The organism is Mesonia sp. K7 (genome assembly GCF_003233725.1).
Lineage (GTDB): Bacteria > Bacteroidota > Bacteroidia > Flavobacteriales > Flavobacteriaceae > Mesonia.
In genome coordinates, this window is the sequence record NZ_QKQV01000006.1 from 56,285 (window position 1) to 113,436 (window position 57,152).

Annotated in this window: 62 protein-coding genes (2 of these 62 running past the window's edge); 40 read left to right on the forward strand and 22 right to left on the reverse strand. The window is 35.5% G+C overall.

Going from position 1 to position 57,152, the window contains the following annotated elements; translation table 11 throughout:
* Nucleotides 1-886, forward strand: the 3' portion of a protein-coding gene (locus DNG35_RS05960) for a CDP-glycerol glycerophosphotransferase family protein (RefSeq protein WP_111126901.1). Its footprint begins 242 nt before the window's first position; 886 of the gene's 1,128 nt are visible here — the last part of the coding sequence; the start codon falls outside the window, past its left edge; its stop codon occupies nt 884-886.
* 3 nt (nt 887-889) lie between these two features.
* Here the strand turns inward: DNG35_RS05960 and DNG35_RS05965 are convergent, their stop codons facing one another.
* A complete protein-coding gene (locus tag DNG35_RS05965; RefSeq protein WP_111126903.1) occupies nt 890-1,669 on the reverse strand; it encodes a glycosyltransferase family 2 protein in 780 nt (259 codons plus the stop codon).
* Between the two features lie 151 nt (nt 1,670-1,820).
* On the opposite strand from DNG35_RS05965, the gene DNG35_RS05970 reads away from it, so the two are divergent.
* From DNG35_RS05970 to DNG35_RS05995, 6 genes are all read left to right on the forward strand, one after another.
* Nucleotides 1,821-2,672 (forward strand): polysaccharide pyruvyl transferase family protein, encoded by an 852-nt coding sequence (locus tag DNG35_RS05970; RefSeq protein ID WP_158524875.1) that lies wholly within the window; start codon nt 1,821-1,823, stop codon nt 2,670-2,672.
* Between the two features lies 1 nt (nt 2,673).
* Nucleotides 2,674-3,234, forward strand: coding sequence for an L-threonylcarbamoyladenylate synthase (locus DNG35_RS05975; RefSeq protein WP_111126907.1), 561 nt, complete (start codon nt 2,674-2,676; stop codon nt 3,232-3,234).
* 3 nt (nt 3,235-3,237) lie between these two features.
* Nucleotides 3,238-4,671, forward strand: a complete 1,434-nt coding sequence (locus tag DNG35_RS05980) for a CCA tRNA nucleotidyltransferase (RefSeq protein ID WP_111126909.1) — start codon at nt 3,238-3,240, stop codon at nt 4,669-4,671.
* A gap of 24 nt (nt 4,672-4,695) precedes the next feature.
* Complete coding sequence (locus DNG35_RS05985; protein WP_111126911.1) at nt 4,696-5,706, forward strand: heme A synthase; 1,011 nt, start codon at nt 4,696-4,698, stop codon at nt 5,704-5,706.
* Between the two features lie 25 nt (nt 5,707-5,731).
* Nucleotides 5,732-6,247, forward strand: coding sequence for a hypothetical protein (locus DNG35_RS05990; RefSeq protein ID WP_111126913.1), 516 nt, complete (start codon nt 5,732-5,734; stop codon nt 6,245-6,247).
* A 122-nt stretch (nt 6,248-6,369) separates the two neighbouring features.
* On the forward strand, nt 6,370-7,428 hold the full coding sequence (locus DNG35_RS05995; RefSeq protein WP_111126915.1) for a nucleoid-associated protein: 1,059 nt from the start codon (nt 6,370-6,372) through the stop codon (nt 7,426-7,428).
* A gap of 3 nt (nt 7,429-7,431) precedes the next feature.
* On the opposite strand, the gene DNG35_RS06000 is transcribed toward DNG35_RS05995, so the two are convergent.
* Nucleotides 7,432-8,499 carry a hypothetical protein gene (locus DNG35_RS06000; RefSeq protein ID WP_111126917.1) on the reverse strand — a complete coding sequence of 356 codons (1,068 nt, stop codon included), beginning with the start codon at nt 8,497-8,499 and terminating at the stop codon, nt 7,432-7,434.
* A gap of 88 nt (nt 8,500-8,587) precedes the next feature.
* Between DNG35_RS06000 and DNG35_RS06005 the strand changes: the two genes are divergently transcribed.
* The 5 genes from DNG35_RS06005 (at nt 8,588) to uvrB (ending at nt 17,232) form a co-directional block, all read left to right on the forward strand.
* Complete coding sequence (locus DNG35_RS06005) at nt 8,588-9,502, forward strand: ABC transporter ATP-binding protein (protein ID WP_111126919.1); 915 nt, start codon at nt 8,588-8,590, stop codon at nt 9,500-9,502.
* Nucleotides 9,495-10,331, forward strand: a complete 837-nt coding sequence (locus tag DNG35_RS06010) for an ABC transporter permease (protein ID WP_111126920.1) — start codon at nt 9,495-9,497, stop codon at nt 10,329-10,331. Before DNG35_RS06005 ends, DNG35_RS06010 begins: the two co-directional genes overlap by 8 nt.
* A 64-nt stretch (nt 10,332-10,395) precedes the next feature.
* Nucleotides 10,396-12,792: a gliding motility-associated C-terminal domain-containing protein gene (locus DNG35_RS06015; protein WP_111126921.1), complete on the forward strand. Its 2,397-nt coding sequence runs from the start codon at nt 10,396-10,398 to the stop codon at nt 12,790-12,792.
* A 76-nt stretch (nt 12,793-12,868) separates the two neighbouring features.
* Nucleotides 12,869-15,193 (forward strand): T9SS type B sorting domain-containing protein, encoded by a 2,325-nt coding sequence (locus DNG35_RS06020; RefSeq protein WP_111126923.1) that lies wholly within the window; start codon nt 12,869-12,871, stop codon nt 15,191-15,193.
* Nucleotides 15,194-15,225: 32 nt separating this feature from the next.
* A complete protein-coding gene (gene uvrB / locus DNG35_RS06025; protein WP_111126925.1) occupies nt 15,226-17,232 on the forward strand; it encodes an excinuclease ABC subunit UvrB in 2,007 nt (668 codons plus the stop codon).
* A gap of 159 nt (nt 17,233-17,391) precedes the next feature.
* On the opposite strand, the gene DNG35_RS06030 is transcribed toward uvrB, so the two are convergent.
* Genes DNG35_RS06030 through DNG35_RS06040 form a run of 3 tightly spaced genes read right to left on the reverse strand, consistent with a single transcriptional unit; the run spans nt 17,392 to nt 20,271 of the window.
* Nucleotides 17,392-18,912, reverse strand: coding sequence for a PH domain-containing protein (locus DNG35_RS06030; protein WP_111126927.1), 1,521 nt, complete (start codon nt 18,910-18,912; stop codon nt 17,392-17,394).
* The gene (locus DNG35_RS06035) at nt 18,905-19,444 is read right to left on the reverse strand and encodes a PH domain-containing protein (RefSeq protein ID WP_111126929.1); all 540 of its coding nucleotides are present in this window, start codon (nt 19,442-19,444) and stop codon (nt 18,905-18,907) included. Before DNG35_RS06035 ends, DNG35_RS06030 begins: the two co-directional genes overlap by 8 nt.
* Nucleotides 19,432-20,271, reverse strand: coding sequence for a 1,4-dihydroxy-2-naphthoyl-CoA synthase (locus DNG35_RS06040; protein ID WP_111126931.1), 840 nt, complete (start codon nt 20,269-20,271; stop codon nt 19,432-19,434). Before DNG35_RS06040 ends, DNG35_RS06035 begins: the two co-directional genes overlap by 13 nt.
* A gap of 95 nt (nt 20,272-20,366) precedes the next feature.
* On the opposite strand from DNG35_RS06040, the gene DNG35_RS06045 reads away from it, so the two are divergent.
* The 3 genes from DNG35_RS06045 to DNG35_RS06055 all read left to right on the forward strand — a co-directional run bounded on the left by DNG35_RS06045 (nt 20,367) and on the right by DNG35_RS06055 (nt 22,523).
* Nucleotides 20,367-20,969, forward strand: coding sequence for a hypothetical protein (locus tag DNG35_RS06045; protein WP_111126933.1), 603 nt, complete (start codon nt 20,367-20,369; stop codon nt 20,967-20,969).
* A 65-nt stretch (nt 20,970-21,034) separates the two neighbouring features.
* Complete coding sequence (locus tag DNG35_RS06050) at nt 21,035-21,517, forward strand: hypothetical protein (RefSeq protein WP_111126935.1); 483 nt, start codon at nt 21,035-21,037, stop codon at nt 21,515-21,517.
* Between the two features lie 49 nt (nt 21,518-21,566).
* Complete coding sequence (locus DNG35_RS06055) at nt 21,567-22,523, forward strand: DUF4421 family protein (RefSeq protein ID WP_158524876.1); 957 nt, start codon at nt 21,567-21,569, stop codon at nt 22,521-22,523.
* Here the strand turns inward: DNG35_RS06055 and DNG35_RS06060 are convergent.
* From DNG35_RS06060 to DNG35_RS06085, 6 genes are all read right to left on the reverse strand, one after another.
* Nucleotides 22,520-22,897 carry a group III truncated hemoglobin gene (locus tag DNG35_RS06060; RefSeq protein WP_111126939.1) on the reverse strand — a complete coding sequence of 126 codons (378 nt, stop codon included), beginning with the start codon at nt 22,895-22,897 and terminating at the stop codon, nt 22,520-22,522. The two genes, DNG35_RS06055 and DNG35_RS06060, sit on opposite strands and share 4 nt — an antisense overlap.
* A 3-nt stretch (nt 22,898-22,900) precedes the next feature.
* Nucleotides 22,901-23,737, reverse strand: a complete 837-nt coding sequence (locus tag DNG35_RS06065; protein ID WP_111126941.1) for a S1 RNA-binding domain-containing protein — start codon at nt 23,735-23,737, stop codon at nt 22,901-22,903.
* Nucleotides 23,738-23,816: 79 nt separating this feature from the next.
* The gene (locus DNG35_RS06070) at nt 23,817-24,155 is read right to left on the reverse strand and encodes a DUF2853 family protein (RefSeq protein ID WP_111126943.1); all 339 of its coding nucleotides are present in this window, start codon (nt 24,153-24,155) and stop codon (nt 23,817-23,819) included.
* 89 nt (nt 24,156-24,244) lie between these two features.
* Nucleotides 24,245-25,975, reverse strand: a complete 1,731-nt coding sequence (menD, locus tag DNG35_RS06075) for a 2-succinyl-5-enolpyruvyl-6-hydroxy-3-cyclohexene-1-carboxylic-acid synthase (protein WP_111126945.1) — start codon at nt 25,973-25,975, stop codon at nt 24,245-24,247.
* Nucleotides 25,976-26,026: 51 nt separating this feature from the next.
* Nucleotides 26,027-27,148, reverse strand: coding sequence for a chorismate-binding protein (locus DNG35_RS06080; RefSeq protein WP_111126947.1), 1,122 nt, complete (start codon nt 27,146-27,148; stop codon nt 26,027-26,029).
* 3 nt (nt 27,149-27,151) lie between these two features.
* The gene (locus tag DNG35_RS06085) at nt 27,152-27,574 is read right to left on the reverse strand and encodes a PaaI family thioesterase (protein ID WP_111126949.1); all 423 of its coding nucleotides are present in this window, start codon (nt 27,572-27,574) and stop codon (nt 27,152-27,154) included.
* A gap of 39 nt (nt 27,575-27,613) precedes the next feature.
* Here DNG35_RS06085 and DNG35_RS06090 point away from each other — a divergent pair, with 39 nt between their 5' ends.
* From DNG35_RS06090 to DNG35_RS06175, 18 genes are all read left to right on the forward strand, one after another.
* The gene (locus DNG35_RS06090; protein WP_111126951.1) at nt 27,614-28,255 is read left to right on the forward strand and encodes an alpha/beta hydrolase; all 642 of its coding nucleotides are present in this window, start codon (nt 27,614-27,616) and stop codon (nt 28,253-28,255) included.
* Nucleotides 28,256-28,275: 20 nt separating this feature from the next.
* The gene (locus tag DNG35_RS06095; protein ID WP_111126953.1) at nt 28,276-28,815 is read left to right on the forward strand and encodes a DUF3347 domain-containing protein; all 540 of its coding nucleotides are present in this window, start codon (nt 28,276-28,278) and stop codon (nt 28,813-28,815) included.
* 12 nt (nt 28,816-28,827) lie between these two features.
* Nucleotides 28,828-29,412: an AraC family transcriptional regulator gene (locus DNG35_RS06100; RefSeq protein WP_111126955.1), complete on the forward strand. Its 585-nt coding sequence runs from the start codon at nt 28,828-28,830 to the stop codon at nt 29,410-29,412.
* 58 nt (nt 29,413-29,470) lie between these two features.
* Nucleotides 29,471-30,202 (forward strand): heavy-metal-associated domain-containing protein, encoded by a 732-nt coding sequence (locus tag DNG35_RS06105; RefSeq protein WP_111126957.1) that lies wholly within the window; start codon nt 29,471-29,473, stop codon nt 30,200-30,202.
* 2 nt (nt 30,203-30,204) lie between these two features.
* Nucleotides 30,205-30,675 carry a DUF305 domain-containing protein gene (locus tag DNG35_RS06110; RefSeq protein WP_111126959.1) on the forward strand — a complete coding sequence of 157 codons (471 nt, stop codon included), beginning with the start codon at nt 30,205-30,207 and terminating at the stop codon, nt 30,673-30,675.
* Between the two features lie 77 nt (nt 30,676-30,752).
* The gene (gene udk / locus DNG35_RS06115) at nt 30,753-31,361 is read left to right on the forward strand and encodes a uridine kinase (protein WP_111126961.1); all 609 of its coding nucleotides are present in this window, start codon (nt 30,753-30,755) and stop codon (nt 31,359-31,361) included.
* 18 nt (nt 31,362-31,379) lie between these two features.
* Nucleotides 31,380-31,703 carry a septum formation initiator family protein gene (locus tag DNG35_RS06120; RefSeq protein WP_111126963.1) on the forward strand — a complete coding sequence of 108 codons (324 nt, stop codon included), beginning with the start codon at nt 31,380-31,382 and terminating at the stop codon, nt 31,701-31,703.
* Nucleotides 31,704-31,706: 3 nt separating this feature from the next.
* The gene (locus DNG35_RS06125; RefSeq protein WP_111126965.1) at nt 31,707-33,056 is read left to right on the forward strand and encodes a methylmalonyl-CoA mutase subunit beta; all 1,350 of its coding nucleotides are present in this window, start codon (nt 31,707-31,709) and stop codon (nt 33,054-33,056) included.
* Nucleotides 33,049-35,130: a methylmalonyl-CoA mutase gene (gene scpA / locus DNG35_RS06130; RefSeq protein ID WP_111126967.1), complete on the forward strand. Its 2,082-nt coding sequence runs from the start codon at nt 33,049-33,051 to the stop codon at nt 35,128-35,130. Before DNG35_RS06125 ends, scpA begins: the two co-directional genes overlap by 8 nt.
* Before the next feature lie 9 nt (nt 35,131-35,139).
* On the forward strand, nt 35,140-35,616 hold the full coding sequence (locus DNG35_RS06135; RefSeq protein WP_111126969.1) for an SRPBCC family protein: 477 nt from the start codon (nt 35,140-35,142) through the stop codon (nt 35,614-35,616).
* A 16-nt stretch (nt 35,617-35,632) separates the two neighbouring features.
* The gene (locus tag DNG35_RS06140; protein WP_111126971.1) at nt 35,633-36,514 is read left to right on the forward strand and encodes an SDR family oxidoreductase; all 882 of its coding nucleotides are present in this window, start codon (nt 35,633-35,635) and stop codon (nt 36,512-36,514) included.
* 105 nt (nt 36,515-36,619) lie between these two features.
* Nucleotides 36,620-37,387 carry a ParA family protein gene (locus DNG35_RS06145; protein ID WP_111126973.1) on the forward strand — a complete coding sequence of 256 codons (768 nt, stop codon included), beginning with the start codon at nt 36,620-36,622 and terminating at the stop codon, nt 37,385-37,387.
* A complete protein-coding gene (locus DNG35_RS06150; protein ID WP_111126975.1) occupies nt 37,387-38,289 on the forward strand; it encodes a ParB/RepB/Spo0J family partition protein in 903 nt (300 codons plus the stop codon). Before DNG35_RS06145 ends, DNG35_RS06150 begins: the two co-directional genes overlap by 1 nt.
* Complete coding sequence (locus tag DNG35_RS06155; RefSeq protein ID WP_111126977.1) at nt 38,279-38,863, forward strand: DUF5683 domain-containing protein; 585 nt, start codon at nt 38,279-38,281, stop codon at nt 38,861-38,863. The genes DNG35_RS06150 and DNG35_RS06155 overlap by 11 nt, the downstream gene beginning before the upstream one ends.
* On the forward strand, nt 38,860-39,573 hold the full coding sequence (gene dapB, locus DNG35_RS06160) for a 4-hydroxy-tetrahydrodipicolinate reductase (protein ID WP_111126978.1): 714 nt from the start codon (nt 38,860-38,862) through the stop codon (nt 39,571-39,573). Before DNG35_RS06155 ends, dapB begins: the two co-directional genes overlap by 4 nt.
* Nucleotides 39,574-39,583: 10 nt before the next feature.
* Nucleotides 39,584-41,158: a signal peptidase I gene (gene lepB, locus DNG35_RS06165; RefSeq protein WP_111126980.1), complete on the forward strand. Its 1,575-nt coding sequence runs from the start codon at nt 39,584-39,586 to the stop codon at nt 41,156-41,158.
* Nucleotides 41,159-41,161: 3 nt separating this feature from the next.
* Nucleotides 41,162-41,800 carry a WbqC family protein gene (locus DNG35_RS06170; RefSeq protein ID WP_111126982.1) on the forward strand — a complete coding sequence of 213 codons (639 nt, stop codon included), beginning with the start codon at nt 41,162-41,164 and terminating at the stop codon, nt 41,798-41,800.
* 5 nt (nt 41,801-41,805) lie between these two features.
* Nucleotides 41,806-42,726, forward strand: a complete 921-nt coding sequence (locus tag DNG35_RS06175; protein ID WP_111126984.1) for a YeiH family protein — start codon at nt 41,806-41,808, stop codon at nt 42,724-42,726.
* 50 nt (nt 42,727-42,776) lie between these two features.
* On the opposite strand, the gene DNG35_RS06180 is transcribed toward DNG35_RS06175, so the two are convergent.
* From DNG35_RS06180 to DNG35_RS06210, 7 genes are all read right to left on the reverse strand, one after another.
* Nucleotides 42,777-43,817 (reverse strand): endonuclease/exonuclease/phosphatase family protein, encoded by a 1,041-nt coding sequence (locus DNG35_RS06180; protein WP_111126986.1) that lies wholly within the window; start codon nt 43,815-43,817, stop codon nt 42,777-42,779.
* Nucleotides 43,814-44,704, reverse strand: a complete 891-nt coding sequence (locus DNG35_RS06185; protein WP_111126988.1) for a rhomboid family intramembrane serine protease — start codon at nt 44,702-44,704, stop codon at nt 43,814-43,816. The genes DNG35_RS06180 and DNG35_RS06185 overlap by 4 nt, the downstream gene beginning before the upstream one ends.
* Nucleotides 44,704-45,453, reverse strand: a complete 750-nt coding sequence (locus DNG35_RS06190) for a rhomboid family intramembrane serine protease (RefSeq protein ID WP_111126990.1) — start codon at nt 45,451-45,453, stop codon at nt 44,704-44,706. Before DNG35_RS06190 ends, DNG35_RS06185 begins: the two co-directional genes overlap by 1 nt.
* A complete protein-coding gene (gene mutL / locus DNG35_RS06195) occupies nt 45,453-47,291 on the reverse strand; it encodes a DNA mismatch repair endonuclease MutL (RefSeq protein WP_111126992.1) in 1,839 nt (612 codons plus the stop codon). The genes DNG35_RS06190 and mutL overlap by 1 nt, the downstream gene beginning before the upstream one ends.
* Nucleotides 47,288-47,584, reverse strand: coding sequence for a riboflavin synthase subunit beta (locus DNG35_RS06200; protein WP_111126994.1), 297 nt, complete (start codon nt 47,582-47,584; stop codon nt 47,288-47,290). Before DNG35_RS06200 ends, mutL begins: the two co-directional genes overlap by 4 nt.
* 288 nt (nt 47,585-47,872) lie before the next feature.
* Nucleotides 47,873-48,379: a 6,7-dimethyl-8-ribityllumazine synthase gene (gene ribH / locus DNG35_RS06205; protein WP_111126996.1), complete on the reverse strand. Its 507-nt coding sequence runs from the start codon at nt 48,377-48,379 to the stop codon at nt 47,873-47,875.
* Nucleotides 48,380-48,381: 2 nt separating this feature from the next.
* Nucleotides 48,382-49,164, reverse strand: coding sequence for a tetratricopeptide repeat protein (locus DNG35_RS06210; RefSeq protein WP_111126998.1), 783 nt, complete (start codon nt 49,162-49,164; stop codon nt 48,382-48,384).
* A 138-nt stretch (nt 49,165-49,302) separates the two neighbouring features.
* Between DNG35_RS06210 and DNG35_RS06215 the strand changes: the two genes are divergently transcribed.
* Genes DNG35_RS06215 through DNG35_RS06230 form a run of 4 tightly spaced genes read left to right on the forward strand, consistent with a single transcriptional unit; the run spans nt 49,303 to nt 51,551 of the window.
* Entirely contained in the window at nt 49,303-50,385 is a 1,083-nt protein-coding gene (locus tag DNG35_RS06215) for a DNA replication/repair protein RecF (protein WP_111127000.1), read from the forward strand.
* Nucleotides 50,382-50,807 carry a lipocalin family protein gene (locus DNG35_RS06220; RefSeq protein ID WP_111127002.1) on the forward strand — a complete coding sequence of 142 codons (426 nt, stop codon included), beginning with the start codon at nt 50,382-50,384 and terminating at the stop codon, nt 50,805-50,807. The genes DNG35_RS06215 and DNG35_RS06220 overlap by 4 nt, the downstream gene beginning before the upstream one ends.
* A complete protein-coding gene (locus DNG35_RS06225) occupies nt 50,794-51,087 on the forward strand; it encodes a DUF721 domain-containing protein (RefSeq protein ID WP_111127004.1) in 294 nt (97 codons plus the stop codon). The genes DNG35_RS06220 and DNG35_RS06225 overlap by 14 nt, the downstream gene beginning before the upstream one ends.
* Nucleotides 51,084-51,551 (forward strand): DUF4112 domain-containing protein, encoded by a 468-nt coding sequence (locus DNG35_RS06230; RefSeq protein ID WP_111127006.1) that lies wholly within the window; start codon nt 51,084-51,086, stop codon nt 51,549-51,551. The genes DNG35_RS06225 and DNG35_RS06230 overlap by 4 nt, the downstream gene beginning before the upstream one ends.
* Nucleotides 51,552-51,591: 40 nt before the next feature.
* Here DNG35_RS06230 and DNG35_RS06235 read toward each other — a convergent pair whose 3' ends face one another.
* Nucleotides 51,592-52,002 carry a DUF2059 domain-containing protein gene (locus tag DNG35_RS06235; RefSeq protein ID WP_111127008.1) on the reverse strand — a complete coding sequence of 137 codons (411 nt, stop codon included), beginning with the start codon at nt 52,000-52,002 and terminating at the stop codon, nt 51,592-51,594.
* A gap of 7 nt (nt 52,003-52,009) precedes the next feature.
* The gene (gene glyA, locus DNG35_RS06240) at nt 52,010-53,281 is read right to left on the reverse strand and encodes a serine hydroxymethyltransferase (RefSeq protein ID WP_111127010.1); all 1,272 of its coding nucleotides are present in this window, start codon (nt 53,279-53,281) and stop codon (nt 52,010-52,012) included.
* Nucleotides 53,282-53,387: 106 nt separating this feature from the next.
* On the opposite strand from glyA, the gene fahA reads away from it, so the two are divergent.
* A complete protein-coding gene (gene fahA / locus DNG35_RS06245; RefSeq protein WP_111127012.1) occupies nt 53,388-54,671 on the forward strand; it encodes a fumarylacetoacetase in 1,284 nt (427 codons plus the stop codon).
* A gap of 23 nt (nt 54,672-54,694) precedes the next feature.
* On the forward strand, nt 54,695-55,894 hold the full coding sequence (locus DNG35_RS06250; protein WP_146228836.1) for a lipopolysaccharide assembly protein LapB: 1,200 nt from the start codon (nt 54,695-54,697) through the stop codon (nt 55,892-55,894).
* Here DNG35_RS06250 and DNG35_RS06255 read toward each other — a convergent pair.
* Together DNG35_RS06255 and ytxJ are read right to left on the reverse strand one after the other, a co-directional pair.
* Nucleotides 55,878-56,312: a hypothetical protein gene (locus tag DNG35_RS06255; protein WP_111127016.1), complete on the reverse strand. Its 435-nt coding sequence runs from the start codon at nt 56,310-56,312 to the stop codon at nt 55,878-55,880. The two genes, DNG35_RS06250 and DNG35_RS06255, sit on opposite strands and share 17 nt — an antisense overlap.
* Nucleotide 56,313: 1 nt before the next feature.
* Complete coding sequence (gene ytxJ / locus DNG35_RS06260) at nt 56,314-56,694, reverse strand: bacillithiol system redox-active protein YtxJ (RefSeq protein WP_111127018.1); 381 nt, start codon at nt 56,692-56,694, stop codon at nt 56,314-56,316.
* 171 nt (nt 56,695-56,865) lie between these two features.
* Here ytxJ and clpB point away from each other — a divergent pair, with 171 nt between their 5' ends.
* Nucleotides 56,866-57,152: the 5' end (the start) of an ATP-dependent chaperone ClpB gene (clpB, locus tag DNG35_RS06265; RefSeq protein WP_111127020.1), read on the forward strand. 2,326 nt of this gene lie beyond the right edge of the window; only the first 287 of its 2,613 coding nucleotides appear in the window; it begins with the start codon at nt 56,866-56,868; the stop codon falls past the right edge of the window.

The following is a 57,152-nucleotide window of genomic DNA, read 5'->3' on the forward strand; positions in this document are numbered from 1 at the left end:
CCCGAGAGCTGGATTTTGGATGAAAAAAAATGCCCGTTATATTTTAAATAATTTTGATGCGGTTGTTTTTTCTGATTATAACCATCAAAAATTATTAAAAATCAGAGGTGATAAAAAGTACCCGAAATTCATCAAATTTCCTCACGGTATTGCTGGTAGAAAATATGCTTTTAAGAAAGAAATCACAGATTTTGATCAGCAAATTTTATTTGGTGAGTTTTATGCACAAGCACTACAAAACCAAAACTTACTAAAAAAACACGCCATTGTGGGCTATCCTAAATTGGATGTCATAAAAAAATTAAACACTAAAATTATTTTTGACAACCATAAAAAAACGGTAATCTACAATCCGCATTTTTCTCAACCTACTTCTTCTTGGCACAAGTTTGGAATCGATATTTTAGAGTTTTTCTCACAACAGAGCGAGTTCAATCTCATTTTTGCACCTCACATCAATTTGTTTCATAAACGTGGTGCTTCCGACAAAGAAGAAATTCCTGAAAAGTATTACAACAATCCTAATATTCATATCGATTTAGGGAGTCACCATAGTGTAGATATGACTTATGTAAAAAACGCAGACATATATCTTGGTGATGTTTCTAGCCAAGTATATGAGTTTATCATCAACCCAAAACCAACAATTTTTATCAATGCCAATCAGGCTGACTATAAAAATGATATTGGTTATCGTTTTTGGAAATGTGGCAAAGTAATTGACAAAATAGACGATCTACCCAATGCTCTCGAGCAAGCATTTAGCACTTTTGGAAAATTTAAGGAAACACAGAAAAAAATCAATAGTGAAAATATTTTAGCCTCTAATACTCAAACTGCTTCGGAAAAAGCGGCTGAAAAAATCGAAGAACTTTTGGCTCAATAAAAACTATAAATATTTATCGATTCCGTTTGGACAGTAAGTCAAATTTTCGTCGATTGCTTTTTGCTGAATACTTTCGTTGATGTTTACCCTGCTTTTTGATTTAACGGTATGAAAAATATGGTAGATAATTCCGCCATAGCGAATTCTTCTTCCTTTTACGCCAGTATTCAAAAGCCGAATGGCCATTTCTGAGTCTTCTTTTCCCCAACCTGTCATATCTTCGTTATAGCCATTTATTTTTAGGATATCCTTTTTCCAATATGACAAGTTACAACCGCGTAATTTGGAAGAAAGTTGATCATTAGCTTTGTACATTTTCATTAAAAAGGGAAGATGCAGATTTCGGGTTTTATTTTTTATACCACTATTAAAAAAGCCAATTTGAGTTACTTTATTTTGAAATAATTCTGGTAAAAATTCTTCTCTAATGTTTACTCGACTACCATACAAATACTGATTTTTTACAGCCATTTCTGTGTGGTCTTTTACAAAATCTGGATGCATCAAACAGTCGCCATCCAGCTGAATGATATATTCGCCTTGGGCTTGAGCAATGGCTTTATTCAAAATTACCGTTCGCCTAAAGCCATCGTCTTCATGCCATAAATGTTTTAGAGGTAGTTTATCTTTAAATTGGTCAATGACAACTTTTGTTTCATTACCCGAACCATCATCGGCAATAATGATTTCGTACGGCATTAGACTTTGTTTTTGTGCGGTAAGCAAAACCAATTCTAGTGCTTGATGCCAATTGTAAGTCGTGATGATAAGGCTTACTTTCAAAATTTGAGTTTTTTAACTTTCAAATATATAGCATTCTTTTTGATAGTCTATGTTCAAAAATCTAAATTTGTATAGTAATTGTTGATTTATGTCTTTAAAAAAATCACTTGGGAAAATCTTTCCAGTTATTGATTCCAATCAGAGAAAAAAAATGATTGAAGATTCCATTTTAAATGGAAAACAAAGCAATAACGGCGTTGTCAATGTACATCGTTATACCTTGGGAAATGTTGGCGATTTATATGCTGGACCACATCATTATTTTGATGAGTTAAAAGGAAAACAAGTAGATATTTTAGGTTTTAGAAAGATTAGCAAAAAAAAACGTTTAGACTGGATCAGCAAAATAAACGATAATGCACTTGTTATTGGCGGCGGAGGTTTACTCAACATCCGTCACTTCGAAAGACAGATGAAACTTTTTGAAGAGTTAAAAGCAAAAGGAAAGAAAACAGTAATTTGGGGAGCCGGACATAACCAACGTGACTTATCAAAATATCAAAACAATACAGTTTATAATATCAATCCTTCAAACTTTGGCATAGTAGGCACGCGTGATTATTCTGCCAAAACAGAATGGGTTCCTTGCGTGAGCTGTTTACATCCTATTTTTGATAGAAAGTTTACAGTGAACAAAGAAGTTGGAGTAATTTATTGCAATAAAACCTCCAAACGAAAAGACTTACTTCAATACTTTAAAGATTTTCCTTCTACATCAAACACCACAGATTTAGAAGAAATGGTCAATTTTATAGGAAGTTCAGACACCATCATTACCGATAGTTACCATGCCATGTATTGGGGAATCTTACTCAACAAAAAAACAGTAGTCATACCCACTACTTCAAAATTTTACGATTTTAAATACAAATCTGTTATTTCAGACTACGAAAATTATAGAGAAGACATCAAAAAAGCACAACGTTATTCGGGTGTTTTAGAAGAATGCCGAGAAATAAACCGTAATTTTGCCACAAAAGTTTTTGACTATTTAAATATTTAAGATGCGAGAAGAAATCATCAAATGTATAGAAACCTTAAAACGTGGCGGACTCATTCTCTACCCTACCGATACCGTTTGGGGAATTGGCTGTGATGCAACCAATTATGATGCTATCAAAAAAATATATGAACTCAAACAACGCAAAGAGTCAAAAGCAATGATATGCTTGGTTTCAGACTTTAAAATGCTCAACCAATATGTTGAGGAAGTTCCTGAAGTGGCTTACGATATCCTAAAATATGCCTCTAAACCTACTACGATTATTTACGATCAACCTATACGGGTTTCAGAAAATCTAGTTGCTCCAGACAATACCTTAGCGATCAGGGTTTGCAAAGATAATTTCTGCAACCAGCTTCTCCGAAAATTTAAAAAACCCATTGTTTCTACTTCGGCAAATATCAGCGGACAATCCACCCCTAAAAACTTTTCGCAAATCACTCCCGAAATTTTAAAAGGAGTAGACTATGTTGTAAATTTGCCATCAGCAAACAAAAACGCCAAACCATCAGCAATTATTAAGCTAACCAACGATGGGAAAGTAACTATTATCAGAAAGTAAAAAATGCCCAAAAAAGAGTTATATCCTGAAGCATTACAACATCAAATTTTTAAATACATCACGCAGGCTGCAGACGAACTTCGGTTAGAAACCTACGTTATTGGCGGTTTTGTTAGAGATTTTTTCTTAGATAGAAATCAGAGCAAAAAAGATATTGATGTCGTTGCTGTGGGTAGCGGAATCGATTTAGCTCAAAAAGTAGCCCAATTGTTACCTGAAAAACCAAAAGTACAAGTGTTCAAAAATTATGGAACCGCCATGATAAAAGCGCTTGACGCGGAAATAGAATTTGTAGGGGCAAGAAAAGAGTCTTACGCCAAAGATAGTCGAAACCCCTCGGTAAAAAGCGGAAGTTTGCAAGACGACCAAAACCGTCGTGACTTTACTGTAAATGCGTTGGCTTTACAACTCAATCAAGATCATTTTGGAAAGCTTTTAGATCCGTTTAACGGAATTGAAGATTTAGAACAACAGATTTTAAAAACTCCGCTCGACCCTGCGGAAACGTATAGCGATGATCCTTTACGGATGATGCGAGCCATTCGTTTTGCTACACAACTCGATTTCATGATTGAAGAAAATTCGCTACAAGCAATTACCGATAATCACGAGCGTATAAAAATTATTTCGCGAGAGCGCATTGTAGATGAGTTACACAAAATATTACTTTCTGAAAAACCATCAAAAGGCTTTGCTTTACTCAGAAAAACAAAGCTTTTACCTATCATTTTACCCGAACTAAGCGCTTTACAAGGTATTGAAGAAGTAGAAGGGCAACGACATAAAGATAACTTTTGGCATACGCTAGAGGTGGTTGATAACATTTCGGAAAACACTAATAATCTTTGGTTGCGTTGGGCAGCTTTATTACACGATATCGGCAAGGCACCTACCAAAAAATTTGATAAAAAAATAGGATGGACATTTCACAACCATGAATTTGTGGGTGCAAAAATGGTTTTTAAACTCTTTAAACGACTCAAAATGCCCTTGAACGATAAAATGAAGTTTGTTCAGAAAATGGTGTTGCTAAGTTCTAGACCTATCAATGTTATTGATGAAAATGTGACTGATAGTGCGGTTCGTCGTTTAATTTTTGATGCAGGTGATTATATGGAAGATCTAATGACACTGTGTGAAGCCGACATCACAACCAAAAACCCAAAAAAGTATAGAAAATACCATCAAAATTTTCAGAAAGTAAGAGAAAAAATAAAAGAGGTAGAAGAAAGAGATCGCATTCGTAACTTCCAACCGCCAGTAAGTGGTGAAGAAATTATGAAGACCTTTGGTTTATCACCTTCGCGCGAAATAGGAATTATTAAAAACACCATCAAAGAAGCGATTTTGGAAGGCGAAATCCCAAACGAATATGAAGCTGCAAGAAAACTGATGCTGGAAAAAGGAAAACAACTTGGGCTAACAGCTAACAGCTAACAGCTAACAGCTAACAAAATTAAGATGTACAGAAAGCTTATAAAAATATCGATCGTATTGGTGTATTTGGTAATTATTGCTGGTGCAGTAGTGCGAATGACAGGAAGCGGAATGGGTTGTCCAGACTGGCCAAAGTGCTTTGGGTATTACATACCGCCAACAGAAAAGTCGGATTTAATTTGGGAAGAAAACCATTTTTACGAAAAAGGACAAGTCATTATTTTGAATAATACTTTGCAGGTTGCCAAAAACGATTTTACAAGCCAAAATAGTTTTAATAAAAGTAATTGGAATTTATACACCAAACACGATTATGCCGAGTTTAACGCTACGCATACTTGGGTAGAATACATCAACCGTTTGTGTGGTGCTTTGGCAGGTTTTGCCGTATTACTAATGGCGTTGTTTTCTTTCCGTCAGAAGCGGAAAATAATATTACTTTCCTGGCTTAGTGTTTTTTTAATGGGGTTTCAAGCTTGGCTTGGCGCAGTGGTTGTTTACTCGGTTTTAGCGCCTGTAAAAATTACCATTCATATGTTGATGGCTTTTGTTATAGTGGGAGTATTGCTCTATTTGTTACACCAAAGTAAGGTTGAAAAAAACAACAAAACTTATCCTAAAAAGCTTAACTATTTACTTTGGGCAACTATGATCTTGTTTTTAATTCAGGTGGTTTTGGGTACACAAGTTCGACAGTTTGTCGACGAGCAAATAAAAGCAATTGGTTACCAAAAAGAATTCTGGCTGGTAAATCCTGAAATCACTTTTTATATTCATCGCTCTGCTTCCATTTTATTGTTGGCACTAAGCTTTATGCTTTGGCGTATTCATAAAAAGCAAAACCTCAACCTAAAATTAATCAGCACCAAATTGGTTTTAATGGTTTTAGGAGCTACGAGTGGTGTTCTGATGGCCTATTTCGATTTTCCTTTTGCTACACAAGCGATGCATTTGGTACTTTCTTCATTGATTTTTGGGGTATTATTTTATGTGATTTTACAAACAAATCACTCTCAAAAGATGATAAATAACTAACTTTGTAGCCTAAATAACAATTAGAATGGTTTATAAGTTTAGAGTAGTTTTAGACGTGTTAGATGATGTTTTTAGAGATATCGAAGTGCTTGACAACATCAATCTAGAAGATTTTCACAACACCATTTGCCAAGCTTTTGGTTTTGATGGGGTAGAAATGGCTGCTTTTTACCTCAGTGACGAAGACTGGAACCAAGGTGAAGAAATTGTTCTTTTTGATATGACCGAAGGTTACGAGTCTAAACGCGTTATGAACGAAACCTACCTTGAAGATGTCGTTTCGGAAAAAAACACCAAACTTATCTACGTTTATGACTTTTTAAGTATGTGGACTTTTTATGTTGAATTGGCCGATATTACTGAAGTGGAAGACGGAAAAAGCTACCCTAACTTACTCTATGCACAAGGACAATTACCCGATAGCCCTCCAGACAAACAGTTTGAAGCAGAAAACTTAGAAGATGATTACGGTGACGAAGACGATATGTTTGATGATGACTTCGATCTCGATAACTTTGATGATAATTACCAGTGGAATTAAATAGTTTACTTTCAATTATTAAATAAACAACCCTGAATAATAAAACTGTTCATAACTCTGAACAGTTTTTTTATGCATTCGATATAAAAAAATATAAATTTCGCCCCTCAAAAAGACCCTTTATGATCAATTTATATAATGCCCAAATAGAATCGTTATCCATACACCGAATCGGCAACAAAAGTAGAAACGAAGATTTATTTACTTCCTCTATACCTTATGAGTTAAACGACGAACTTCATGCATTATTAAAGGAGTATTTTTTAAAATCCTTTCGGGAAAAAGAAGAAAGTTATTACCGTTTTGAGCACGAAGCAGATCTAGAGTTTCACGAATTATATAACTGTGCCAATACCGTTTTTAACAACCCGTCTGAAATTCACGAGCAATCAAAAAAAATAGCACAATTACTTTATAACCAAGGAAATCACCCACATATTAAAAGCGGAGAATTATATGTAGTTTACTTTGATGGTTTATTGGTAGACAATCAAAAAGTAGATGGTTTAGGAATCTTTAAATCTGAATTAAAACATGACTTTCTACAGTTTGAGGAAAAAACAGAAAACCTGGAAGTTATCCTACAACAAGGCATCAACCTTAAAAAATTAGATAAAGGCGCCATTATTTTCAATACCAATAAAGAAGAAGGCTACAAAGTTTTATCAATAGATTCTAACCGTTACGACACCAAGTATTGGCTAGAGAACTTTTTGGGAGTAGATATTTTTACCGATGAAAATTATTACACCAAAAAATACCTGAAATTCTGTCAAGATTTTGCCAAAGACGTGGTTTTACCTGCCGAAGACAAACAACAGGAAGTTTTGTTTATGAACCGAGCGGTCAATCATTTTGCCAAAAACGACAACTTTGAAGAAACCAATTTCTTGAACGAAGTGATGGAAAACCCAGAGTTGATTCCTGAGTTTAAAAACTACAAAGTAGATAAAGCACCGAAATACAAAATTGAAGATTTGACTTCTTTTCCGGTTTCTAATACGGCTGTTTCTGCTGCAAGAAAAACCATTAAAAACGTGATTAATCTCGACACCAATGTGCAGATAAAAATGGATTTTATCAACCCAGAAAGTGCCGAGAAGTTTATTGAAAAAGGCTGGGATGAAGAAAAGCAGATGTATTACTATTTGGTGTATTTCAATAAAGAGGAAAAGAAATAACTTTTAAAATTCCATTATTTCTTTTGTGTTGGTATCAACATAGTTACGCTTCACAAATTCAAGTGCAACTTTAAGTATATTACCCATACTTTTTGCTTTTTTAAATTTGATATCCCTCGAAAATTCAACTAAATCTGCACGTAATTCTTTTACATTTTCATCGGTAGAAATTTGGTCGTTAATCATACAGCGTATCAATTCGCGGTAACGTTTTTGTGAAGCAATTAAGCGTTTGGCAACTTGCGATCTTTCTTCTCGCCGATACTGCTCGATAGAAGTATCTTCTAACTTGTCGGAGACCAATTTTACCATCGTATAATTTTCTTTAAAAAACTGCGGGCGATACACTTTTAGGTTTCCTTCATAACATTGTTGGTCGAAATCTATCGCTCTAATCTGGTAAGCGACGTGATCAAAATCATGAGTAGGAATAATCACATAATTATACGACCGCATATCACCCAAAAGCCTTATGGTACAGCGTTCATTAAATTTCACAAACTGCTTGGCTATTTGGGTTTTTGATTTTTCGTCGCATAACGGCAACTCATCGTCTATAAAAACATCACCGGGAATTCCCGCGATATGTTCTTCAATCAAAGTATCTTTATAAATCAAAAAATTAATTCTGAAAGGGGATAAAATATGCTCAAATTCCAATCCGTAAATACGAGAAGCATCTGCCTTTTTTACATAAAAGTAGGTAAAACTATCATTGAGAACATTTCTCACTTTTATACGAAAGGGTTTAGAGTTTCCAAAAGTGCAGTAATCAATTGCATCAACATTCAAGAACTCAAAAGAGTCGTCACTACCATCAGAATGCAAGATGGTATAAATTCGCTTTAAGCTTTTATCGATATCCTCCCGCTCAAATTCAGGGTAATAACACCTGATCCAAAGTGTATCCTCATCGTGTTTATCATAGACTTTTACAGAACCTGAAAATCGTAATAAATCTTCGTAGGAAACCGGTATTTTAGACATTCGGTTGTATTTCTGAAGGTATTTTTCCAAGCGTTCTGTAATCGGAAAACTAGGTTTTTTTCGAGACATCAACTTCTCTTCCATCTTTTTTATTTTTAAGATACAAAATATTTTTTTGTAACAAAATTTCATTAGGTTCGTCATCTAAACACAAACCGATATCATTTCTATTTTGGAAACAATTCTTACACTCAAAAATATTACAAAAAAATTTGGTTACCTCACTGCTGTGGATAATCTCTCGTTTACGATTAAAAAAGGTAAGGTTTACGGTATTTTAGGACCAAACGGAAGTGGAAAATCGACCACTTTGGGTATTGTCCTGAATGTAGTAAACAAAACATCAGGTGAATTTTTCTGGTTCGACGGAGGCACCTCAACGCACGATGCTTTAAAAAAAGTTGGTGCTATTATAGAGCGACCCAACTTCTACCCCTATATGACAGCCAAACAAAACTTAGAGTTGGTTTGTAAAATTAAAAATGTTGATTACACACAAGTAGATAAAAGTTTAGAAACAGTAGGACTTTTAGATCGGAAAAACAGTAAGTTTTCTACCTATTCACTCGGGATGAAACAGCGTCTTGCCATCGCTTCGGCTTTGTTAAACGATCCTGAAATTCTGATTCTAGATGAACCAACCAATGGTTTAGATCCACAAGGAATTCATCAAATCAGGGAAATTATAAAAAAAATTGCTTTACGCGGAACTACTATTTTATTGGCTTCCCACTTATTAGATGAAGTAGAAAAAGTGTGTAGCGACGTGATTATTTTACGAAAAGGTGTAAAACTATACGAAGGTCCAGTTGATCAGCTCAACGCAAGTTTTGGTTATTTTGAACTTAAATCTTCCAACACTTCTGCACTCGAAAACCATTTGAAAAACAGCGCTGCTTTTAATTCTATCAAAAAAGATGAAAACGATTTGATTACAGCTGTTTTAGCTGAAGAATTGAATGCTGAAGAACTCAATAAAATATTACAACAAAACGGAATCTACCTATCACATCTGGTAAAACGTAGAGAAAGTTTAGAACAACAATTCTTACAATTGACCAACCAAATACAACAAGAAAATGCTTAGACTATTAGATATAGAATTTCAGAAATTTAGATTTAGTCGATCGTCTAAAATCATCACGATCGTTTATTTTGCCCTTTTTATAGCGATTGCGCTAATTGCTTCAATTAACTTTAATTTTTTGGGACTAGATTTTAGAATGGCCGATCAAGGTATTTTTAACTTCCCTTTTATTTGGCATTTCAACACTTATATTGCTGCTTTAGTAAAGTTTTTCTTGGCTATTGTGATTGTATCGATGATGTCTAACGAATATAGTAATAAAACACTCAAACAAAACCTAATTGATGGATTAAGCAAGAAGGAGTTCATCTTATCGAAGTTTTATACTGTAATTGGTTTTTCGTTAGCTTCTACTCTATTTATTTTTATGGTATCGATGGTCTTAGGACTCACCTTTTCAGACTATAACGAATTTGGTATTATTTTTTCTGATTTAGAATATTTATTGGCTTACTTCGTAAAACTATTGGGCTTTTTTACCTTCTGTATGTTTTTAGGGGTATTGGTAAAACGCTCTGCTTTTGCCTTAGGTTTTCTCTTTATCTGGTGGATTTTTGAAAATATTCTCTTTTTACTCTTACGATTTCAGGTGTTTAAAGATAGTGACAAAACAAGTCAAGTGATGCAGTTCTTTCCTTTAGAATCTATGGCTAATTTAGTTGTGCAACCGTTTTCCAGACTTAATTTTATACAAACAGCAGCAAATCAATTGCAAACCAAACTCGATATCGATTATACGATTCATTGGTATCAAGTTACGATTGTGCTAGCTTGGACAGCCATTTTTGTTTACGGTTCTTATTACATTCTGAAAAAGAGGGATTTGTAGGATTTAGGTCTTAGGTTTAAGAATATAAATTTATTTTCTTAAATTTAAAAGCTAAACACCCCATATGAAATTAAATACGTCGATAACGGTATTATTCTTTGTCGTAAATTTTTATTGGGTTTCTGCTCAAAACATTACTCAATTTACACAATTCAATGGTAATTATGATTATACTGCCATTGGAGCAACGCTTAATCAAGACGAAAATAATCTAACTAGCACTTGTGTAATCAATACGGGTGCAACGGCAACGCTCAATCTTCTTCCTACACAAACGATCGAGGCCGCCTATTTATATTGGGCAGGTTCAGGAAATGGTGATTATACAGTGAAACTCAATAATGTTGATATTGTTGTAAATAAAACTTTTCTATATGATTTTGTTTCTAACGATGGAAATACATACCATTTTTTTGCAGCATTTTCTGACATAACATCTCAAGTTCAAACGACGGGTAACGGTAATTACACCTTAACCGATTTAGATTTAAATGCTGCTATTCAACCCAATTGTAGTAACCGAACCAATTTTGGAGGCTGGTCTATTATAGTTGTTTACGAAGATCTTACACTTCCGCTAAATCAAATAAGTATTTATGACGGACTACAAGGTGTAAATGTGAGCAATAATAACTTACAAATTGTTTTAAACAACCTCAATGTTATTGACAATGAAGGTGCAAAAATCGGATTTTTAGCTTGGGAAGGCGACGAAAATTTAGCAGTTAACGAAACATTACGTCTCAACGGAAATATTTTAAGTAACACCTTGAACCCTGCAAATAATGCTTTTAATGGAACAAACTCCTTTACCAATGACATCGACTTTTACAATATGGATTTGGATGTCTACGATGTAGAGAATTATATCAATATAGGAGATAATTCTGCGACTATAGAACTCACTTCTGGGCAGGACTTTATTATGATAAATAATGTTGTTACGGTTTTTAACAGTACACTTCCAGACCCTGCAGTTACAATAGGTAACGTAAGCAATAACTGTAATGACAGAGAAATTACGGTAGATTACACTATCGATAATTATAATGGAACAGAAGATTTACCTGCGGGAATTTTAGTTAGAATTTTAGCTGACAATCAACTTGTTTTCCAAACCAACACTCCAAACATAATTCCTATTGGAGCTGATGAAAATTTCACACAAACCATCAACCTACCGAGTAATATCCCGGTGAGTTTTAATCTAGAAATACAAGTAAACCTTAATGCAGCAGGAAATACGATTATCAACGAAATTAATCCTGCCAACGATACTGACCAACAAACTACAGACTTAACATTTGCTGAAATTGCTTCGCCTCCACTCGATTTAAAATTGTGTGATGATGTGAGTAATGATGGGGAAGAACTTTTTGACCTCACCCAAAATACACCAATAGTTACCGGAGGTCAACCCCATGTTGTAGTCAACTATTTTTTAGACCAAAACCAAGCTAATCAAAACATAGGTGCGATTACCAACAATACCAATTACCCGAATATAAGTAATCCGCAAGAGATTTTTGTGAGGGTAACATCTTCTTTCGATGATACATGTTTTGTGACAGATTCTTTTTTTATTGAAGTTTTTGAAACTCCTGATCCGAGTCTACCACAAGACTTAATTCTTTGTGATAAAAACGAACTCGATGGAATTTCTACTTTTGATCTAACGGAGAACACTCCTCTTTTAGAAAACCAGGTTAATAATATCGTGGTGAGTTACTATAACTCTTTAACCGATGCTCAAAATTTTACAAACCCCATTTCAAATTCCCAGAATTATCAAAATTCCGCTTTAAGCGAAACCATTTACGCCAATATCTACAATCAAAATCACCCTGAATGCCAGACTGTTGTTTCTTTTCAAATAGAGGTTATTCCGATAGACATTACAGAAATAGACGGCAAACTAAAATGTGACGCTGGTTTTGATGCTAATGAATTTGATTTATACGAGATTGCCAATCAATTAACCCTAAGTCCAACAGAAGTCATCGATGGTTTTTACCTTTCTGCCAATGATGCCAATGCGCAATTCAACGCGGTTTTTTCTCCTAGTTTCTATACAAATACAACAAATCCGCAAGAGATTTTTTTCAGCATAAGCGATACTTCTACCAACGAATGTAAAGAAATATATCATTTTACGATTTCTACAGAACATTGTGAGCCATTTATTCCGCAAGGTTTTTCTCCCAATAACGACGGAATAAATGACACATTTTTGATTACTGGTTTGTATGATATTTTTGAAGATTTTCATTTAAAAATATACACACGCTACGGGAATTTAATATATGAAGGAGGTAACCAAACCGAACCTTGGGACGGAACAAGCAATAGAGGTCTTAATAATGTTGGAAAACAGTTGCCAACAGGAACTTATTTTTATGTATTGAACTTGAAAGATCCCGTTTTTGGACCCTATAAAAGTTGGGTATACCTCAATCGTTAATCAAATGTGTTAACAAAAGGTAAATCGCTACATTCATTCTTAAGAATATACTATGTTTGCATAGTATTTTAAAACGATGGTTAAAAACTTCATTTATTTACTGTTTTTTCTTTTTTCAACCTTAACCTATAGCCAATATGTTGATGTTGACCATACCTATTCTGCACAAGATTTAATCGAAAATGTACTTATAAATAATAGCTGTATTCAAAACATAACAGTTACCAATGCTGTTTCGGGAAATTTTGCAGGAACAGACAAAAGTTTTGGCTTATTTACTAACAATAACAGTAATTTTCCTTTTGCAGATGGTATTGTACTTTCTACAGGGAAACTCTCAAATGTTCCTGGTCCAAATACAAGTTTAAGTGACGATAATGCGCCAAGCTGGGGAAACGACCAAGATCTGGAAACTGCTTTAAATATTTCTAACACCACCAATGCAACAATCATTGAGTTTGACTTTACTCCGGTATCAGACATTATACAATTCAGGTATATTTTTGCTTCAGAAGAATACCAAGAAAACGACGAAAGTACTTGCACCTATTCCGATGCTTTTGCTTTCCTAATAAAACCTGTCGGTGGAAATTACACCAACATTGCTGTTGTTCCCGGAACAAATACTCCTGTAAAGGTAACTACAGTTCATCCAGAGATTCCAGGAGAATGTGCTGCACAAAACGAGCAATATTTTGGTTCGTTCAACGGAAATAATGCTCCCATCAACTTCAACGGACAAACCAAACCTTTGATTGCCAGCTCATATGTCACACCAAATACAACTTACCATATCAAACTTGTGATTGCAGACCATATCAATCACAGATACGATTCGGCAGTATTTTTAGAAGGTGGAAGTTTTAATATCAGTGCTGATTTAGGGGTTGATTTAGTAGATGGAAACGCTTTATGCGAAAACGAAGTGTACACCCTTTCGCCACAAGGCAATTTTGGGAGTCTCACTTCACTCAATTTCTCTTGGTATGCAGTTGATGACCAAGGCAATGAACAACTTTTGGCTCAAGGCCCACAAGAATATACATACGATGTAACCATAGAAGGAACCTATAAACTTGTCCTCGATATAAATGGTAATTGCAGCGTTGAAGATACCATTGTAATTGAATACGAAGACTTTACTTCGCTACCTGTTGTCAACCAACTTAACGCTTGTGATCCTAACGATACTTTTAATCTTGATGATGCTGAAAGTATCATGACTTTAAATATTCCAAAATTTCAGGTCGAGGGTTACTATCAGTCGCAACAAGATGCTGAAAACCTTCAAAACAAAATTACCAATACCCAGAACTATTCTTTTGACCCAAATTCTCCGACTCTATACGTAAGAATAGAAAATGACAGAGGTTGTTTTACCATCAATCAGTTACAATTGAGTATCAACAACCAAAACGTTGGACCGCTCTATTTTACAAAATGTACCGGCGAAACTCAAATAGATTTCGATTTACAAGAAATGGTTCCTGAGGTTGAAAATGAACTTAACCAAACCAATCTAGCAATCAATTTTTATGCAAACCTACAAGACGCTTACACGGAACAAAATACGATTCCTGAAGATCAGAGTTTCAACGTAAGTGAATTACCAATAACTATTTTTGCAAAAGCTAATAACGGGCAAAGCTGTGTGAGCATTATCGAAATTATTTTAAATACCTACACCGCTCCCGAAATTTCAGATGACAACACCTATTTTTTATGTGAAGGTGAAACTTCTATTGTGATAAGCGCAGGTATTACCGAAAACCTTGAAGGTTACGAATTCCTTTGGCAAAACAATTCCACAACGCCAACAATTACTGTTTCTGAGGCGGGTTTGTATGAAGTCGAAATTATAAAAACCATTACCCAAAACGGAACTACTTCAACTTGTAGTTTTATCAATACCATTGAAGTCATACAAATAGAACCCCCTGTTATTGATATTGAAACTTTCGGTGATTTAGGGAATCAAAGTATTCAGGTAAATGTATTGGGGAGTAGTAATTACACCTATGCCATCCAACAACCTGCAAATTTCACACCTCAGAACACTTTTCCCCTTCCTGGCGGAAAACATACGGTGTACATCAACGACGAGAGTGGCTGTGGTTTGTATGCTCAAACGGTTTACATCGTAGATTACATGCCTTTTTTTACACCAAATAATGACGGAATCAATGACAGATGGAAACTTCAAGGAGTACAACTCGAAAACCTTACGGTAGAAAAGATTTCTATTTTTAACCGTTACGGAAAACTACTCACGATTTTATCCCCCACAAAATCTTGGGACGGAACTTACAACAATAAAAATGCACCTTCTGGGGAATATTGGTTTCAAATAGATTTTATAGAAGGAGATTCTTTTAACGGACATTTTTCTTTGATTCGTTAGTTTACTACCTTTAAAGTTTAAAACTTTTTACTTTGAAATTTCAACTTCAATCAGACTTTCAGCCAACTGGCGACCAACCCGCAGCGATACAAGCCTTGGTTTCTGGTATCAATAATACCGAAAAATACCAAACTTTGCTCGGTGTTACAGGCTCGGGTAAGACCTTTACCATGGCTAACGTCGTCGAAAAAGTACAACGACCAACCTTGGTTTTAGCACATAACAAAACGCTGGCTGCACAATTGTATTCTGAATTCAAAGCTTTTTTTCCGGATAACGCAATTGAGTATTTTGTTTCGTATTACGATTATTACCAACCCGAAGCCTATATTCCAACCACAGGAACATATATCGAAAAAGATTTATCGATTAATGACGAAATCGAAAAACTACGTTTAAGCACTACTTCTTCCCTACTTTCTGGGCGAAGAGATGTGTTGGTCGTCGCTTCGGTAAGTTGCCTTTATGGAATCGGAAACCCTGTAGAGTTTCAAAAAAATATTATCTCGATAGAAGTCGGACAAGAGATTACGCGTACTAAACTTTTACAACAGTTTGTACAAAGTTTATACTCCAGAACTGAAGCCGATTTTATCAACGGAAATTTTAGAATCAAAGGTGATACGGTTGATATTTTTCCAGGTTATTCTGATATTCCTTATCGAATACATTTTTTTGGGGATGAAATAGAAGAAATAGAATCATTTGATGCTCAAAACAATGAGGTCATCGAGCGTTATGAAAAACTGAATATTTATCCCGCCAATATGTTTGTCACTTCGCCTGATGTGCTTCATCGAGCGATCGATCAAATTGCATTGGATCTAGGAAAACAGGTTGAATATTTCAAAGAAATAGGAAAACACCTCGAAGCTAAACGTCTCGAAGAACGCACCAATTTTGATTTGGAGATGATCAAAGAACTAGGTTATTGCTCGGGTATCGAAAATTACTCCCGTTACCTTGACGGAAGATTGCCCGGTACCAGACCTTTCTGTTTGTTAGATTATTTTCCCGATGACTTTTTAATGATTATCGACGAAAGTCACGTGACCGTTCCACAAGTTAGTGCAATGTATGGTGGCGATCGTTCCCGTAAGGAAAATTTGGTAGAATACGGTTTTAGACTTCCTGCTGCGATGGATAATAGACCTTTAAAATTTGAAGAGTTTGAAAGTTTACAAAATCAAGTTGTATATGTGAGTGCTACGCCTGCCGATTACGAACTTCAAAAAACCGATGGCGTGTATGTCGAACAAGTGATACGACCAACCGGTTTATTAGATCCTGTGATTGAAGTTAGGCCTTCGCTCAACCAAATTGATGATTTGTTAGAAGAAATTCAGAAACGAGTAGAAAAAGACCAGCGTGTTTTGGTGACAACGCTCACCAAAAGAATGGCTGAAGAGTTGACCAAATATTTACTCAAAATAGATGTACGTAGCCGTTACATTCACAGCGATATCGACACTTTAGAGCGTGTAGAAATCATGCAAGACTTACGCAGAGGTTTGTTTGATGTTTTGGTCGGGGTAAATTTATTGCGTGAAGGATTAGACTTACCCGAAGTTTCGCTCGTAGCTATTCTCGATGCCGATAAAGAAGGATTTTTACGTAGTAATCGTTCACTCACGCAAACCATTGGTCGTGCGGCGAGACACCTCGAAGGAAAAGCAATTATGTATGCTGATAAAATCACCAAAAGCATGCAAAAGACGATTGATGAAACGGAATACCGCCGACAAAAACAGTTGGATTTTAATGCAAAACATAACATTACCCCCAAAGCGCTTAAAAAAGCTTTAAGTAATGCTTTAGAAAAGAAGAAAGCAGAAAATAGCTATACCACCGAAACAAAATCACTAAAAGCAGCTGAAGAAGAAGCCACCTACCTTTCAAAGGATAAAGTAGAAAAACGGGTACGTGAAGTAAGAAAACTGATGGAAGCAGCCGCAAAAGAATTAGATTTCATCAAAGCCGCACAATACCGTGATGAACTAAAAATGTTACAGGAAAAAGTGAAGGAAAAGCAGGATTAGTTGTGAGTTGTGAGGTTAAAGTTTTCGGGTGTTCGAGTAAGTGAGTAAACGAGTTCAATTTTGGTTTTTATTTATTATTCGGGTGGGATGCTGAAACAAGTTCAGCATGACGACGAGTTTTATCTCTTATCTCAAATCTCACATCTAAAAAACATTAACTTACATCCACTTTTTTTGTGAAGTTTCTATTTTATAGAGGTTGTAATTCACCATTTCAATCACTTTTCTAGGCAATAAGCTCATCCCAATGTTTCCTGAAGCAGTATGAAAAGTAACATTGTATAAATCTCTTTTTTGATACCAAATGGGCTGTGTTACGGTAATTGCTTGTACTTTGTACAAATCTACGAAAGTGATGGTTTTATCCCAAATACCGCTCTTTCTGTAGAGCTTGTGCTCATCAAAATGTAAACTCAAATTGTGATAGGCGATAATTTGAAGATAGAATAAGAGTCCAAAATAGAGAATGTAAATGATGAGTAAAAAACTCCAATTCACAATTTCAAAAAAATAATTTACAGTTGTAAAAATTACAATCGGAACACATAAAAACAACAAACGTTTAAGCAACCACCTTTTGTTGGGTTTGATTTTTACAGCCAACAAATCTTGTGATTGGCTCACAAACATTTGTGCCAATTCGTTTATTTTTAGTTTTGGTAAACCCGGAATGTAAATCTTACTTTTTTTATCGTTTTCTTCACTACTCGTAATTTGCAGTAGCAAATGATGTAAATTCAGCTTTCGCTGTACCGGATTGGTCACCATACTCAATACTTGAACTCTAATGGGTTTAATGGTCTGCTTGGTGTTTTCAAATAAGCCTTTTTCTAATTCTAGGTGCTTACTGTTTTTTGTGAGTTTTAAGTTAAAGTTTTTAATCACAATTTCAGCAACAGTCACCAAAATACTCACGAAAAATAGAATTAAAAAAATGATGCCAAAAAAAATAATGAGCGAAGTAACATCTCCAAAAGAACCTGCGACTTCACGGAATTTTTCTTGGTAGTTTATCTCTTCAACAAAATTACTCACACTGTCATAAACAAAACTGAAAAACACAAAAATTAAGGCAAGACCTCTAAAATAATTGGTCGTTAATCCCAATTTTATCAAGTCAAGAATTGACAATTCGTGTTTCCAATCAGGTTCTGTTGGTGTGTTTTCTATAATTTCTTCAGAAACATCTTCTATATTTTCTCGTTTTTCTGTCTTGATGAGATGAAACAAAGTCGCTTTTAAAGCTTCGGCTTTATCTTTTTTGAGTCCGAGTATTTCTATTTCCTCTTCTTTACTCCCAACCGACTCGATGACTACACTGTAAATTCCGAGTAGTCGCTGAAAAATATTCCGCTTAAATGAAACTTGTTGTATTTTTTCGAATTCAATGGCAATTTCTTTTTTAGAAAGCACCCCTTTTTTTAGGATAAATTCGTTTTCTTTTTCATTAATGTAAAAAAAGAAATTTCGGTATTGCAAATAGGAGTTAATCAGAAAAATCACAAGAATCGCAATGGCACCATAACCTAAATAATCTATGATTTTGTCCATTTTACTACTCAACGCACTATAAACCACTACCGCAATAAAAGCTCTTATAAAGTGATAAATAGACTTTACCCAATAGATACCAATGGCTTCTATAGCTTGTCTTTGCGGAATAGAAAACGGATTATTCATCGAGATTTTCGTCTTGTATTTTTCCTATGATGGTTGCTTTTATTTTTTGTGAAACTGCGGGTTCTAAGCCAGGAATATTGATATCACTTGACGAACCTCCGGCGGTAAATATTCTAAGTTGCGATAAATTGAATTTCTTATCTAAAAAACTTTCCACAATAGTGACATGCTGGATGCGATTATACGGAATAATCGTTACCTTTCCATATAACAAACCACGCTTGAAAATAATATCCTTTTCCCGCACTTGATAAGCATATCGCTTGACGTAAGCTTTTGATAATAGAACAAAGACCAAATGAAGCAAGACAATTCCCGCGATAATGCTAAAAGCAATGTTAAAACCTAAAACTTCTGTAAAATAGAGAATTAAAAATACCGAAGAAAAAGTCATCATTGTTATGAGAAAACTGATGAGACTTTTCATAAAAAGTTTAGGTTGGACTTTTTCTAATGAGACATCCTGAAAATCAGGTAAACTTTTCAGCGAAAGTGATTCATTAGAAAAATTTTTGTCGATTAAGGAAGCCATTTTTTGTCAAAATTTGGTTTTCTCTTTTCTAAAAATGCATTGCGACCTTCTTTGGCTTCATCTGTCATATAAGCTAATCTGGTAGCTTCACCCGCAAAAACTTGCTGGCCTACCATTCCGTCGTCGGTAAGGTTCATGGCAAACTTGAGCATTTTGATAGAGGTTGGACTCTTTGCCAATACTTCTTGTGCCCATTGGTAAGCTGTATCTTCTAATTCGTCATGCGGAACAACAGCATTCACCATTCCCATTTCAAAAGCTTCTTGAGCAGAATAATTGCGGCCCAAAAAGAAAATTTCACGCGCTTTTTTCTGCCCTACCATTTTGGCAAGATACGCCGAGCCATAACCTCCGTCAAAACTCGTCACATCGGCATCGGTTTGTTTAAAAATAGCGTGTTCTTTACTTGCTAATGTCATATCGCAAACTACGTGTAAACTGTGACCGCCACCAACAGCCCAACCCGGAACCACACAAATCACTACTTTAGGCATAAAACGAATGAGGCGTTGTACATCGAGAATATTTAAGCGATGGTACCCATCATCACCTACATAACCTTGATGGCCTCGTGCTTTTTGATCACCTCCGCTACAAAAACTATAAACGCCGTCTTTAGAAGACGGTCCTTCGGCAGAAAGCAAAACCACTCCTATCGAAGTGTCTTCTTGCGCATCGTGAAAAGCATCTAACAATTCTGAAGTGGTATTGGGACGAAAAGCATTACGAACATCTGGTCGGTTAAAAGCAATTCTGGCTACACCATCACATTTTTTATAGGTAATATCTTCGTATTCTTTGGCAGTTTGCCAATTTATTTTAGTCATATCTTAATTTCTATTTACATTTTATAAAGTCCCAAATTTAAGATTTTTGCTTTTAATTCTTTATATTTATGGAGGTTGATTACAACTTTAATTAAATGAAAAAATCGTTAGAATTCTATTTGAAACATAAAACTATATTCTTAATTATTATTATGCTTTTCTTTATAAACTGTAATAAAAATAAAAAGCAAGCAAAAACTTCAAATAAAAACTTATCTATAGAAAATATTGAAAAACCTGATACCATAACACGTGCTAAATTAACTTCAAAAATAATTGAACCTAAAGGCAATCAAGTATTTAGTAACAGTAAAAAACTTCACACCTTAAAATGGGAAAGTGGTTATATTCTTGACTTAATAGAAGTTTCCAAATGTGATGAATCTGCTGACGCAATAGCGAAATATTCATTAGAGAAAAAAATAGAAAATATAATTACTGAAGAAGATTCTTTTACAATTAGATTTAGAACTTTAGAAAATTGTTGTTCAAATTTTCTTTGTGAGGCTGAATTAAACGATCAAACTCTAAATATTATTTACCATTCATTTGGCTTTCAATGTTCTTGTAAGTGCCTTTTCACTCTGACTTATAGATTTAATTTCAATGAAAGCTTTAATGATATAAACATTGAAAGAACTGTTATTAAAAATGTAATCGTAAACGGAGATAAGAATTCTAAAACAGAATTTAAATAATAAATTCAATCGTATAAATTTTATACATTTACCAAGTTTTGCATCATTTTTGATAAATTCTAGCTATGAAAAAAATTTGGGGTTTATTTTTTACCTTCTGTTGTTTTGCTTTCGCCAAAGCACAAAAACTGGATGACTTTTCTTTTGAAAGCAACTTTAGAACCTTTGAAGGAAATCAGATCAATACCATTAATAATTTCTTTTACAATCAGGAAAAAAAGCAGTACTTGTTCGGTTTACCCGAAGTGAACTTTTACCAATTTTCACAATTTCAGAAAATAGATATCGGACTTTATGCCGAGGAAAAAAGAATGGCTGATGCCCAAAATTCCTATCAATACTCGTTAGCAGAGGATAATAAAAATCCTAAAAAAGTAGATTTTAGTGTGAATATACAGGATAACTTTAACCGACGAACCCACGACGATTTAAATTTTTACGGAAGAAGAACGCGTGATGGCGGAATCAAAAATGAAGTTTTCCAGAGTCAAGAGCGCCCAATTTATTTCGGTCTTTACCCTCGAAATGGTTATTATTACTATCGTTAGACAATAAAAAGTTTGTTTTTTCATTTTAAATGAAATGCCCCTAAATTTTATGAATAGATTTTTTTTCTTGGTTCTTTTTATAGTTTCTTCAACTGGTTTTACGCAGACAGATTCGATAAATAATAGCATACCTTATCAAGCTTATCCCGATAAACTCACAACAAAGCTTTTTACCATTAACACTTCAAACGATTTTAAGCTTTATTTTGAAGAAGAGGATTTGCATGTTGAGTTGGTTCCGAACAAAAAAACAATTCTCGGAATTGGAGCGCATTACGATATTTTGGCTTTTAGTATTGGTTATTCGCCACGGTTTTTAGCCGAAAACAAAGATAATGATGGTTCTAGCCTTTTTACTTTCAGTACCGATTTATTTTTAGGACCTTGGATTCAGCATCTAGAATTTATCTACCAAGACGGAATGACCGTAAGACCAAGAAATTTAGCCCCTTATTATCAAGACGATTTAAGCAGCATGAAGGTTGGCGGGAGCACATCTTTTAAATTTAATCCTCGTTTTTCGTACAATGCGATGCGTTTTCAAAACCAAAGACAACTGGAAAATGCAGGAAGTTTTATCCCTACGCTTTCTTATTATTACACCACGCTCGACGGAATAGACAACATCACCTATAGTAATGATGCTGGTTTTTTAAACATTGCGCTAACGCCTTCGTATTACTATAATTTTGTGTTTAAAGAACATTTTTTAGTTTCGGGAGGAATTGGCGTTGGCCTGGGTTTTACCAAAACTTTTGATGGAGAGGAAAACCACTCTTCGTTACTCACACGTAGTTTTCTCAGTCTCGCGGCAGGTTACAATACCGATGATTTCTTTGCAGGGTTTCTAACTAGCGGTACTGTACAAAAACATCAATCTGCGGTAAATGTAGATGTGAGTGATACCGTAAAAATGATCTCGTTTTTTGTAGGTTATCGTTTTAATGCGCCTAAACCAGTGGTAAAAGTAAATGATGATGTGAAAGACTTTTTTGCTCGATTCTAAAGTTGACCAATTTTAAGCTGCATTAAGGCAGCGATTTGTTTGGCTTTATAGATAGCCTCTTCGGCTTTTTCTCCACGAAAGTGAAAGTTTACTGTGTTTTCCCAAAGTTTTAGCCATCTTTCAAAATGCGCTGAAGATAATAAGGATTTTTGGTGCAGTTCAATGTGTTTGATCATCGGGTTTCCCTTATAACTTACTGCTCCAAACAAGGCCGATTCCCAAAAATTATACATAATGGGCATATGTTTTTTTACATCTAATTGTGCTACTTCCGTAAATATATAACCTATTTTTTCGTCGGTAAGCACTTGTTTGTAAAATTCATCTACCAAGAAAATGATATCGTCTTTATTTTCGAGCAATCGCTTTTCCAAAACCTATTTTTTTCTCAGCTCAATTCCGTTGGGTTTGATATCTATTTTCTTCTTTTTATACAAAGTTCCCACTGCTTTTTTAAAGCTCTTTTTACTCATTTGTAAGATATCTTTTATTTCTTCTGGAGAAGACTTGTCATGTAAAGGTAAAAACCCGTCATTTAGCACCAATTCGTTCAAAATAGTTTCGGTGTTTGGCTCGATAGAGCGATAACCCGGACGTTGTAAAGTGATATCTATCTTATTGTCCTTTCGTGTTTTTTTTACCCAACCTGTTAACTGGTCTCCTGTTTTTAAGTCCTGGAAAATCTCATCGTGGTAAATCAAGCCTTGATGTAATTTATTTACAATCACATTAAAGCCCAAATCGGTTTTGTTGGTCACAATCAGCTCTACTTCCTCATAGGGCTCAACTGTAATTTCTGAATTATCGAGAAAATGATTTACCTTGCTAGAAGCCACCAAACGATTGGTTTCTTCGTCGAGGTAACAAAACACCAAGTACCACTCCTCTTTTTTCATCGGGTAAGCTTGCTCTTTAAAAGGAACAAACAAATGTTTTTCGAGACCCCAATCGAGAAAAGCCCCAATTTTGGAGACTTCCACACACTTTAAAAAAGCAAAATCATCTAAATGTACATACGGGTTTAAAGTTGTTGCAACAGGTCTTTCTTCGTGATCGAGATAAACAAAAACTTTAATTTCGTCACCTATTTCAAAGCTTTCTGGCTTGTATTTGTTGGGTAACAAAACTTCGTTTCCTACATTATCTTTTAAAAATAATCCTGGAGCGGTATCTCTGTCAATCTCTAAGGTATGAAATTCACCAATGGCAAGCATAATCTTTATTTTTTGCAAATATAGCATAAAAAAACACCACAAAATTGTGGTGCTTTAAGTATCTCAAAAAAAGTGTTTCTTATTTATAAACACTTTCTTTTTTAAAGTGTTTTACCAATAAATAGTAAACCACAACTCTGTATTTATTTCTTCGAGATTTTCCGTATTGGTCAATCACTTTATCGATAGCTTTATCTAAATCTGCACTATCTTTAAGACCTAATTTCTTTATTAAAAAGTTATTCTTTACCGTTGCAAGCTCTTTAGAATCTGTACCTGAAACTGTAGAAGCATCGTCTTTATAAATAGAAGGGCCGAGACCTTTAGCTACTTTTCTTACTAATTCTTCATCAGCTTTTACGCCAATCTCTTTAAAATGAGCCATGTAGCTCTCTACTTTTTCATCTAGTTTACTCATAATTATGTATGTTTTAGAGTTAGTGTTTTCAATAAGATTTTCATCTTAAATGTTGAGTTTCTAAATATATAAATACTCTTTTAAAAAAATTATAAAATAAACTTAAAATAATTCTTAAGATAGGTATCGTTATTCTCTCTCGGAGTGAAAACCTCTAATATTTTTGGTTGCTCAGAAGCACTAAAAAAGTCGTTGAGTTGTTTGCTAAGCGTTTTTTCGCTTTCCGCGGAAGCGTAATCGAAGTGGTACATTTTTGCCAAATGTTCAGCTGTAAAATTGTGTTGTGTTTCTAAAAACTGATCAAAATTTTTAGTGTCTTTTGCTCCTGGCAAAATTCTAAAAATTCCGCCACCTTGATTGTTTAAAATGATGATCCTAAAAGATTTGGGAACGTTGTTGAACCATAAAGCATTACTGTCATACAGAAAACTTAAGTCACCAGTAATCAGCAAGTTATTTTTTTTAGAAACTATAGAGTGACCAATAGCTGTGCTTGTGCTTCCATCAATTCCGCTGGTGCCACGATTGCAATATACAAACTGATTTTTAGTGAATTTAAACAACTGTGCATAGCGAATAATACTACTGTTTGAAAAATGAATGATGTGACTTTTCGGAATCAATTTTAAAATCACCTCAAATGCTTTCAGGTCACAAAAAGGCAAATCACTCATATAACTTTTGTGATGCTTATCTCGTGATTTTTTAGCTTCCAACCAATAGTGTTGATAATTGCTTTTTACATTTTTAATTTGAGGTAAAAACTTACCAAAAAACTCATTGGGGGAAACATCAAAATGTTTGTTGAGACAGAAATAGGTATTCAAAGCTTTTTTATTGTCGACATGCCAATGCTGCTCGGGTTGGTATTTTCTCAAAAAGGCTTTTATTTTTTTAGAAATCACCATGCCGCCAAAAGTGACTAAAATTTCGGGTTGAAGCTTTTTAAACTCCTCATCGGTACTTTTGCTTACTTCTATGGGTGCAATAAGCTTATCGATACGGGTAATAAAATTTTTGTGATGAATGTTTGAAGTGGTCTCGCACATGACCAAAACCGATGCATCTTCGGCTAGTACATCCAAATAGTGCTGTTCGATTGCATTGGGTTGATTCACTCCTACCAAAACCAACTTTTTCGTTGCCTTATTCCAAGCTTTTGCGAAAGCAGACAAACTCTCTTTACTTATAATCTTTGGCTCTCTTATCGGTTGAATTTCTAAAGGCTCGACCGTTGGCTTGTCTATAGTTTCATACAATGGTTCGTAAAACGGAACATTGATATGCACCGGCCCTTTTTGCTCGATAGCTGTATTTAAAGCTAAATTGATTTCGCGTTCGTTATGCTTTTTGGCTTCATAAAATTTTTGCTGCAACTTTTGATTGTCTGGAAAAGTATCTAACGTCAATTCTGAATACAAATTAGCCGAGTACAAAATATGATTTTGATACACATTTTTCTGCCGTATGGTTTGTCCATCACCAATATCAATACGCTCTACAGGCCTATCGGCAGAAATTACTACTAATGGAATATCGCTATAAAAAGCTTCCGCGACAGCGGGGTAATAATTGAGCAACGCACTTCCTGAAGTACAAACTACCGCCACAGGCTCGTTGGTTTGTTGGGCAATTCCCAAAGCGTAAAAAGCTGCACACCGCTCATCTACAATACTGTATGCTTTTATTTTAGGATGATTTGAAAAACTTATAATCAGTGGAGCATTGCGAGATCCGGGCGAAATCACCACATGTTTGATGCCTTTAGAGACACACAACAAAACAATAGATTGCGCTAACGGAATGCGAGATAATTGCATAAAATGAGATTTATCACACAAAAATAAAGTTATTTATCAAACTTTGAGGTACTATGCTTTTTCTTGAATGATTTTTAACATGGTTTCTGACTTTCGGCAGATTTCCTCCCACTCTTTCTCAGGATTAGAATCTGCAGTGATTCCTCCGCCCACATAAATTTTTACACAATCATCGAAAACCTGCATACAGCGTAAGTTTACAAAAAGATGGGTTTGTATACTTTTAGTTTTATAAACCGAAAGTTCTACATTTTTTCGCCTTTGTTTGTGATTAGATTCAATACGCTGATTGATTTCTCCCAAAAAACCCGTATAAAACGCTCTTTGATAATTTTCATTTGCTATGATATAATCACAGGCTTGTAATTGCGGAAGTCCGCCCACAGCAGGAGTTGGATGTAAGTTAGACAGAATTTCCGTTAAACTTTCTGGTTTGAAATTTCCTGAAATATCGGTTTTTAAATGCACTATATTTCCTGCACGATGATTTTTAGTTTCACTTTTGGTAAGGTTTTCTATACCTTTTGTGTCGTTTAACCGATCGAAAATAAAATCGGTTACAATAGCTTGTTCTTCTATTTCTTTTACCGACCAAGCTATATTTTCACTAAAAACCTGAGTACCTGCCAAAGCCATCGTTTTAAAAGCTTGGTTATGCGTACTCAACAAAACTTCTGGAGTAGCTCCCATCCAAAGTCCAATTTTTGGGTGATACCATACATAGGTAAAAGCGGTTGGGTAACTTGCTAAAAGATTTTGAAAAGTCTTAAAAACATCAATCTTTGTTGCTGCTTCAAACACTTTAGAAAGCACTACTTTTTTTAAATCAGTGCTTTTAATGGCTTCCACAGCTTTTTCTACTATCTTGATATGATGCGTCTTGTTTTCTTCTTGATTTTTAACTTGAACATCAGAAGTTAATACCGATGAAGGTTCTAGAATTTCTGTTTCGTAAACAGCACATTTTTCTGTGGCAAAAAAAACTGGTGGTTGTTCTTTTTTAAAAGGAGCAAAAACAAATCCGCTTTGAGTGAAATCACTCACATACTCTACCTCATTATTCGGTAAAAACAAGGCTTTTAGGGTATTTTGAGCTGGTTTTTGATAAGCCACAAATGGCAGTTGTGCCTCAAACTGATGTTGCAACAACTGGAAAAAATCATTCACTTTCATAGCTTACTTTTTGGGCAAAGTGATGGTAGTGAGTTTGATAAGCGAAACTAAATTTTCTTCTTCATCGGTCACTTTAATATTCCAGAGTTGTGTGGTTTTTCCGTTGTGTAACATTTCCGCTTTAGCGAAAACATAACCCGATTTTACACTTTTAAGATGATTGGCAGAAATCTCGATACCGCGTACGTAATATTTTTCTCGATCGACAAATAAAATACTGGCAGCACTACCAACACTTTCGCCAAGAGCAACCGTGGCTCCGCCATGCAAAACGCCATCGGGTTGATGTACTTTTGCGTTAACAGGCATTTTGGCTTCCAAAAAATTTTCACCAAAGTCTGTAAACTCAATATCAAGGGTTTGCATCAGTGTATTGGCACACATCTGATTAATTTTATGTAAGGTTTGTTGTTTACTTGTTATCATTGCAAAATATTTACGACGTAAAAATACAAAAAAGCGCTTATGAGTTCGACAGAAAAACAGATTTCCTACCAAACCACCAACTCCTATTCTACCCTAAATACGTTGACCAATGAAACCAAAAATGCTTGGTTGGCGTGTCATGGGTTGGGTTATTTGAGCAGGTATTTTATACAGTATTTCAAAAAACTTGACGAGAAGTATAATTATGTGGTTGCTCCGCAAGCGCCTTCAAAATATTACCAAAAAACAGATTTTAAGCACGTTGGCGCTAGTTGGTTGACCAAAGAAGAAACCCAACAGGAAACAAAGAATGTACTGAATTATTTGGATGCCATTTGGGAAAAAGAACTGTCGCAAGTTCACTGTAATCGACTATTTTTAGGTTACTCACAAGGAGTTTCGGTCATCACTCGTTGGATCGCTTCTCGAAAAATAGATTTCGACAAACTGATTATTCACTCAGGCAGTATTCCTAAAGAGCTAAAATCTGAAGATTTTGAGCATATCACCGGAAAAGTCTATTTGGTTTATGGCACCAAAGATGAATATTTAACTTCCGAAAGAATTAAACTAGAAACTGCTTTCGCGGAAGCTTTATTCGGGGAAAAGTTAGAAATAATTCCCTTTGAAGGAAAACACATCGTGAATACAGAACTAATCAAAGAAATTAGTTTAATTTAGTACTTTAAAATAAAAATCATATGAAACGAACTATCTCTATTTTCACCCTATTTTTTGCCATAAGTTTAGCTTTAATTTCTTGTAAAGAAGAAACCAAAAAAGAGGAACAAACGCAAGAAGAACAGAAACAAGAAGAGCAAAAAAGTGATCTTGAAACTGAAAAAGGTTTAGCTTTTACTACCGAAAATCAAAGTGACATCACCACTTTATATTTTGATATGAAAGATGCATTGGTTAGTGATAAAGGTTACCATGCAATGAAAATTGCCCAAGTGATGCAAAAACGTGTGACCGATAGCGAAATGTTGGCAACCATTAATACCATTGCGGGTACAGAAGATATCGAAAAGCAAAGAGACGCCTTTTATGTTTTGAGTCAGCAGATGCTCAAGTTTGTGGAGGAGAACATCACCAACGGAACGGTTTACAAACAATATTGTCCGATGGCGTTTAACGACACGGGCGCTTTTTGGTTGTCTGAAGAAAAGCAAATCCTTAACCCATATTTTGGTAAAAAAATGCTAAAATGTGGTTCGGTGCAAGCTGAGATTACGAAGTAAGTTTTATTTTTTATGCCAACTCCTCAAATCCAAGTCAAAAATATGGTTTGCCCTCGTTGTGTGATGAGTGTCGAGCATATTTTACAAAAACTGGATATAGGCTTTCATAAGGTAGAATTGGGTTGGGTTAAACTCAAAAAAGAACTTACCAACAAACAGAAAAGCAAACTTCAACCCGAGCTCGAGAAAGTAGGTTTTCTACTCATCGAAAACCCAAAAGAAAGTCTGGTGAATCAGATAAAGAGTATTATCGTCAAACAGTTTGAGAGTGAAAACCCAAGTTTCGGAACTTTTGATGAGTTGCTCAAAGACCTTTCTTACAATTATACCTACCTTTCACACCTTTTTTCAGAAGTTGAAGGCGAGAGTATTCAACAATATTACCAGCGAGTTCGCATCGAAAAAGCTAAAGAATTACTTCAAAACCAACACAAAAACATCAGCGAAATTGCTTATCATTTAGGTTATTCTTCTAACGCCAATTTCTCTACTTCTTTTAAGAAACTTACAGGTTTTACGCCTACTCAGTTTAAAAATAATTTTACCAACGAGCGTCATTTTTTAGGAAGCGAAACACAAAAAATCAAAACAAATTAGCAGCTAATAACAAGTGTTTCAAGTTTTGAAATCTTACTTTTGAAGAAAGAACAAAACAATGAAACATACTTATAAAATCACCGGAATGACTTGTCAGGGCTGCAAAGCATCGGTGACAAAACATCTTGAAGCCATAGAAAACATCACGCAAGTAGAGGTAAATTTAGAAAGAAGTGAAGCAGAAATCACCATGACCAAACATGTGATGATAGCTGAACTCCAACAAGCTTTACCCGAAAAATATACCATTACCAAAAAAGAAGAAAACCCTGAAAATAATATTTTTGAATCTGTAGGAAATCAAAAGGAAGAAAAAAGCAAATTACAACAACTCAAGCCTTTATTGATTATCTTATTTTATATTGCCACAGCTTCCGTTTTACTGCATTTTGAAAATTGGAATTGGCAAGGCTTTATGCTCGATTTTATGGGATTATTCTTTGTGGTGTTTAGTTTTTTTAAAATGCTCGATTTACAAGGTTTTCCACAATCATTTATGATGTATGATCCGTTGGCAAAAAGACTCCCGATTTACGGGAAAATATACCCTTTTATCGAAACCGTTCTCGGAATAATGTTTTTGATGCGTTTTGAAATCAAAATCGCTTTAATCATCACCATTATCATTCTAGGAATTACTACTTACGGCGTGACCAAAACCTTACTCGACAAAAAATCGATTAAATGTGCTTGTCTAGGAACAGCACTTAATTTGCCCATGACCGAAGCCACTTTTATCGAAAACGCCATCATGATCCTCATGGGAATATTAATGCTATTAAATATATAAAAATGAAAAATTCAAATCACTCAACTCCCTACAACACATTTTTTCTGATGCTTTTAGTTTCATTTTTAATGATGTACAGTATTATGTTTTTAAATGTATTTGAATTTAATCATATTTACCTTAGTACTACTCGAACTTACATGACGTTTTTAATGGTTGCTCCAATGGCATTATCTATGTTATTTTTTATGCGAAAAATGTATCATAACAAAACTAAAAACATAGCTATTATAATTTCATCAATAGCGGTGTTTGTTTTATGTTTATTTGGTTTAAGAGCTCAGAAACCTATCAAAGATATTCAATGGATGAAAGCTATGATTCCCCACCATTCTTCAGCAATATTAACGAGTACTTATGCTGATATTCAAGATCCGGAAGTGAAAAAACTAGCAGAAGAAATTATTGTAGCACAAGAAAAAGAAATCAAACAAATGAAAGAAATGATCAAACGTTTAGAGAAAAAAAGATAGAAAAACTTTAAAAAATCGATCTTTTATCAAAGTCCTTTCCATAAAATATTATTTTTGTAAACAACAAAAATAAGTTTATGCTAATCATAGGAATTGCTGGCGGAACAGGTTGCGGAAAAACAACGGTTGTCAATACGCTAATCGATGAGTTACAACACGAAGACGTGGCTTTAATTTCGCAAGATTCTTATTATAAAGACACGAGCAATTTAAATTACGATGAGCGCGCCAAAATTAATTTTGACCATCCGCAATCGATAGATTTTAAATTATTGGTAGAACACTTACGTGAACTCAAAAAAGGAAACGCCGTACAGCAACCTATATATTCGTTTGTAGAACACAACCGCACAGGCGAATTTATCACCACACCCCCAAAAAAAGTAATGTTGGTAGAAGGGATACTTATTTTCAACAACGCAGAATTACGGGATTTATGTGACATCAAAATTTTCATCCATGCCGATAGTGACGAACGTCTGATCAGAAGACTCAAACGCGATATTAACGAGCGCGGCCGTGATCTGAACGAAGTACTTGATCGCTACCAAAATACGCTCAAACCCATGCATCAGCAATTTATCGAACCCACCAAAGAGTTTGCCGATATCATTATCCCAAATAACCGGTACAACAACACGGCTATAAAAATGGTCAAGTCGATTATTGAGCAACGTTTACACTAATTTAGTATCTTCGTGGCTATGAATCTCAAGAAAGTCAGAAACAATAAATGGTTTAAGTTTTTTACCAATAAATATATTTTGGTATTGCTTGTTTTTGGCGTGTGGATGTTGTTTTTAGACAGTAATTCTTGGTTGGTACACAATGAACTCGACCAAGAAATAAACGAATTGGAGAACAACAAAAAATATTATCGCACTGAGATAAAAAGAGACCAACAAGTTTTAGAAAGCTTAAACGATAGCAATAAACTCGAAAAATATGCTCGTGAAAAGTATTATATGAAACGAGAAAACGAAGATGTATATATTATCGAATTTGACAGCAGCCAAACAAAAAAGTGATTTATGAGCAAGCATTTGATGAAAGATTTCCCTCCAGTTTCTGCCAAAGAATGGAAACAAAAAATACAAGTCGATTTAAAAGGCGAAAACTACGAGAGTCTAATTACCCAAACCCCAGAAGGCATTCATATCAAACCTTTCTATCATCAAGACGATAGATCTGGTTTCACCACTTCTTATCACCCAGAAAGTTGGAAAGTGACCGAAAAATTTGTGATTGATGGAAAAAATGAGTTGCAAGGTTTAATCGAAAATTCACTCCAAAAAGGCAGTGAAGCTATTTGGCTAGAATGTCAAGATTCGAGTAAGTGTATAGAACTTTTAGAGAAAATAGACTTCCATCACACATCGGTTTTTGTTGAGCTAAAAGCTTTCGCGAAAAGCGATATCGACACTATAATTGCCTTAGCGAAAAATAAAAACATCAACCTTGGCGTCGACATTATCGGAAATCTAGCCGAAACCGGAAATTGGTATGAAAATTTACAAAAAGATCATGATCTTCTGAATGAATTGATCCAGAAACCCAACGTAAGTCTGGCCATACATTTAGACCTTTTTCAAAACGCAGGCGCCAATATGGTTCAGCAATTAGCCTATTCTCTCGGACAAGTTAATGAGTACTACAATCACTGCAAAAACCAAAAAATCAAACCCAATGAGATTGTCGTTATTAATGCTGTAGGAAGCAATTATTTCTTTGAAGTTGCAAAAATAAAAGCTCTGAGAAATTTAATTGCAACACTTTCTTCGGCATATGGTTTCGAAGAAAAAATAAGCGTCTACTCTACTCCTAGCCATCGCAACAAAACCGTTTATGATTACAATGTAAATATGCTTCGCACCACCACAGAATGTATGAGTGCGATTATCGGCGGAAGTGATTTTGTTGCCAATATGTCTTACGACGGAATTTTTCATCATCCTAACGAGTTCGGAAGTCGTATTTCGAGAAATCAGTTGTTGGTATTGAAAAGCGAAAGTTATTTTAACGAATTGGGCAACGTAGCCGACGGAAGTTACTACATCGAAGAAATTATCGATCAACTTTCAGAAAAAGCGTGGTCTTTATTTAAGGAAATCGAAAAATCAGGCGGATTTCTAACACAGCTCAAAGAGGGTACGATTCAAAGAAAAATAAAAGAGCAAGAAAAGCAAGAAAGAGAAAGCTACGAAAACGGAAAAAAGATTTTAGTCGGTAGCAATAAATACCTAAACAAAGAAGAGAAAGTAAAAGAAACCTTAGATGTTTCACCTTTTTTAGAAAAAGAAGTAAGAAAAACATTGTTAGAGCCAATTCTTAAAAAGCGTTTGGCAGAAAACATAGAAAAAGATAGATTGAATAATGAGTAGAAAAGATATATCCCAAATAACACTAAAAAAGATTGATTCTTCTACTTCAACTAAGAAAGAATCTTCTTTCGATGACATCAAAAATTTAGACCATCTTAATTTCGTTGCAGGAATTTCTCCTTATTTACGTGGTCCTTACAGCACGATGTACGTCAAAAGACCTTGGACGATCCGCCAATATGCCGGTTTTTCGACTGCCGAAGAAAGCAATGCTTTTTACCGCAGAAATCTAGCGGCAGGTCAAAAAGGTTTATCAATTGCTTTCGATTTGGCAACACACCGGGGTTATGACAGCGACCACGAAAGAGTAGTTGGTGATGTTGGTAAGGCAGGTGTAGCCATCGATTCGGTTGAAGATATGAAAGTGCTTTTTGATCAGATTCCGTTAGATAAAATGTCAGTTTCCATGACGATGAACGGAGCCGTTTTACCCATTATGGCATTTTATATTGTCGCTGCAGAAGAACAAGGCGTTACGCCAGCACAATTGGCAGGAACCATTCAAAATGACATTCTCAAAGAGTTTATGGTGCGAAACACCTACATCTATCCGCCAAAACCTTCCATGAAAATCATTTCAGATATTTTTGAGTATACCTCGCAAAATATGCCGAAATTCAACAGCATCAGTATTTCGGGTTACCACATGCAAGAAGCTGGAGCAACGCCAGAAATAGAACTGGCTTATACGCTTGCCGACGGACTCGAATATATCCGTAAAGGAATTGAAGCCGGAATGGACATCGATACCTTCGCTCCTCGCCTATCATTTTTCTGGGCGATTGGGATGGATCACTTTCGTGAAATTGCCAAGATGCGTGCTGCCAGAATGTTATGGGCAAAAATTGTGACACAATTTAACCCAAAAAACAAAAAATCCTTGGCATTGCGAACGCATTGCCAAACCAGTGGTTGGAGTTTGACCGAGCAAGATCCGTTTAACAATGTGGCACGAACTTCTATCGAAGCAACGGCTGCTGCTTTCGGCGGAACCCAAAGTTTGCATACCAATGCCTTGGACGAAGCCATCGCTTTACCAACCGATTTTTCGGCTCGTATTGCGAGAAATACACAATTGTATCTACAAGACGAAACCATGATCACCAAAACGGTCGATCCTTGGGCAGGAAGTTATTTCGTTGAAAAACTAACTGACGAAATGATGCAAAAAGCTTGGAAATTGATTGAGGAAGTCGAAGAATTGGGCGGAATGACCAAAGCCATCGAAAAAGGAATTCCGAAACTAAGAATTGAAGAAGCTGCGGCTAAAAAACAAGCCAAAATCGATAGCAATCGAGATGTCATTGTAGGTGTGAATAAATACCGTTTGGAAAAAGAAGATCCGATTGTAACGCTTGAAGTAGATAATCAAACCGTACGAAAACAACAAATCGAACGATTAGAACACATCAAAGCCACAAGAGATAACGAAAAAGTCAATCAAGCTTTGACGGAATTAACACAAGCTGCTGAAAAAGAATCCGGAAATTTATTAGCTTTAGCAGTAAATGCCGCAAGAGAAAGAGCAACGTTGGGCGAAATCAGCGATGCATTAGAGAAAGTTTATGGCAGGTATAAAGCACAAATCAAATCATTTAGTGGCGTGTATAGCAGAGAATTAAACCAAGATCCATCGTTTGAAAAGGCAAAAGCCTTAGCAAACGAATTTGCCGAAAAAGAAGGTCGTCGACCAAGAATTATGATTGCCAAAATGGGACAAGACGGTCACGATCGTGGTGCAAAAGTAGTGGCGACAGGTTATGCCGATGTTGGTTTTGATGTCGATATTGGTCCGCTTTTCCAAACCCCAGAAGAAGCCGCCAAACAAGCGGTAGAAAATGACGTGCATATTTTAGGAGTTTCCTCTTTAGCAGCAGGACATAAAACTTTGGTTCCGCAAGTGATTGAAGAACTTAAAAAGTACGGTCGCGAAGATATTATGGTGATTGTAGGTGGAGTTATCCCGTCGGCAGATTATGAGTACTTGTTTGATGCAGGAGCGGTTGCTGTTTTTGGACCTGGCACTAAAATCAGTGAAGCGGCCATTCAGATTTTAGAGATTTTGATTGATTAAAACTCTTTTATGAGAACCATTATTCTCGAAACTATCATAAACGCCCCAATAGAAAGAGTGTTTGATTTAGCTAGAAGCATAGATCTTCATAAACTATCTACAAAAGGCACAAACGAAGAAGCAATTGCTGGCAAAACAAGTGGACTTATTGAACTAGGAGAAACTGTAACTTGGAGAGCAAAACATTTTGGAATATATCAAAATCTATGTGTAGTAGTTACTGATTATAAAAAACCTTATCTTTTTGTAGACAAAATGACTAAAGGTGCTTTTTCTTCAATGAAACATATTCATCGCTTTGAGGGAATTAAAGACAATAAGACTAGAATGATTGACCGTTTCACTTTTGAGGCACCACTTGGATTCGTGGGTAAAATTGTAGAAAGCCTTTTTTTAGAATCCTATATGAGAAAGTTTCTCACCGAGAAAAACAAAGAGTTAAAAACTGTTGCCGAAGGAAATGAATGGCAAGAAATTTTAAAATAACTTCTAATTAACAAAAATGAACTACACTCAAAAAATGTTACGTGATGACGCTTTACGCGGAAAAAATATTGTGGTAACTGGAGGCGGAAGTGGTCTCGGTAAAACCATGACCAAATACTTTCTTGAACTCGGCGCTCAAGTCGCTATTACTTCGCGTAACCTCAAAAAATTAGAAACCACCGTTGAAGAGTTGGAAAAAGAAACTGGCGGAGAATGTTTTGCGATACAGTGTGATGTTCGTAATTACGATGAAGTTGAAAAAATGCGTGACGAAGCTATCAGTAAAATGGGAAGTGTAGATGTTTTATTGAACAATGCTGCAGGTAACTTCATCTCTCCTACCGAACGCTTGTCTTCCAACGCTTTCGATACCATTATCGATATTGTTTTAAAAGGAACTAAAAACTGCACCCTTGCTTTTGGAAAACATTGGATAGATCAAAAAGAAAACAATAAAACCGTTTTAAATATTGTAACCACTTACGCTTGGACAGGCTCTGCCTATGTAGTTCCCTCGGCAACAGCAAAAGCAGGCGTTTTGGCGATGACACGCTCGTTAGCAGTAGAATGGGCAAAATATGGCATTCGCTTTAATGCCATTGCTCCTGGACCATTTCCTACCAAAGGTGCTTGGGACAGACTTTTACCTGGCGATTTAAAAGATAAGTTTGACTTAGCTAAAAAAGTTCCGTTACAACGAGTGGGCGAACACCAAGAGTTGGCTAACCTTGCCGCATATCTGGTTTCTGATTTTTCGACGTATGTCAACGGCGAAGTGATTACCATTGATGGTGGTGAATGGTTGAAAGGTGCGGGCCAGTTTAATTTGTTGGAAGCTATTCCAGAAGAACTTTGGGATCAATTAGAACAGATGATAAAAGCAAAAAAGAATGCTTAATTCTTCATTTAGCATAAGTTCTTAACATTTGCAACTACTGTTAACAAGTTTCATTTTCTTTTGCGATAATATATTGTATTTTTACTCCAAAAAGTAAGCAAATTGATGGGTAAAATAATTGCAATTGCAAATCAAAAAGGTGGCGTAGGCAAAACTACCACTGCAGTAAACCTTGCAGCCTCGTTGGGTGTTTTAGAAAAAAAAGTATTGTTGATTGATGCCGATCCACAAGCAAATGCTAGTTCTGGTTTGGGTATAGATGTAGAAAGTGTTGAATATGGAACCTACCAAATTTTAGAGCACACCATAAAACCCGAAGAAGCTATTATTGCCACCGATTCTCCTAATTTAGACATCATTCCAGCCCATATCGACTTGGTAGCGATCGAAATAGAACTCGTCGATCAAGACGAACGCGAATTAATGCTCAAAAAGGCGATACTTCCGCTTAAAGCGAAGTATGATTATATTTTAATCGATTGTGCCCCGTCATTGGGGTTACTAACACTCAACGCCTTAACTTCTGCCGATGCGGTGATTATCCCCATTCAATGTGAGTATTTTGCCTTGGAAGGTTTAGGAAAATTGCTCAACACCATCAAAAGTGTACAAAAAATACATAACCCAGATTTAGATATCGAAGGTTTATTGCTCACGATGTACGATTCTCGTTTACGCCTATCGAACCAAGTGGTAGAAGAAGTCAAAAAACACTTTGACCAGATGGTTTTTAAAACAATTATTCAGCGAAATGTACGTTTGAGTGAGGCGCCAAGTTTTGGAGAAACCATTATCAATTACGATGCAACTAGTAAAGGAGCTTCAAATTACTTAAATTTGGCAGAAGAAATTATCAATAAAAACAAATCATAATGGCAAAAGCCACAAAAAAGCAAGCTTTAGGAAGAGGGTTATCCGCACTTTTAAAAGATCCTGAAAACGATATCAAGTCAGCTCAGGATAAAAACGCAGATAAAGTAGTCGGAAATATTGTTGAACTTGATTTAGCTGCTATTGAAGTCAATCCGTTTCAACCACGTACGAGTTTTAACGAAGAAGCTTTGGAAGAACTCGCTACTTCTATCAAAGAATTAGGTGTCATTCAGCCAATTACGGTTCGCAAGATCGATTTTAATAAATACCAATTGGTTTCGGGAGAAAGACGTTTTAGAGCTTCTAAATTAGTCGGACTCAAAACGATTCCTGCCTATATCAGAATTGCCAACGACCAAGAGTCGCTAGAAATGGCTTTGGTTGAAAACATACAACGTCAAGATTTAGATCCTATCGAAATTGCCATGTCTTACCAACGTTTGATCGATGAAATCAACTTGACCCAAGAACAAATGAGTGATCGTATTGGTAAAAACCGTTCGACCATCGCCAATTATTTGCGTCTGCTGAAATTAGACCCTATCATCCAAACCGGAATGCGTGATGGCTTTTTATCGATGGGGCACGGAAGAGCACTCATCAACATCAATGATGCTGATGCGCAATTGGAAATATACGAAAAAGTACTTTCAGATTCACTCTCGGTAAGAGAAACTGAAAAGTTGGTAAAAAGTTGGCACGAAAAAAAATCTGGAAATAAGAAATCATCAACGGTAACTGTTCCTACGAAAGTAAAAAAATCGATGAAAGAATTTTCTGACTACTTCGGGGCAAAAGTCGATGTGAAAGTCACCAAAAAAGGTGCTGGAAAAATTATTGTTCCGTTCTCTTCTGAAGAAGATTTTGAGCGACTAACCAAACTCATTAAAGGTGAAGCCTAAGTTTTTATTTCTTTTTTTAACTTTCTTACTCGCCGGAAATTGGCTTTCTGCGCAAAGCGATAGTCTAGAAGTAAAACAAAATAAAGTGAAAATAAAAAAGGAGGAGGTTGTTCTAGAAGAATATGATCCTTTAGCGCCCTCAAAAGCAGCTTTTTACTCTGCAGTTTTACCTGGACTGGGACAAGCCTACACCAAAAAATACTGGAAAATACCATTGGTTTATGCAGGCCTTGGAGCAGGTGTTTATTTCTATATAGATAACAATAATAAATACCACGAAATAAGAGATATTTACAAAAGAAGGCTTGCTGGATATGAAGACGACAAGTATCAAGGTATTTTTACCAATCAAAACTTGATTGACGGACAGAGAGAATATCAGCGGAACAAGGAAATCTCACTTTTATTTACCATTGGTTGGTACATCATCAATATTATAGACGCCAACGTTACGGCTCATTTACAGCAGTTTAATGTCGGTGAAAATTTAAGTTTACGACCACAAATGCAATATGACGAGATTTCTGGAAACCCAAATTTCGGTTTATCTTTAAATTTTAATATCAGTAAATGAAAATAGCACTTTTAGGTTATGGAAGAATGGGAAAAGCCATCGAAGAAATCGCTTTAGAAAGAGGGCACGAAGTGATCTATAAGACTTCCGAAAATATCCGTGTAAACGAATTTAAAGAAGCAGATGTCGCTATTGATTTTAGTATTCCCGATGTGGCTTTCAGTAATATTTCCACTTGTATTGAAGCGGGTATTCCTGTAATTTCAGGAACCACAGGTTGGTTAGAAAGATACAAGGATGTGGTTGAGCTTTGTCAAAAGGAAAAAGGTACTTTTTTGTATGCTTCTAACTTTAGCCTGGGCGTAAATTTGTTTTTTAGTCTCAATGAGTATTTGGCTGATTTGATACAACCTTACAAGGAATATCAATTAGAATTAGAAGAAATTCACCACACCAAAAAACTCGACCAACCTAGCGGAACCGCAATTACGCTAGCAGAAAATATTATTGAAAAATCTGCATACAACGACTGGTTTTTAAAAAATAATGAAACAAAATCAGAGAAAAGCATACCTATAGTTGCCAAGCGCATCGAAAATGTTCCTGGAACCCACGTTGTATCTTACAATTCTGAAATCGACAGTATAGAAATTAAGCATACCGCACATAATCGTAAAGGTTTTGCGCTCGGAGCAGTAATTGCTGCTGAATATGTAAAAGACAGACAAGGCATTTTTACGATGAAAGATGTACTTGGTTTAAAAAATTAAAAATAGCACTATGACAATCTTACAATGGTTTATTTTTTTCTTAATCGTACAAATCATTCACGGTTTAGGAACTTGGAAACTTTATAAAGCAGCAGGAAGACAAGCTTGGGAAGCCTTTATCCCGGTTTACAACGCAGTGATTTTAATGAAAATCATCAACCGACCTTGGTGGTGGACTATCTTACTTTTTTTACCTATTATCAATCTTATTATGTTTCCGGTGGTTTGGGTAGAAACCGTCAGAAGTTTTGGAAAAAATTCTGTTGCCGATACGTGGTTAACCATACTTACCCTTGGTTTTTATATCTATTACATCAACTACACCCAAGAGCTTAATTATATTGAGGAAAGAAGTCTTAAACCAAAAACTGAAGTGGGCGAATGGGTAAGTTCAATTTTATTTGCGGTGGTGGCTGCAACCCTTATCCACACCTATTTTATACAACCCTTTACCATTCCTACTTCGTCTTTAGAAAAAACATTACTGGTAGGTGACTTCTTGTTTGTAAGCAAATTTCACTATGGCGCAAGAGCACCAAAAACCACGGTGGCTTTTCCTATGGTTCACGATACCATCCCAATTTTGGGAATAAAATCCTATACCGATTGGCCACAACTCCCCTATTTTAGATTTCCAGGTTTTCAAGATATTGAAAGAAATGATATTGTGGTATTTAATTGGCCGACAGATACAGTTCCTTATTTTGGTTATACGGGAAATCAAACTTACATCAAACCTTTAGATAAAAAATCAAACTATGTTAAGCGATGTGTCGGAATTCCTGGTGATTCTCTAAAAATTGTTGGCGGAAAGGTTTACATCAATAACCAAGCATTACAATTACCAGAAAGAACGAAATTACAATATTCATATGTCGTACAAGGCAAAGGACAAGGCTTTGACTTAAATGCTTTGTATCTCAACTATGGTATTACAGATCCTGTTGGTTGGTATAACGAAGCCCAAAAGCAATATTATTTTTCGGCAATCGATGACGAAACTATTGAAAGGTTTAAAAATCATCCTAATGTAGCCAGCGTACAAAAAATGCTGAAAACTCCAGATGTCAATGACTTTAGAATCTTTCCAAACAGTAAAACTGTCAACGGAAATGCAGATGAGTTTCCTTCAATTTATATTCCCGAAAAAGGAAAAACAGTGTCGATTACCACAGAAAGTTTGCCTTATTACAAGCGAATTATTGAAGTTTACGAAGGTAGCGAACAAAATATCGAACAAAACATAACGACCAACGGCACACAAGTTTTATTAAACGGAAACCCCATTACGGAATATACGTTCAAACAAAACTACTATTTTATGATGGGTGACAACCGACATAACAGTGAAGACAGTCGTTTTTGGGGCTACGTTCCCGAAACCCATATTGTAGGTAAACCCGTTTTTATTTGGATGAGTTGGGATAGCAATGCTACCGGATTTGCCAATAAAATTCGTTGGGAAAGACTCTTTACCACTGTTGGTGGTGAAGGTCAACCGGTTTCTTATTTCTATTATTTTCTGATTGGTGTCGTCATACTTATCGGAGTTAATTTCTTTAGAAAAAGGAAAAAGAACGAGTAACCTATGGAAATTGTCTTGCAGCCAGCATATTTTGGTTCGATTGCACAATGGGTAGCTTTCGCGAAAGCAGCTAAAGTTCACTTGGAAGTTTTTGACAATTACCAAAAACAAACCTACCGCAACCGACAGTATATTTATGGTGCCAACGGAAAATTACTATTAAACATTCCGATAAAACACAGCAAAAATAACAAAAGACAAAAAACCAACGAAGTAAAAATAGACAACAGTTTTCACTGGCAAACCGTGCATTGGAAATCTTTGCAAACTGCCTACAGAACCTCTCCTTTTTTTGAATTTTATGAAGATGAGATTGCTCCGCTTTTTCAAGAAAAATATAAACTTCTAATCGATTTTAACTTGGCTTGTCAAGAAGTAGTTTTAGAAGCTTTGCAATTGGAAAAAAAAATGGAGCATACAGCAACTTACCAAATAGAGGTCAGTAAACCTTTGGTAGATGGTAGAACCCTGATAAACGCAAAAACAAAACACAATTTTGATTTCGAATCTTATCATCAGGTTTTTGCAGATAAACATGGTTTTATAGAAAACCTATCTATCTTAGATTTGTTATTTAACGAAGGTCCAAATGCTATAAATTACTTGACAAGTCAAGCCTTTGATGCTATAGAATTCAAATAAATAACATGAAAGATACGCTTGTAAAAGTTCTCTTTTTTGTGATTATCCTTGTGAGTTTACTTGGCTTTTTTACAAGTGCAATGGCTTTAATCGCGGGTGTTTTGTTTACCCTGTTTTTTGGAAACCCCTATCAAGAATACACTAAAAAAGCTTTTAAGCTTTTTCTGAAAATTGCGATCATCGGTTTAGGCTTTGGAATGTTTTTTAAAGAAACCCTCAAAACCAGCAAAGAAGCTTTTATCATTACGGTAATCTCAATTTTTCTGACCATAACCATAGGTCTATTGCTAACCAAAGCTTTGAGGTTAGAGAAAAAATTAGGCTACCTCATTTCTTCAGGCACTGCTATTTGTGGTGGAAGTGCTATAGCGGCAATTTCTCCTATTATCAATGCCAAGGGAAAAAACATTAGCCTAGCTTTGGGTATTGTTTTTTTGTTGAATTCGATAGCCTTATTACTATTTCCCAGTGTTGGCGAATGGCTAGACTTAACACAAGAGCAGTTTGGTTTATGGTGTGCGATTGCGATACACGACACCAGCTCTGTTGTTGGAGCCAGTTTAGATTATGGCGAAGAAGCATTAAAGGTAGCCACAACCACCAAATTAGCACGAACACTTTGGATCATACCACTTTCTCTGTTTTCGATGTTCTTGTTTAAAGGTAAAAACAGTAAGATAAAATTTCCTTTTTTTATTCTCTACTTTATTATTGCTATTGCCATCAATAGTTATTTTTCTTTACCTAAAGAGCTGACCAATACACTTGTACTTATGGCTAAAAGATTAATGGTTTTAACCCTGTTTTTAGTAGGTCTGGAAATTTCCGTAAAAGAACTAAAAACCATCGGTCCCAAACCTATTTTACTAGGGCTATCACTATGGATTTTTGTTTCTATATTCTCGTTACTATATATTATTTACTAATAAAAGTCCCTTCTAAAAAGAGGGAATTTAGAGGTGTGTAAAAATCGTGATTATTTATCAATAATAACTTCCGCAGAAATAGGATAATGGTCAGAATAATTTTGTGGGTAACTCGTAAAATCCTTGATGATAAACTCAGGTGAACTCAAAATAAAATCGATTCGCAGCGGAATAAAATCAAAATCAAAAGTTTTTCCCAAACCATTGCCAGCCTCTCTAAAAGCATCGTTATGGTTTTCGGTAAGTTTACGATAGACGTAAGAAAAAGCACTGTTGTTAAAATCTCCTGCAATAATCGACGGATAGTTGGTTTGCCTTAGCTCATTTAAAATCAATTCACTTTGCTCCTCTTGCATCTTAAAGGCATTACCTACACGAGTAATCAACATCTCCCTTTCTTCTTTATTTAAGGTTTTTACTTTAGGAATAATTTTTAAACTCTGCAGGTGCACATTAAACACGCGAATGGTGTCATTCATGATTTTAAGATCTACATAAACAGTATTATTACCAGAGTTTTTAAAATCTAGGTTTTTCTGATTAATAATGGGATATTTAGAAAACACAGCCAGACCATATTGGCTTTTAGGATTGATCCCTTGAAAGTTTTTGTGCTTGAATGTGCTAAAATCAATCCCCTGAATACTGTTTTGAAAATCTTGCATCACCAAAATATCAGGATCTTCATTGGCAATAAAAGCACTTATTTTTTCAGGAACGCTGTCTATTTGAGACCATTTATACTGATTGAACAAACGCACATTATAACTCATCACTTTTAAGCTTTCTACGCCTTTATTTTCCATCCCATTATCAGAAAACTTATAAAGAGATATCAGATGATTAAACCCGATGAGCAATACAATTGCAGATAATAAGAATTGCCTGCGAACCTGAATAACCCAATAAGCCAAAAACAAAATATTGATGAGCAATAAAAGAGGCATTCCCAAACTTAAAATAGATAAAAAAGGAAAGGTTTTTGGTGGAATATAGGGTAACAAATAAGCAAAGAGCAAGGCTACCGCAAAAAGCGAGTTAAAGAAAAACAAAACTTTATTGAAAAAACCTAATCGCCTCTTTTTAATCATAAATTTTTACCTGCTTGGTAGAGAAAGTCTTTCTCTTCTTTGGTTAGACTTTCATAGCCATTATTTTTTATTTTTTCTAAAATAGCATCAACCTTAAACTGATTTTCTGTTTTATAACTTCCAAACGATTGTTTGCTTTTATTATTACTTTTTGGGGTTTTGTTTTTGTATACTTTTTTAAACGGATGCTTTGTTTGTTTCCAATTTTCAAAAAACAATCTCGAAATGATATTTTCAAGCCAAGCACCAATGTTTACACCTTTCTTGAGTTGATGAGTATATAAGAATCCAGCAAAAGCACCACCCAAATGAGCCAAATGTCCTCCTATATTGGAAATAGGCGTTTGTATCAAATCTAATAGCACAAATACTGCAGCGATCCACCATAATTTTACACGGCCAATGAGACGCAAATACACTTCCATATTAGGCGATTGGGTGATTGCACCTATTAAAATCGCCATAATTCCTGCAGAAGCACCCACCAAGGGAATTGCTGCAAAACTTGATGAAATCTGGTAGAAAACTACAAAAAACAATCCACCTACAATTACCCCAAGTGTAAAATAGGATAACAGTTTGATTTCATTAAAAAACGATAAAAACAAATTGGCAGAAAAATACAATACCAACACGTTGAATAAAAGGTGAATAAAGCCTCCGTGTAGAAACCCGTAGGTAATAATCGACCAAGGGTGAAACAGTAAGTGATTCATGGGTGACCAAACCGCAAACCAATCGATGAACCATCGTCTGTCAAAACCAAATAATGTCCCAGAAACTTCCACAAGTTTTTGAATTACAAAAACAATAACCAAGACTGCTATTAGTTTTTGGACCACATCTGCTTTTTGGTAATGGTATTTTAGTTTTTCCTGCCAAGTCATCAGTACCAACGATTTGCGTTAAACTGATTTTTTTTCCAATACCACATCATCAAAAAACCAATGACAGCGCCACCAATATGCGCCCAATAAGCCGTGTTTGATGGCCCGAATATGGTTGCTCCTGTGATAGCAGAATATACATTAATAAGGAAGTAACCTCCAATTAAGTATTTGGCTTTAATAGGAATCGGGATAAACATCAAATACAAAGGTAAGTTAGGGTAAACCACGGCAAAAGCAGCTAAAACTCCAAAGATAGCTCCAGAAGCTCCCACCATAGGTACCATCAAAGAATCTGCAAAGTCTCTAATTAAACCATTCTGTCCAACATACATCATCCCTGCTTGTTTTCCGCTAAACTCTGAAATGAGCGCTTGAACTTGTGGCTCAGTCATTCCACTACTCAATAAGTTTTCATAAGCTGCATTAAAATCGAGGTAACTAAACAAAATCTGTAATCCTGCGGCTCCTAGTCCCGCAGAAAAATACAAGAACAAAAACCTATTTTTACCAATGGTTTGCTCTAAAACACTTCCAAACATATAAAGGGCAAACATATTGAACAAGATGTGTGCAAAATCACCATGCATAAACATATGTGTTACCAATTGCCAAATCCCGAAATTGGAATTTTCTGGGAACCAAAGTGCCAATAATTGAATAGCGTAACCGCCTACAAATTGAGTTCCTATAAAGAACAAAATATTAACAATGAGTAAAACTTTTACGGTTTCTGTGATGTTATTCATTACACAAATTTTTTATCTAAATCGTTGGTGGTAAGTTCTGCAAATACTTTTTTATTGGCAGGTGTGAATTTGGGTTCTTTACAAGCAAACAAAGCATCTATCAATTCTTGTTGCTCAGATGGGTTGAGTATATTTCCGTTTTTTATCGCCATACTTTTTGCCAAAGACTTGGCCAACATATCGGTTTGTGTAAACCCGTTTTCAGGCACTTCATCTTTAAAGTCAGACATCAGTTGATCCAACAATATAGAGACTTCGCTTTCGCTGATCAATGTTGGAATTCCCGATATTTCTACTCCATCTTTTTCCACTTTCGTGAAAACAAAACCGGTTTGGGTTAAATTGTCTTGCAACTCTTTTAAAATTTCAATCTCATCGGTAGAAAAATTTAGCGTAAGGGGAAACAACAACTGTTGACTTACAGCTCCTTTTATGGTAATGCTTTTTAAAAGTTCTTCGTATAAGATACGTGTATGCGCACGATGTTGGTCGATGACCAAAATGCTGTTTTTAAGTGTTCCTACAATATATTTTCGGTTAAGCTGAAAGGTGTTTGAGTTTGTCTGACTTTCTTTTTCATCAAACAATTTCCCGTTCACCACTTCGCTTTCTACCTCGATATTTGCAAAATCTACCTCTGTTTCTACAGTTTCAGGATATAAAACTTCCCAGTTTTTAGTCGCCTTTGAAGTGACATGTTGATAAGAAGGATTTGACTTTTTTGTTTCTTGCTTAAACGGATTAAAATTTCGATCTACCTCTACTTTTGGAGTGATACTTTCTTTATTTCTATAGGCATAAGGTGTGTCGAGATTTGGATCTTTATCAAAATCTAAAACCGGAGCGACACTAAACTGCCCTAAACTATGCTTAATGGCACTTCTTAAAATCGCATAAATAGAATGTTCGTCATCAAACTTAATCTCGGTTTTGGTCGGATGGATATTAATATCGATACTTTTGGGGTCAACTTCTAAATACAGAAAATAACTCGGTTGGTAACCATCACGCAGCATTCCCTCAAAGGCAGCATTTACAGCGTGGTGCAAGTAAGCCGATTTGATGTAACGGTTATTCACAAAGAAAAACTGCTCGCCTCTGGTTTTTTTAGAAAACTCTGGTTTACCTACAAATCCCGAGAGTTTTACGAGTTCAGTATCCTCGTTTACAGGAACCAATTTCTCATTGGTTTTTCCTCCAAAAACATTTACAATTCGTTGTCGTAAATTAGATTTTTCTAATTTAAACAGTTCACTACCATTATTGTACAGACTAAACTCAATCTGCGGATGAGCTAAAGCAACCCGTTGAAATTCGTCGATGATATGCCTGTTTTCTACATTATCCGACTTTAAGAAATTGCGTCTAGCGGGAATATTAAAAAACAAATTCTTAACACTTATCGTTGTTCCCTTTGGAGTGACACAAACCTCCTGACTTTCTACCTTGCTTCCTTTAATAATAATTTCAGTACCTACCTCTTCCTCCTCTGGTTTCGTTTTTAAACTCACATGAGCAATTGCTGCGATTGAAGCCATAGCTTCTCCCCTAAAACCTTTGGTTTGCAAAGCAAAAAGATCGTCAGCCGTTTTTATTTTTGAAGTCGCATGCCGTTCAAAACACATACGAGCATCGGTTTCTACCATTCCGATGCCATTATCGGTGACCTGAATAAGCGTTTTGCCCGCATCTTTAATAAGTAATTGTATGTTGGTAGCTTGAGCATCGATGGCGTTTTCTAACAACTCTTTGACGACAGAAGCGGGTCTTTGTACCACTTCTCCTGCAGCAATTTGGTTAGCAACATGGTCTGGTAAAAGCTGTATGATATGCTTCATTTACTATAAAAAATTGAAAGGTCGAAATCGATGATGAATAAAAAAATAAGGATAAACAAAACCACCAATAAAATAATGATGTGCTTTGATTTCTTATCTTCTTCTAGGCTTTCTTCGCGTAATTCATCCCACGCGCGTTTAAAGCGTGTAAACAAACCTCCCGTTTTACCAATGGTCGATCTGTATTTGTCGTATTTAGACTCTACAGCAAACGGACTTTTCTCACTGTCGTGATTGTAATAACGTGGCTTATAGCTGAATTTTTTATTTCCTTTCCTGCTTAGAAATCCCATAATGAATAATGAATCTCAAAGTTAAAGAATTGTGATGAAAGCGAGTAAAGCTTTCGCGGAAATTATTAAATGAATTATTAAGTTAAAGGTTAAAGGTTTGAAAGTTAGCTTACAGCTTTTAGCCTACTGCTATTAGCTTTCAGCAAAAAAGAGACTGCTTCGTCGATTGGATCCTCACAGTGACTAATTTTCAACTTAGATTTCAAATTCTTCTTCAATTTTTCAAATCTCAAATCCCACGTCTCTGATCTCACTTTTCAGATCTCACGTCTCAGGTCTAAAAGTCTATCAACCTTTATAGAATTTGGCGTCTTTACGAAGTTGGGCCATTTTTATGGCAGCAACGGCAGCTTCAGCACCTTTATTGCCGTGCTTTCCTCCTGCTCTGTCGATAGATTGTTGCTTGGTATTATCGGTGAGTACACAAAAAATCACCGGAATATCACCTTGAATATTCAAATCTTTAATGCCTTGTGTAACGCCTTCACAAACAAAATCGAAATGCTTGGTTTCCCCTTGTATGACATTCCCCACAGCGATAATCGCATCAAGCATATCGAAAGCTTCTTGCATTTTTTTACAACCGTAAATGAGTTCGAAGCTACCCGGAACATTCCAACGAACGATGTTTTCTTTTAAGACATTATTCTCGATCAACACATCAAAAGCCCCTTGAAAAAGAGCTTCGGTAATGTCTTCGTTCCATTCTGAAACAACAATCCCAAACCGAAAATCTTTTGCGTTTGGGATCGTGTCTTTGTTATATTCCGATAAGTTTTTTCCGGCAGTAGCCATATTTATTCGATACTTTCGGCTTGACCCATATAAACAGCAGTTTGACTCGCTTCTTCTGCTTCGCTAAACTCCTCGTTGATACGAGTTAAGTGTGTTTTTGCTTTTTCGCCATCTTTTAGAACAATAGCGGTAATAGCGGCCTTCAACAAAAATTTTGGGGTCGTAAAATCGTTGGTACGCATCGTAGCTGCTTTCTCGTAATAACCTAAGGCTTCTTCAGGCTGGTTAAGTTGTAAGAAAGCATCGCCAATAGCTCCTTTTGCCAATGGTGCTAAAACCTCATCATCACTAGAAAAATTCTCTAAATGTGAAATCGCTTCTTTGTATTTTCCTGTGTTTAAATAAGCAATACCAGCATAATAATTGGCAATATTTGCCGCATCTGTTCCTGAATAGTTGTCGATGACATCAATCAATCCGAATTTTCCACCATTTCCCGTAAGGGCTAAATTATATAAAGAATCTTGATCTTTACCAGTAGCGTTCAATGCATTTTCGAAATAGATTTGAGCTTGAGCCATATCGTCTGCAGCTTCGTATTCTTTAGGCTCTTGAATAAATTTGGTGTAACCGATATAAGCCAAAACAGCTACGACAACTACTCCTATTACTCCAAGTATAATGTTTTGGTTTTTAGAAATCCATTCTTCAGTTTTGTGCGCTCCTTCATCTAGGTTGTGAAAAACCTCTGCAGTAGTCGAGTCTCCGTCATAAACTACGTCATCTACAATTTCGTCTTGCTCTTTGTTTGCCTTTGGCTTATATTTCTTTTTATAGGTTGCCATAATGTTAATTGATTGATGCGCAAAAATAAAATTTTTATTTATAAATAAAAGTAATTTAATTTATATTTTATAAAGGCTAGTTGTCAAGCGATTTGTATTTTTAAACCCTCAAAGCTAATTTGCATTTCATCTACATTTATGGTATTAAAAAACTTACACCTGATCAATTATAAGAATTTTCAAAATACTGAATTTCAATTCAATAAAAACATCAATTGTTTTGTAGGCTTAAATGGTGTAGGAAAAACCAATGTCTTGGATAGCATCTACCACCTAGCCAACGGAAAGAGTTATTTTAACCCCATTACGAGCCAGAATATTCATCACAAAGCTGATTTTTTTCTCATTGATGGTGAATTTGATATTACTGAACGTTCAGAAAAGGTAACCGTAAGTGCAAAAAAGGGACAAAAGAAAATCCTAAAAAGAAATAACAAGGCTTACGAAAAATTTAGTGAGCATATTGGGTTGATTCCCGTGGTAATCATCTCACCTTCAGACAGAGACTTGATTGTTGAGGGAAGTGATGTACGCCGTAAATTTATCGACAGTATTATCGCCCAGAACGATAAAACCTTTTTAGAAACGCTTATCAAGTACAACAAGATTCTGGGGCAACGGAACTCGTTACTAAAATACTTTGCCTCCAACCAAACTTTTGATAGCACAACTTTAGAGGTTTACAACGAGCAGTTACAACCTTATTCGGACATGATTTATCAAAAAAGAAAGGCTTTTTTAGAAGAATTTATTCCTTTCTTTCAACAAAAATATGAGGCAATTAGCAATGGTAAAGAAAAAGTTTCGATTACCTATAAAAGCCAGCTTCACGAAGACTCCTTTCTAGATTTATTAGAAGAAAACCTCAAAAAAGATTTACAATATACCTATACAACTTGCGGTATTCATAAGGACGATTTAAGGTTTAAAATAAATGGCTATCCTGTAAAAAAATACGGCTCACAAGGACAGCAAAAAACATTTTTAATTGCTTTAAAATTAGCACAATACGATTTTATCAAAGCTCAGAAAGGGCTTAACCCTATTCTTTTGTTAGATGACATTTTTGATAAATTAGACGAAGAACGTGTTGGTTTTATCATTAAACTAGTCACACAAGATAATCTGGGGCAACTATTTATTTCAGATACGCACGAAAATCGTACGGAAAATGTGGTACAGCAATATGCCGACGATTACCAAATTATTACTTTATCATGAAAAATTTAATCTATCTCCTTTTCGTTTTTTTCGCTTTAAGCTGTCAGCAAAAAATAGATAAAAAACAATTAGAAAACCTTAACGGATATTGGGAAATAAAAGCCGTTTACCAAGACGGAAAAACTGTAAAAGAGTTTACTTTTAATCCAATGGTCGATTATTTTTTTATGAAAAACAACCAAGGTTTTCGTAAAAAAGTACAGCCCCAGTTCGATGGGTCTTATAAAACGTTTGATAACCAAGAAGATTTTAAGGTGGTGACAGAAAATGACTCCATATATTTACATTATAAAACACCACAATCTCAATGGAAAGAATTAATTTTGGAAATAGATGCAGAAAATCTCAAAGTAAAAAACGATAGGAACCTCACCTATCATTACCAAAAATTTAAAGGCTTTAGCGAAAATGGCTCGAAATAGTGAAGAACAAAATGTTGGTAATGTTTTAAAAGACTTCATCGAAAAAAACAAACTCGATAAAGGTTTGGATATCGTACAGCTTCAAGAAGTTTGGAACACCCAAATGGGTCCAGCCATAAGAAAATACACCACGCAAATTCAGTTTAAAAATGAAACTTTGTACGTAAGTTTAAGTTCTTCTGTTTTACGGGAAGAGCTTAGCTATGGCAAAACTCGTATCATACAGATGTTGAACGAGGAAATGGGACGAGAAATCGTAAAAAAACTAGTCTTGCGATGAAAAATGAAAAAGATTCCAAGCTTCAGCATTTTACAGCTTGGTTAACGCAAGTAATGGATAGCCAATTTACCATTCCGGGCACAAAAATCAGGTTTGGTTTAGACCCTATTTTGAGTTTAATTCCTGGTGTTGGAAATGCTTTATCGACTGGGGCTTCGATAAGTATTTACGGATTGATCCTCGCCAAAGGTGTGCCGTTTAAAACAGCATTACAAATGATGGGAAACATTATTATCGACACTATTTTTTCTTCCATTCCGCTTATCGGAACCATTGCAGATATTGGTTTTAAGGCCAATTCTAAAAACCTAAAGCTTTTACAAAAACACCAAGAAAAAAACCCAGAAGGTAAATATTACTATGGTGTTTGGATATTGTTTGGTTTAACCATTTTGATCACTATTGTGTTACTGATTTTCTTTATCCGTTTGATCTGGAATTTTATAGCTCAGCTATTGGCATAAAAAATCCGCTTGAAGCGGATTTTTAACAGATATAAATCGATTACATCTCCATATACTTTTGATAAATGGTTTGAAATTCCATCATAAAACTTTGCGTGATTAGCATTTGTCTTTCTGTGATTTCAGGAGTTTTATCTAAAATTTGTTTTCCAAGAGGAGTTTTATAAAATTCTATTAAAGCATTAATCTCTTCCTTGCTATAAACTTCAAGAAAGATATCAACTGTCTTATCATAATTAGCACTCATTTTAGCCTTAATTTCAGACTTAAAAGCCTCTTTGTTTCTGTCAGGAATGCTCGCAATTAACTGCTGAAACTGAGGTGTATCAATCACACCGCCTGATTGTTTCTCTACTATTTCTTTAATCGCAGCTTTTAAAGCTTTTTTTTCTTGTGCAAAAGTAGTTAAGCCTACAAGAGCAAAAACTAACAATAAAACTGTCTTTTTCATATTGATATTAATTAAATAAGGGTTTATTTTTCATTAAAGCGATGACATCGTTTTTTACTTGACTTAAAACTTTATCATCATTTGGGTTTGTAATTACTTTATCTACCAAGGTTACCACGATTTGCATGTCGTTTTCTTGTAATCCTCGAGTTGTTATAGCAGGAGTACCAATTCTTATGCCAGAAGTTACGAATGGCGATTGGTCATCAAAAGGCACCATATTTTTATTGACGGTAATGTCGGCTTTTACCAAGGCCTCTTCTGCTTCTTTACCAGTAATGTTTTTATTCCGCAGGTCAATTAACATCATATGGTTATCGGTACCATCAGAAATTACTTTATAGCCTAAGTTGACAAATGCTTTAGCCATGGCTTCGGCGTTTTTCTTTACTTGTACTATATAATGAAGAAACTCATCTGTCAATGCTTCTCCAAAAGCTACTGCTTTGGCTGCAATGATATGCTCTAAAGGTCCGCCTTGGTTCCCTGGGAAAACTGCGCTATCAATTAGCGAAGACATTTTTCTTAAGTTGCCATTTTTAAGTTTAATTCCGAAAGGATTTTCAAAATCTTCACCCATCATAATAATTCCGCCACGAGGACCACGTAAGGTTTTGTGTGTAGTGGTCGTTACAATATGACAATGCGGGATTGGGTCACTCATCACTCCTTTAGCAATTAATCCTGCTGGATGCGAAATATCAGCCATCAAGATGGCACCTACTTCGTCGGCGATCTCTCGAAAGAGTGAGTAATCAAACTCACGCGAATAAGCAGAAGCTCCGGCAATAATCAATTTTGGGTTTTCTTTTTTAGCCATTTCACGAACGTGATTGTAGTCTATTCTTCCAGTACTTTCTTCTACCCCATAAAAAATAGGTTGGTATAGTTTTCCTGAAAAGTTAACGGGCGAACCATGCGTAAGATGTCCACCGTGAGACAAGTCAAACCCAAGAATCTTATCTCCTGGTTTCAGACAAGCCGCATAAACAGCAGTATTCGCTTGCGAACCGGAATGAGGCTGTACGTTAACGTGTGTAGCTCCAAACAATTCTTTGGCTCTATCGATAGCGATGGTCTCTACTTCATCTACTACTTCACAGCCACCATAATATCTTTTCCCGGGATATCCTTCTGCATATTTATTGGTTAAAACAGAACCTGCAGCTTCCAAAACTTGATTGCTTACAAAGTTTTCGCTCGCAATAAGTTCTAAACCGTTGATTTGTCTGTTTTTTTCTGCTTCTATTAAATCGAAAATAGCAGTATCTCTGTTCATAGTTTTGTTATTCGTTAAATTTTTTTCAAAAATAAGAAAAGCATTCGGTTAATGTTTAGAAAATAATATATTTGAACATAATATTTATAGACTTGAAACTTAAAATATGGTAATTACAGCAAACAATCCTGATAGAAAAACTTGGTTAAATATTCCTAAAAATACCGATTTTCCTATTCAAAATATTCCTTTTGGTGTTTTCTTAACCCGTGATGATATCATCACCATAGGAACACGTATTGGTGATTATGCCATCGATCTAGGAGCATTACACCAATTAGGCTATTTTGAAGGTATTGCGTTGACTGACGATATTTTTCTTCAAGACAGTTTAAACGATTTTATTGCCGATGGCAGAAAAACTTGGCGCGCCGTAAGAAATCGTATTGCCGAGATTTTTGACGAAAAAAACAAAAGCCTTCAAGAAAATAAAGAACACCAGAAAGTCATCTTATTTACCTTAGACGAGATCGAAATGCAACTCCCAGTACAAGTGGGTGATTACACCGATTTTTATTCGAGCAAAGAACACGCCCAAAATGTAGGCGAAATGTTTAGAGGAAAAGACAACGCACTTTTGCCCAATTGGCTACACATTCCGGTGGCTTATCACGGGAGAAGCTCGTCGATTATCCCAAGTGGAATTCCCATAAGAAGGCCTTTAGGGCAAAAAATGCCTAACGGTGCAGAAACTCCTGTTCTAGGGCCATCAAGAGCACTGGATTTTGAACTCGAAATGGCTTTTATCACGACAGACGCCAACCATATTGGGGAACCTATTCCTGTAGCCGAAGCCGAAGAACATATTTTTGGATTAGTACTTTTTAATGATTGGAGTGCTCGTGACATCCAACGTTGGGAATATGTTCCTTTAGGACCATTTTTAGGAAAAAACTTTGCCTCAAGTATCTCCCCTTGGATTGTTACTTTAGATGCTTTAGAACCTTATAGAACCACAAGTCCAAAACCTGTGAAAGAACCACTTTCTTATCTAAAATCGGAAGGAAAGAAAACTTTTGACATCAACCTTGAAGTCGCCATTCAACCTGATGGTAAAAAAGAAACGATAGTCTGTAAATCTAATTTCAAATACCTGTATTGGAATATGAGCCAACAATTGGCGCATCATACCATTAATGGATGTCCTGTGAAGAGTGGCGATATGATGGGAAGTGGTACTATTTCCGGAAAAGAGAAAGATAGTTACGGGTCTTTGCTCGAACTTTCATGGAACGGTAAAAAGCCGCTCAAACTAAAAGAAGGCGGTGACAGAAAGTTTGTGCACGACAAAGATACCGTAATTTTACGGGGTTATTGTGAAAACAAAAAAGTAAGAATTGGTTTTGGTGAGTGTAGTACCAAAGTTTTACCCGCCATAAAACCCAAATAGGCGTTCAACAAAATATCTGAGTATTGAAAAAAATTACATACATCCTTTTTTCGTTGCTGCTGTTGGCTTGCACGAGCACCAAAATGGTAGAAAAACAGCTTCTGGTCGGTAATTACGACCAAGCTATAGAACTTTCTGTAAACAAACTTCAAAAAGGTAAAAATAAAAAATCTGCTTTACCATATATCGCTTTGTTAGAAGATGCGTTTGAAAAATATACGCACCAGCAAGAAAGAAAAATAGAATTGCTTTCATTGGAAAATAATACTGAGAATAGCGAGAAAATTTACAGGGAATACCGAAGAATGATCGAAATTCAGAATCAGATTTATCCGTTACTTCCTTTGATAAAAGCCAATGGTGAAGAAGCTAACTTTTATTTTACCAACTACAACGAAAAATTGGTTGAAGCCAAAAACAAGCATATCGATGAATTGTTGAAATCGGCGTCTGTAGAAATGCAAAAAGGCCACAAAGACAATTATAGAAAAGCCTACGAAATCTATGAGGAAATCGAAAAACTAAACCCTTCGCAAGAAAAACTCTTTCAGCTAAAAGAAGAAGCTCACCAAAAAGGAACTTACTTTATTTATGTAGAGCTCACTAACAATACCGAACAAATTATTCCGCAAAGTTTAGAAAGTGAACTAACCAACTTCAAAACTTTCGAATTAGATAATTTCTGGACAGTTTACAGCAATGTCCAAGACAGTAACACCGTATACGATTATGCCATTTATCTTGATTTTACCACAATTGAAGTTTCGCCAGAGCAAATAAGAGAAGTACAAAAAGAATTAAGTCGCGAAGTGGTCACCGGAACCACCTACAAAAAAGACCGTGAAGGTAATTTTGTAAGAGACGAAAACGGAGATAAAATTAAAATAGATAAAACTGAAACCCTTTCGGGAACTTTAAGCGAAACCATTCAGTCAAAACAAATTTTTGTTGGTGGAATCGTAGCATACGAAGACCTTCGTCAGCAGAAAATTATTGAGAGATACCCGCTAGAAACCACCTTTATTTTCGAAAATGTTTATGGAACGTTTAGAGGAGACAAAAAAGTGTTGAACGACGAAGAAAGAAAAACGCTTGGTGGAGCGCAAATTCCCTTTCCTACAAGTGAAAAAATGCTAGTTGATGCTAGTAGTCTACTGAAAGAAAACCTGAAAAATATTATTCTCGCTCACCCGATTGTTGAAGATATCAATACTGATAATTAACCGAAGAATAATCTTTGATGTGAAGTACAACTTCATTCGTTCCGTCTACTCGTAATGCTGTGATATCAAAAGATGTGATTTCTTGAAAATAAGCCAAACAAGCCTCTTCATTTTTTAGCACAAAACGCACATTTCGCTGTGGCGGAAAGGATTCCATAATTACACCCGCATCAATCAACATGGGTTGCCAAGTGCTACCGTCACAACCACTTGCGCCATATTCAACGATTAAACAATCACCTTGAACACTCACATTGTCAATATTTCCGTGCATAGATTGCTCGTTTTCATATTTACTTTCGCTTATTTCCACAAACAAATCACAGTTGGTTGCTCTGCTAATGTCGTCACCTCCATCATCACTACAAGCAGTATTCAGAAAAAAGAGTGCAGAAAAAAATACTAGGATTGTTTTCATCTTAAATATTATTTAGGTGAATACCATTATGCGAAGCATCGTGAACCACTACTCCATTTTCTAAAACAATCAACTGTGGCGACTCGTGAGGCACACCAAATTTTTCAGCAATCTCATTACTGATATCACGGTGATTTAGTAAATCTAAAAAGTAGAATTTTGTAAGATTATTTTGTGGTTCAAAACTTTTTTCAAATCGTTTTAAAACACCCCGACTAATTCCGCATCGTGTAGAATGCTTAAATATAGCCACTTTCGTGGAATTTGACTCTTGTGCTATTTCGTCTAGTTGTGTAACTTCTGTGAGCTCATTCCAAGGAAAATTATTTGCCTCTTGTGTTTCCGATTCACTTTTTCCAAATATTTTATCAAAAAATCCCATCTGCTTATTTTTATCATAAAATTAAGGAATATTTACGTGATTTCATTTTAAATTTATAGAGAATTTTCGCTTTAAACTGAAATTTTGTCTTGAATATTTCGACAAATACTGACTTTTTGGCATTATTTTAAAAAGGCATATCCTTTGAAATGATTCTGGAAAACACAAAATATGAACTTAAATAAATTTACTATAAAATCACAAGAGGCCATTCAGCAAGCACAACAGCTTACGCAAGAATTGGGTCATCAACAGATAGAAGCCGAGCATTTGTTTAAAGCCATTACGATGGAAGATGAAAATGTAACGCCTTTTATCTTCAAAAAACTGAACATCAATTTTCAGTTGTTCAACCAAATATTAGACAAATCACTTGAAAGCTATCCTAAAGTTAGCGGAGGCGATCTTGTTTTGTCAAGGGAAACTGGAAAGGTATTGAACGAAGCGCAAAGCATCGC

What these genes read in the sequence shown, in the direction of transcription:
- DNG35_RS05970 (WP_158524875.1), top strand. Translation starts at nt 1,821, where the DNA reads ATGATTGAAGATTCCATTTTAAATGGAAAACAAAGCAATAACGGCGTT.
- DNG35_RS05975 (WP_111126907.1), top strand. Translation starts at nt 2,674, where the DNA reads ATGCGAGAAGAAATCATCAAATGTATAGAAACCTTAAAACGTGGCGGA.
- DNG35_RS05980 (WP_111126909.1), top strand. Translation starts at nt 3,238, where the DNA reads ATGCCCAAAAAAGAGTTATATCCTGAAGCATTACAACATCAAATTTTT.
- DNG35_RS05985 (WP_111126911.1), top strand. Translation starts at nt 4,696, where the DNA reads ATGTACAGAAAGCTTATAAAAATATCGATCGTATTGGTGTATTTGGTA.
- DNG35_RS05990 (WP_111126913.1), top strand. Translation starts at nt 5,732, where the DNA reads ATGGTTTATAAGTTTAGAGTAGTTTTAGACGTGTTAGATGATGTTTTT.
- DNG35_RS05995 (WP_111126915.1), top strand. Translation starts at nt 6,370, where the DNA reads ATGATCAATTTATATAATGCCCAAATAGAATCGTTATCCATACACCGA.
- DNG35_RS06000 (WP_111126917.1), bottom strand. Translation starts at nt 8,499, where the DNA reads ATGGAAGAGAAGTTGATGTCTCGAAAAAAACCTAGTTTTCCGATTACA.
- DNG35_RS06010 (WP_111126920.1), top strand. Translation starts at nt 9,495, where the DNA reads ATGCTTAGACTATTAGATATAGAATTTCAGAAATTTAGATTTAGTCGA.
- DNG35_RS06015 (WP_111126921.1), top strand. Translation starts at nt 10,396, where the DNA reads ATGAAATTAAATACGTCGATAACGGTATTATTCTTTGTCGTAAATTTT.
- DNG35_RS06020 (WP_111126923.1), top strand. Translation starts at nt 12,869, where the DNA reads ATGGTTAAAAACTTCATTTATTTACTGTTTTTTCTTTTTTCAACCTTA.
- DNG35_RS06030 (WP_111126927.1), bottom strand. Translation starts at nt 18,912, where the DNA reads ATGAATAATCCGTTTTCTATTCCGCAAAGACAAGCTATAGAAGCCATT.
- DNG35_RS06035 (WP_111126929.1), bottom strand. Translation starts at nt 19,444, where the DNA reads ATGGCTTCCTTAATCGACAAAAATTTTTCTAATGAATCACTTTCGCTG.
- DNG35_RS06040 (WP_111126931.1), bottom strand. Translation starts at nt 20,271, where the DNA reads ATGACTAAAATAAATTGGCAAACTGCCAAAGAATACGAAGATATTACC.
- DNG35_RS06045 (WP_111126933.1), top strand. Translation starts at nt 20,367, where the DNA reads ATGAAAAAATCGTTAGAATTCTATTTGAAACATAAAACTATATTCTTA.
- DNG35_RS06050 (WP_111126935.1), top strand. Translation starts at nt 21,035, where the DNA reads ATGAAAAAAATTTGGGGTTTATTTTTTACCTTCTGTTGTTTTGCTTTC.
- DNG35_RS06055 (WP_158524876.1), top strand. Translation starts at nt 21,567, where the DNA reads ATGAATAGATTTTTTTTCTTGGTTCTTTTTATAGTTTCTTCAACTGGT.
- DNG35_RS06065 (WP_111126941.1), bottom strand. Translation starts at nt 23,737, where the DNA reads ATGCTTGCCATTGGTGAATTTCATACCTTAGAGATTGACAGAGATACC.
- DNG35_RS06070 (WP_111126943.1), bottom strand. Translation starts at nt 24,155, where the DNA reads ATGAGTAAACTAGATGAAAAAGTAGAGAGCTACATGGCTCATTTTAAA.
- menD (WP_111126945.1), bottom strand. Translation starts at nt 25,975, where the DNA reads ATGCAATTATCTCGCATTCCGTTAGCGCAATCTATTGTTTTGTTGTGT.
- DNG35_RS06080 (WP_111126947.1), bottom strand. Translation starts at nt 27,148, where the DNA reads ATGAAAGTGAATGATTTTTTCCAGTTGTTGCAACATCAGTTTGAGGCA.
- DNG35_RS06085 (WP_111126949.1), bottom strand. Translation starts at nt 27,574, where the DNA reads ATGATAACAAGTAAACAACAAACCTTACATAAAATTAATCAGATGTGT.
- DNG35_RS06090 (WP_111126951.1), top strand. Translation starts at nt 27,614, where the DNA reads ATGAGTTCGACAGAAAAACAGATTTCCTACCAAACCACCAACTCCTAT.
- DNG35_RS06095 (WP_111126953.1), top strand. Translation starts at nt 28,276, where the DNA reads ATGAAACGAACTATCTCTATTTTCACCCTATTTTTTGCCATAAGTTTA.
- DNG35_RS06100 (WP_111126955.1), top strand. Translation starts at nt 28,828, where the DNA reads ATGCCAACTCCTCAAATCCAAGTCAAAAATATGGTTTGCCCTCGTTGT.
- DNG35_RS06105 (WP_111126957.1), top strand. Translation starts at nt 29,471, where the DNA reads ATGAAACATACTTATAAAATCACCGGAATGACTTGTCAGGGCTGCAAA.
- DNG35_RS06110 (WP_111126959.1), top strand. Translation starts at nt 30,205, where the DNA reads ATGAAAAATTCAAATCACTCAACTCCCTACAACACATTTTTTCTGATG.
- udk (WP_111126961.1), top strand. Translation starts at nt 30,753, where the DNA reads ATGCTAATCATAGGAATTGCTGGCGGAACAGGTTGCGGAAAAACAACG.
- DNG35_RS06120 (WP_111126963.1), top strand. Translation starts at nt 31,380, where the DNA reads ATGAATCTCAAGAAAGTCAGAAACAATAAATGGTTTAAGTTTTTTACC.
- DNG35_RS06125 (WP_111126965.1), top strand. Translation starts at nt 31,707, where the DNA reads ATGAGCAAGCATTTGATGAAAGATTTCCCTCCAGTTTCTGCCAAAGAA.
- scpA (WP_111126967.1), top strand. Translation starts at nt 33,049, where the DNA reads ATGAGTAGAAAAGATATATCCCAAATAACACTAAAAAAGATTGATTCT.
- DNG35_RS06135 (WP_111126969.1), top strand. Translation starts at nt 35,140, where the DNA reads ATGAGAACCATTATTCTCGAAACTATCATAAACGCCCCAATAGAAAGA.
- DNG35_RS06140 (WP_111126971.1), top strand. Translation starts at nt 35,633, where the DNA reads ATGAACTACACTCAAAAAATGTTACGTGATGACGCTTTACGCGGAAAA.
- DNG35_RS06145 (WP_111126973.1), top strand. Translation starts at nt 36,620, where the DNA reads ATGGGTAAAATAATTGCAATTGCAAATCAAAAAGGTGGCGTAGGCAAA.
- DNG35_RS06150 (WP_111126975.1), top strand. Translation starts at nt 37,387, where the DNA reads ATGGCAAAAGCCACAAAAAAGCAAGCTTTAGGAAGAGGGTTATCCGCA.
- dapB (WP_111126978.1), top strand. Translation starts at nt 38,860, where the DNA reads ATGAAAATAGCACTTTTAGGTTATGGAAGAATGGGAAAAGCCATCGAA.
- lepB (WP_111126980.1), top strand. Translation starts at nt 39,584, where the DNA reads ATGACAATCTTACAATGGTTTATTTTTTTCTTAATCGTACAAATCATT.
- DNG35_RS06170 (WP_111126982.1), top strand. Translation starts at nt 41,162, where the DNA reads ATGGAAATTGTCTTGCAGCCAGCATATTTTGGTTCGATTGCACAATGG.
- DNG35_RS06175 (WP_111126984.1), top strand. Translation starts at nt 41,806, where the DNA reads ATGAAAGATACGCTTGTAAAAGTTCTCTTTTTTGTGATTATCCTTGTG.
- DNG35_RS06180 (WP_111126986.1), bottom strand. Translation starts at nt 43,817, where the DNA reads ATGATTAAAAAGAGGCGATTAGGTTTTTTCAATAAAGTTTTGTTTTTC.
- DNG35_RS06185 (WP_111126988.1), bottom strand. Translation starts at nt 44,704, where the DNA reads ATGACTTGGCAGGAAAAACTAAAATACCATTACCAAAAAGCAGATGTG.
- DNG35_RS06190 (WP_111126990.1), bottom strand. Translation starts at nt 45,453, where the DNA reads ATGAATAACATCACAGAAACCGTAAAAGTTTTACTCATTGTTAATATT.
- mutL (WP_111126992.1), bottom strand. Translation starts at nt 47,291, where the DNA reads ATGAAGCATATCATACAGCTTTTACCAGACCATGTTGCTAACCAAATT.
- DNG35_RS06200 (WP_111126994.1), bottom strand. Translation starts at nt 47,584, where the DNA reads ATGGGATTTCTAAGCAGGAAAGGAAATAAAAAATTCAGCTATAAGCCA.
- ribH (WP_111126996.1), bottom strand. Translation starts at nt 48,379, where the DNA reads ATGGCTACTGCCGGAAAAAACTTATCGGAATATAACAAAGACACGATC.
- DNG35_RS06210 (WP_111126998.1), bottom strand. Translation starts at nt 49,164, where the DNA reads ATGGCAACCTATAAAAAGAAATATAAGCCAAAGGCAAACAAAGAGCAA.
- DNG35_RS06215 (WP_111127000.1), top strand. Translation starts at nt 49,303, where the DNA reads ATGGTATTAAAAAACTTACACCTGATCAATTATAAGAATTTTCAAAAT.
- DNG35_RS06220 (WP_111127002.1), top strand. Translation starts at nt 50,382, where the DNA reads ATGAAAAATTTAATCTATCTCCTTTTCGTTTTTTTCGCTTTAAGCTGT.
- DNG35_RS06225 (WP_111127004.1), top strand. Translation starts at nt 50,794, where the DNA reads ATGGCTCGAAATAGTGAAGAACAAAATGTTGGTAATGTTTTAAAAGAC.
- DNG35_RS06230 (WP_111127006.1), top strand. Translation starts at nt 51,084, where the DNA reads ATGAAAAATGAAAAAGATTCCAAGCTTCAGCATTTTACAGCTTGGTTA.
- DNG35_RS06235 (WP_111127008.1), bottom strand. Translation starts at nt 52,002, where the DNA reads ATGAAAAAGACAGTTTTATTGTTAGTTTTTGCTCTTGTAGGCTTAACT.
- glyA (WP_111127010.1), bottom strand. Translation starts at nt 53,281, where the DNA reads ATGAACAGAGATACTGCTATTTTCGATTTAATAGAAGCAGAAAAAAAC.
- fahA (WP_111127012.1), top strand. Translation starts at nt 53,388, where the DNA reads ATGGTAATTACAGCAAACAATCCTGATAGAAAAACTTGGTTAAATATT.
- DNG35_RS06255 (WP_111127016.1), bottom strand. Translation starts at nt 56,312, where the DNA reads ATGAAAACAATCCTAGTATTTTTTTCTGCACTCTTTTTTCTGAATACT.
- ytxJ (WP_111127018.1), bottom strand. Translation starts at nt 56,694, where the DNA reads ATGGGATTTTTTGATAAAATATTTGGAAAAAGTGAATCGGAAACACAA.